42 protein-coding genes, 1 tRNA gene, 1 rRNA gene, 3 pseudogenes, 1 riboswitch and 1 other annotated feature are annotated in these 42,283 nt (G+C 38.4%); of the genes and pseudogenes, 28 read left to right on the top strand and 19 right to left on the bottom strand.

The features are described 5' to 3' along the window. Nucleotides 1–96: 96 nt before the first annotated feature. Nucleotides 97–576, top strand: coding sequence for a ribonuclease H-like YkuK family protein (locus FWJ32_RS08285; RefSeq protein ID WP_149545486.1), 480 nt, complete (start codon nt 97–99; stop codon nt 574–576). 5 nt (nt 577–581) lie between these two features. Here the strand turns inward: FWJ32_RS08285 and FWJ32_RS08290 are convergent, their stop codons facing one another. Continuing rightward, entirely contained in the window at nt 582–1,328 is a 747-nt protein-coding gene (locus tag FWJ32_RS08290) for a helix-turn-helix domain-containing protein (protein WP_149545487.1), read from the bottom strand. A 132-nt stretch (nt 1,329–1,460) separates the two neighbouring features. On the opposite strand from FWJ32_RS08290, the gene FWJ32_RS08295 reads away from it, so the two are divergent. The 7 genes from FWJ32_RS08295 (at nt 1,461) to FWJ32_RS08325 (ending at nt 8,593) form a co-directional block, all read left to right on the top strand. Next, nucleotides 1,461–1,961, top strand: coding sequence for a CDP-alcohol phosphatidyltransferase family protein (locus tag FWJ32_RS08295; RefSeq protein ID WP_149545488.1), 501 nt, complete (start codon nt 1,461–1,463; stop codon nt 1,959–1,961). Nucleotides 1,962–2,222: 261 nt separating this feature from the next. Further along, nucleotides 2,223–2,430: a binding site (T-box leader), on the top strand. Between the two features lie 45 nt (nt 2,431–2,475). Beyond that, nucleotides 2,476–5,112: a valine--tRNA ligase gene (locus FWJ32_RS08300; RefSeq protein ID WP_149545489.1), complete on the top strand. Its 2,637-nt coding sequence runs from the start codon at nt 2,476–2,478 to the stop codon at nt 5,110–5,112. Between the two features lie 34 nt (nt 5,113–5,146). Then, nucleotides 5,147–5,686 (top strand): GNAT family N-acetyltransferase, encoded by a 540-nt coding sequence (locus tag FWJ32_RS08305; protein ID WP_149545490.1) that lies wholly within the window; start codon nt 5,147–5,149, stop codon nt 5,684–5,686. 9 nt (nt 5,687–5,695) lie between these two features. Beyond that, nucleotides 5,696–6,979, top strand: a complete 1,284-nt coding sequence (locus FWJ32_RS08310; protein ID WP_149545491.1) for a bifunctional folylpolyglutamate synthase/dihydrofolate synthase — start codon at nt 5,696–5,698, stop codon at nt 6,977–6,979. Between the two features lie 57 nt (nt 6,980–7,036). Further along, on the top strand, nt 7,037–7,234 hold the full coding sequence (locus FWJ32_RS08315) for a hypothetical protein (protein ID WP_149545492.1): 198 nt from the start codon (nt 7,037–7,039) through the stop codon (nt 7,232–7,234). A gap of 55 nt (nt 7,235–7,289) precedes the next feature. Next, complete coding sequence (locus tag FWJ32_RS08320) at nt 7,290–8,468, top strand: S8 family serine peptidase (protein ID WP_149545493.1); 1,179 nt, start codon at nt 7,290–7,292, stop codon at nt 8,466–8,468. 49 nt (nt 8,469–8,517) lie between these two features. Continuing rightward, nucleotides 8,518–8,593 (top strand) — tRNA-Pro (locus tag FWJ32_RS08325). A 75-nt stretch (nt 8,594–8,668) separates the two neighbouring features. Here the strand turns inward: FWJ32_RS08325 and FWJ32_RS08330 are convergent. The 10 genes and pseudogenes from FWJ32_RS08330 to FWJ32_RS08370 form a co-directional block, all read right to left on the bottom strand. After that, a complete protein-coding gene (locus tag FWJ32_RS08330) occupies nt 8,669–9,118 on the bottom strand; it encodes a helix-turn-helix domain-containing protein (RefSeq protein ID WP_238988831.1) in 450 nt (149 codons plus the stop codon). Beyond that, nucleotides 9,115–9,267 carry a hypothetical protein gene (locus tag FWJ32_RS08335; RefSeq protein WP_238988832.1) on the bottom strand — a complete coding sequence of 51 codons (153 nt, stop codon included), beginning with the start codon at nt 9,265–9,267 and terminating at the stop codon, nt 9,115–9,117. Before FWJ32_RS08335 ends, FWJ32_RS08330 begins: the two co-directional genes overlap by 4 nt. A gap of 394 nt (nt 9,268–9,661) precedes the next feature. After that, a complete protein-coding gene (locus FWJ32_RS08340) occupies nt 9,662–10,594 on the bottom strand; it encodes a hypothetical protein (RefSeq protein ID WP_203227637.1) in 933 nt (310 codons plus the stop codon). 35 nt (nt 10,595–10,629) lie between these two features. Then, entirely contained in the window at nt 10,630–11,478 is an 849-nt protein-coding gene (locus FWJ32_RS08345) for an ABC transporter permease (protein ID WP_149545495.1), read from the bottom strand. Continuing rightward, nucleotides 11,472–12,377: an ABC transporter ATP-binding protein gene (locus FWJ32_RS08350; protein ID WP_149545496.1), complete on the bottom strand. Its 906-nt coding sequence runs from the start codon at nt 12,375–12,377 to the stop codon at nt 11,472–11,474. The genes FWJ32_RS08345 and FWJ32_RS08350 overlap by 7 nt, the downstream gene beginning before the upstream one ends. Nucleotides 12,378–12,381: 4 nt before the next feature. Next, nucleotides 12,382–13,518, bottom strand: coding sequence for a DUF2275 domain-containing protein (locus FWJ32_RS08355; RefSeq protein WP_149545497.1), 1,137 nt, complete (start codon nt 13,516–13,518; stop codon nt 12,382–12,384). Nucleotides 13,519–13,521: 3 nt separating this feature from the next. Continuing rightward, nucleotides 13,522–14,025: an RNA polymerase sigma factor SigX gene (locus FWJ32_RS08360; protein ID WP_238988833.1), complete on the bottom strand. Its 504-nt coding sequence runs from the start codon at nt 14,023–14,025 to the stop codon at nt 13,522–13,524. Nucleotides 14,026–14,104: 79 nt separating this feature from the next. Next, nucleotides 14,105–14,263: pseudogene (locus FWJ32_RS14010) on the bottom strand (PFL family protein); the annotation flags it as partial. Between the two features lie 54 nt (nt 14,264–14,317). After that, nucleotides 14,318–14,419: pseudogene (locus FWJ32_RS14015) on the bottom strand (ACT domain-containing protein); the annotation flags it as partial. Between the two features lie 327 nt (nt 14,420–14,746). Next, a complete protein-coding gene (locus FWJ32_RS08370; RefSeq protein WP_149545499.1) occupies nt 14,747–15,271 on the bottom strand; it encodes a DUF4364 family protein in 525 nt (174 codons plus the stop codon). Between the two features lie 142 nt (nt 15,272–15,413). On the opposite strand from FWJ32_RS08370, the gene FWJ32_RS08375 reads away from it, so the two are divergent. Next, nucleotides 15,414–16,079, top strand: coding sequence for an epoxyqueuosine reductase (locus FWJ32_RS08375; RefSeq protein WP_149545531.1), 666 nt, complete (start codon nt 15,414–15,416; stop codon nt 16,077–16,079). Here FWJ32_RS08375 and FWJ32_RS08380 read toward each other — a convergent pair. Next, nucleotides 16,058–17,632: a Na/Pi cotransporter family protein gene (locus FWJ32_RS08380; protein ID WP_149545500.1), complete on the bottom strand. Its 1,575-nt coding sequence runs from the start codon at nt 17,630–17,632 to the stop codon at nt 16,058–16,060. The genes FWJ32_RS08375 and FWJ32_RS08380 overlap by 22 nt on opposite strands. Nucleotides 17,633–17,756: 124 nt before the next feature. On the opposite strand from FWJ32_RS08380, the gene FWJ32_RS08385 reads away from it, so the two are divergent. The 9 genes from FWJ32_RS08385 (at nt 17,757) to FWJ32_RS08425 (ending at nt 26,344) form a co-directional block, all read left to right on the top strand. Further along, nucleotides 17,757–18,116, top strand: coding sequence for a flagellar protein FlaG (locus FWJ32_RS08385; protein WP_238988834.1), 360 nt, complete (start codon nt 17,757–17,759; stop codon nt 18,114–18,116). A 337-nt stretch (nt 18,117–18,453) separates the two neighbouring features. Continuing rightward, nucleotides 18,454–19,935, top strand: a complete 1,482-nt coding sequence (fliD, locus tag FWJ32_RS08390) for a flagellar filament capping protein FliD (RefSeq protein WP_162523568.1) — start codon at nt 18,454–18,456, stop codon at nt 19,933–19,935. Between the two features lie 24 nt (nt 19,936–19,959). After that, on the top strand, nt 19,960–20,322 hold the full coding sequence (gene fliS / locus FWJ32_RS08395) for a flagellar export chaperone FliS (RefSeq protein ID WP_149545503.1): 363 nt from the start codon (nt 19,960–19,962) through the stop codon (nt 20,320–20,322). 15 nt (nt 20,323–20,337) lie between these two features. Next, nucleotides 20,338–20,721, top strand: coding sequence for a hypothetical protein (locus FWJ32_RS08400; RefSeq protein WP_149545504.1), 384 nt, complete (start codon nt 20,338–20,340; stop codon nt 20,719–20,721). A gap of 84 nt (nt 20,722–20,805) precedes the next feature. Further along, nucleotides 20,806–22,221: a hypothetical protein gene (locus tag FWJ32_RS08405; protein ID WP_149545505.1), complete on the top strand. Its 1,416-nt coding sequence runs from the start codon at nt 20,806–20,808 to the stop codon at nt 22,219–22,221. Between the two features lie 57 nt (nt 22,222–22,278). Beyond that, nucleotides 22,279–22,809, top strand: a complete 531-nt coding sequence (locus FWJ32_RS08410; RefSeq protein WP_149545506.1) for a hypothetical protein — start codon at nt 22,279–22,281, stop codon at nt 22,807–22,809. Beyond that, nucleotides 22,806–24,272 (top strand): AAA family ATPase, encoded by a 1,467-nt coding sequence (locus FWJ32_RS08415; RefSeq protein ID WP_149545507.1) that lies wholly within the window; start codon nt 22,806–22,808, stop codon nt 24,270–24,272. The genes FWJ32_RS08410 and FWJ32_RS08415 overlap by 4 nt, the downstream gene beginning before the upstream one ends. Nucleotides 24,273–24,467: 195 nt before the next feature. Then, nucleotides 24,468–25,892, top strand: a complete 1,425-nt coding sequence (locus tag FWJ32_RS08420; RefSeq protein WP_149545508.1) for an MATE family efflux transporter — start codon at nt 24,468–24,470, stop codon at nt 25,890–25,892. 14 nt (nt 25,893–25,906) lie between these two features. Next, complete coding sequence (locus tag FWJ32_RS08425) at nt 25,907–26,344, top strand: MarR family winged helix-turn-helix transcriptional regulator (RefSeq protein WP_149545509.1); 438 nt, start codon at nt 25,907–25,909, stop codon at nt 26,342–26,344. A 21-nt stretch (nt 26,345–26,365) separates the two neighbouring features. Here the strand turns inward: FWJ32_RS08425 and FWJ32_RS08430 are convergent, their stop codons facing one another. Together FWJ32_RS08430 and FWJ32_RS08435 are read right to left on the bottom strand one after the other, a co-directional pair. Beyond that, nucleotides 26,366–26,917, bottom strand: coding sequence for an adaptor protein MecA (locus tag FWJ32_RS08430; RefSeq protein ID WP_162523569.1), 552 nt, complete (start codon nt 26,915–26,917; stop codon nt 26,366–26,368). A 194-nt stretch (nt 26,918–27,111) separates the two neighbouring features. After that, nucleotides 27,112–28,533 (bottom strand): annotated as a pseudogene (locus FWJ32_RS08435) (ATP-dependent metallopeptidase FtsH/Yme1/Tma family protein); the annotation flags it as partial. Between the two features lie 165 nt (nt 28,534–28,698). Between FWJ32_RS08435 and pdaB the strand changes: the two are divergent. The 5 genes from pdaB to cobO all read left to right on the top strand — a co-directional run bounded on the left by pdaB (nt 28,699) and on the right by cobO (nt 32,772). Further along, on the top strand, nt 28,699–29,478 hold the full coding sequence (gene pdaB, locus FWJ32_RS08440; protein ID WP_149545512.1) for a polysaccharide deacetylase family sporulation protein PdaB: 780 nt from the start codon (nt 28,699–28,701) through the stop codon (nt 29,476–29,478). A 174-nt stretch (nt 29,479–29,652) separates the two neighbouring features. Continuing rightward, nucleotides 29,653–30,459 carry a cell wall hydrolase gene (locus tag FWJ32_RS08445; RefSeq protein ID WP_149545513.1) on the top strand — a complete coding sequence of 269 codons (807 nt, stop codon included), beginning with the start codon at nt 29,653–29,655 and terminating at the stop codon, nt 30,457–30,459. Between the two features lie 119 nt (nt 30,460–30,578). Further along, on the top strand, nt 30,579–31,499 hold the full coding sequence (locus FWJ32_RS08450) for a Mur ligase family protein (RefSeq protein WP_149545514.1): 921 nt from the start codon (nt 30,579–30,581) through the stop codon (nt 31,497–31,499). A gap of 68 nt (nt 31,500–31,567) precedes the next feature. Continuing rightward, nucleotides 31,568–32,197: a single-stranded DNA-binding protein gene (locus tag FWJ32_RS08455; RefSeq protein WP_149545515.1), complete on the top strand. Its 630-nt coding sequence runs from the start codon at nt 31,568–31,570 to the stop codon at nt 32,195–32,197. A 44-nt stretch (nt 32,198–32,241) separates the two neighbouring features. Next, nucleotides 32,242–32,772, top strand: a complete 531-nt coding sequence (gene cobO / locus FWJ32_RS08460; RefSeq protein WP_149545516.1) for a cob(I)yrinic acid a,c-diamide adenosyltransferase — start codon at nt 32,242–32,244, stop codon at nt 32,770–32,772. Nucleotides 32,773–32,793: 21 nt separating this feature from the next. On the opposite strand, the gene dapD is transcribed toward cobO, so the two are convergent. The 5 genes from dapD to FWJ32_RS08485 all read right to left on the bottom strand — a co-directional run bounded on the left by dapD (nt 32,794) and on the right by FWJ32_RS08485 (nt 37,516). Continuing rightward, the gene (dapD, locus tag FWJ32_RS08465) at nt 32,794–33,495 is read right to left on the bottom strand and encodes a 2,3,4,5-tetrahydropyridine-2,6-dicarboxylate N-acetyltransferase (RefSeq protein WP_238988835.1); all 702 of its coding nucleotides are present in this window, start codon (nt 33,493–33,495) and stop codon (nt 32,794–32,796) included. Nucleotides 33,496–33,499: 4 nt separating this feature from the next. Then, nucleotides 33,500–34,249, bottom strand: a complete 750-nt coding sequence (gene dapB, locus FWJ32_RS08470; RefSeq protein WP_149545517.1) for a 4-hydroxy-tetrahydrodipicolinate reductase — start codon at nt 34,247–34,249, stop codon at nt 33,500–33,502. Nucleotides 34,250–34,264: 15 nt separating this feature from the next. After that, entirely contained in the window at nt 34,265–35,149 is an 885-nt protein-coding gene (dapA, locus tag FWJ32_RS08475) for a 4-hydroxy-tetrahydrodipicolinate synthase (RefSeq protein ID WP_149545518.1), read from the bottom strand. Then, nucleotides 35,136–36,140, bottom strand: a complete 1,005-nt coding sequence (locus FWJ32_RS08480; protein WP_149545519.1) for an aspartate-semialdehyde dehydrogenase — start codon at nt 36,138–36,140, stop codon at nt 35,136–35,138. Before FWJ32_RS08480 ends, dapA begins: the two co-directional genes overlap by 14 nt. Before the next feature lie 86 nt (nt 36,141–36,226). Beyond that, a riboswitch (Lysine riboswitch) is annotated at nt 36,227–36,403 on the bottom strand. Between the two features lie 267 nt (nt 36,404–36,670). Next, nucleotides 36,671–37,516, bottom strand: a complete 846-nt coding sequence (locus tag FWJ32_RS08485) for a DMT family transporter (RefSeq protein WP_162523570.1) — start codon at nt 37,514–37,516, stop codon at nt 36,671–36,673. A 195-nt stretch (nt 37,517–37,711) separates the two neighbouring features. On the opposite strand from FWJ32_RS08485, the gene FWJ32_RS08490 reads away from it, so the two are divergent. The 5 genes from FWJ32_RS08490 to FWJ32_RS08510 all read left to right on the top strand — a co-directional run. Further along, nucleotides 37,712–39,697, top strand: a complete 1,986-nt coding sequence (locus FWJ32_RS08490; protein WP_149545521.1) for a methyl-accepting chemotaxis protein — start codon at nt 37,712–37,714, stop codon at nt 39,695–39,697. 54 nt (nt 39,698–39,751) lie between these two features. After that, entirely contained in the window at nt 39,752–40,489 is a 738-nt protein-coding gene (locus FWJ32_RS08495) for an SIR2 family NAD-dependent protein deacylase (RefSeq protein WP_149545522.1), read from the top strand. Nucleotides 40,490–40,571: 82 nt separating this feature from the next. Beyond that, on the top strand, nt 40,572–40,775 hold the full coding sequence (locus tag FWJ32_RS08500; protein WP_149545523.1) for a cold shock domain-containing protein: 204 nt from the start codon (nt 40,572–40,574) through the stop codon (nt 40,773–40,775). A 67-nt stretch (nt 40,776–40,842) separates the two neighbouring features. Beyond that, complete coding sequence (gene hslO / locus FWJ32_RS08505; RefSeq protein ID WP_149545524.1) at nt 40,843–41,715, top strand: Hsp33 family molecular chaperone HslO; 873 nt, start codon at nt 40,843–40,845, stop codon at nt 41,713–41,715. 466 nt (nt 41,716–42,181) lie between these two features. Then, nucleotides 42,182–42,283, top strand: a 16S ribosomal RNA gene (locus tag FWJ32_RS08510); the annotation flags it as partial.

The following is a 42,283-nucleotide window of genomic DNA, read 5'->3' on the forward strand; positions in this document are numbered from 1 at the left end:
TGGTATATAATCAATCTTTAACGCAAACTTAATATTTTCTTAATACAAATTTAAAGTTTATGATATAATATTAACTTAGAAAAGGAGATGACTCCATTGAACTTTATCAATCCGACCAAGGGTAAGATGGATCTTGATAGCATGAGCAGGGATATTATTGAGTTTATGGCCGAGGACACAAAAAGCAAGTATACCCTTATGATAGGTACCGATTCACAACTTGGACGAATGGTATGTTTTGTAACTGCAATCATAATTTACCGTAATGGTAAGGGTGGAAGGTTCTATTACAGAAGGTTTTTTAATAAGAGGATTCCATCTTTAAAGCAGCGAATTTTTATGGAGACCAGCTTTAGTCTAGAAATGGCAAATATGCTTGTAGAGAGGCTGGATATAAACGGAATGAATAACCTTGACGTAGAAATTCATATGGACGTGGGTAACAATGGTAAGACGAAAGAAATAATAAAAGAGGTTGTTAATCTTGTCATTGGTTCTGGTTATATGGCAAAGGTGAAACCGGATTCGTGCGGTGCAAGCAAAGTAGCTGACAAGTACACAAAATACGCAATGTAAAACAGTCAGGGATTTTGCTCCTGACTGTTTAAGTCTTCAAGGGTGAACTTTTTTGTTACCGGCATGCCGGGCTTTCCAAGGGGAGGCAGTTCCTGACCATTTAGAGTTATTATGGCATTACCGGGATCTCCTAACCGCAAAGTGATTTCCGTACCCTCTAATGTAACCTCCTCACCATTGGTGAATTTTTTTTCTACCAGAACGTTTCCGTTAGCATCTCTAGCCCTTATCCAACAGTCACCAGTAAATTTCAGGTTTATTACAAGTTTGTCGGCAGGTTCCGGTGTTTTGGTCTCAGGCATTTCAGGTGGTGAGTTTTCTACCTGCTGCTGCTCTTTTTGCGGCTCGGTGGGAGGAGGCAAGTTTAGATTTAATTTTTTATACGGGTTTATATATATGAATATTGCAAAAGCAGCAATAAGGACCACTGATGTTATTATGGTAATAAGTGGCCTTAGGTTGATACCAGCAGAATGTTGAGAGACCTTTTCGCTTTGTCTGGAAGGACCTTTTGAGGATTTATTTGTTGAGTCAATAAAATTTTTTACCAGCTCGCTGCCGTCTAAACCGAGAAAGTCAGCGTATTTTCTGACAATACCTATTACATATATCCTATCTGGTACTATACTGTAATTGCCCTCCTCTATGGCGCTTAAATAACGGGTCAATATATGGGTTTCCCTTGAAACATCATCTAATGTTAGATGTTTACTCTCCCTTGCCTCTTTTAAGATCTTGCCAATATCATCCATAAAAAGATCACCATCCCTGCCTTACTTAATGTTATTATAACACTAATTTGACATATAAAAAGTTAATTTTTGATTAATTTTTTAACATGACTATGATATAATAGAAATTGCTGGATCATAGGAGGAAAAATAATGAACATCCCCAATTTGCTTTCTACAATGAGGTTGATTCTTTCACCAACAATAATATGGTTGTTTTTGCGGGATCAGACCTTGATGGGTTATATCATCTTTGGTTTGGCCGCCCTCACTGATATTTTAGATGGCTTTATAGCCAGAAAGTACAACGTCAGAACAAAGCTTGGCACTGTGTTGGACCCGCTGGCCGATAAGGTTCTGGCATTGAGCGTGCTCTTTACCCTTGCGATGAAGGAAATCATTCCATACTGGATACCTGGTATATTAGCTGTCAAAGAGATGATAATGGTAGCCGGGGGTCTTTTTTTATGGAATAAGGGCGTGGTGATACCTGCTAATATTTTTGGAAAGGTAGCTACTGCGTCCACATATGCTGCGGTGTTGGGTTCGTATGTTGATAGGACTATTGGACTTTATGGCCTCATTCTGACTGTAGCCTTATCTATAGTGGCTCTTTTTTCTTACGGAAGGATATTTTTTAAGGAAAAGGTGTAAGTGCTTTAATATGTGTTGACAGTATTAAAATTTTATTATAAGATATAAGCTAATATTGATATCCTGATAAAACAGTTTTCAGGGCATGTCATATAGCATCCAAATGGGTTTCTGCAGTGAGTTTATGATTCTTAAAAGGTGATGAACGGTTAATGATGATACGTCGAACCTGACTCATGTAGGGGTATTAGAACATATTGAACAGGTGTCAGGTGCTGGAATATTATTGATATGTATGCTTATTACTTTTTAACATAATATGTAAAAGCAATGAAGAAGAGGAGTAACCAGGAGCCTGGCTTTCAGAGAGGATGGGTCATGGGCTGTGAGCCTGTCTAAGTCAGACCGGTGAAGGTAGCTTTGGAGCTGTCAGGCTGAAACAACAGTAGGCCTGGCCGGGTATTCCGTTATATGAATGATTGCCCTTATACAGGGAATTAAGGTGGTACAGCGGCCCCCCGTCCTTTAGTGATGAGGGGCCTTTAATTATACAATCTTTTAAGGAGGGAAAGACATGGAACTTCCAAAGACATATAATCCAAGGGAGTTTGAAGAAAGGATATACAAGGACTGGGTAGAAAAAGGATATTTCAAACCCAGAATAGATAAAAACAAAAAGCCCTTCACCATAGTCATGCCTCCACCCAATATAACAGGACAGCTGCACTTGGGTCATGCACTGGACAACACAATGCAGGACATACTTATAAGATGGAAGAGGATGCAGGGTATACCCACCCTGTGGGTGCCTGGCACAGACCACGCCAGCATCGCTACTGAGGTTAAAATAGTGGAAATGTTGAAGGAGGAGGGTCTTACCAAGGAACAGATAGGCAGGGAAGAATTCTTGAGGAGAGCATGGCAGTGGAAGGAAAAATATGGCAGTCGTATTGTTGAACAGTTAAAGCGTTTGGGGACATCATGTGACTGGTCCCGTGAGAGGTTTACCATGGATGAACAGTGTTCTAAAGCTGTGAAAAGATTCTTTGTGAGGCTATACAACAAGGGTCTTATATATAGGGGAGACAGGATAATAAACTGGTGTCCGGACTGTAAGACAGCCCTCTCTGATGCTGAGGTGGAACACAAGGAAGAGGAAGGGCATCTGTGGTATATCCGATATCCTTTCAAGGATGGCAGCGGCTATGTCATGATAGCAACTACCAGGCCGGAGACTATGATTGGAGATACTGCCGTTGCAGTAAACCCCAAAGACGAAAGGTATAAAGATGCTGTGGGCAAGACATTGGTCCTGCCTATTGTAGGACGAGAGATACCTGTTATAGCCGATGACTATGTGGATATGGAATTTGGCACAGGGGCAGTAAAGGTGACTCCTGCCCATGACCCCAATGATTTTGAGTGCGGGATAAGACACAACCTGCCACAGGTCCAGGTTATAGGCGAGGATGGCAGGATGACTGAGGAAGCAGGAAAATACAGAGGTCTTGACCGTTACGAGGCCAGGGCTAAGGTGGTGGAGGAACTAAAGGAACAAGGGTTTCTTGAAAAAATAGAGAAAATTACTCACAGTGTGGGACACTGCTACCGCTGTGACACTGTAATAGAACCACTTATATCCAAACAGTGGTTTGTAAAAATGAAACCTTTGGTAGAGCCTGCGTTAAAGGTTGTAGCTGACGGAAAGGTCAAGATTGTGCCTGATAGGTTTACAAAAGTCTATAACAATTGGCTGGAGAATATAAAAGACTGGTGTATTTCCAGACAACTCTGGTGGGGACACCGCATACCGGCATGGTACTGCGATAGCTGCGGTGAGATAACCGTAGCAGAGGAAGAACCTGACAGATGCCAGTATTGTGGTGGCACAGACATACACCAGGATGAGGATGTTTTGGATACATGGTTTAGTTCTGGTCTGTGGCCGTTTTCAACCCTTGGCTGGCCTGATGATACGGATGATCTCAGGTATTTTTATCCCACCAGTGTACTGGTTACAGGCTATGACATAATATTTTTCTGGGTTGCCAGGATGATATTTTCTGGTCTTGAGGCAATGGGTGATATACCCTTTGAGTATGTCTTAATCCATGGGCTTATAAGGGATGCAGAGGGTAGGAAGATGAGCAAGTCTCTTGGCAACGGCATAGATCCCATTGAGGTGATCGATAGGTATGGGGCTGATACACTGAGGTTTACCTTAGCTACAAATAATTCCCCGGGAAATGATATAAGGTTTTCATGGGAGAGGGTGGAGGCCAGCAGGAATTTTGCCAATAAGCTTTGGAATGCCACACGATTTGCCCTTCTCAATATGGAGATAGATAGGGTTATAGATATACCCTATGACGTGTTGGACCTATCGGACAAATGGATACTTTCAAGGTTGAATAACCTGATCAAAGAGGTGAACGCCAATCTTGAAAGGTTTGAATTAGGCCTGGCCGCCTCTAAACTTTACGATTTCATATGGAGCGAATTCTGCGATTGGTATATTGAGGCATCAAAAGCGAGACTGTATGGTGGCAATGTGGAAGAGAAAAGAGCCTGTGAAATTGTATTGAGGTATGTTTTAGACAATACTTTAAGGCTCCTGCATCCTTTCATGCCCTTTATCACAGAGGAACTCTGGCAGCAACTGCCCCATGAGGGAGACTCTATAATGATAGCCCCTTGGCCGGAATATAGTGAGACTATGGAATATAAAGAGGAAGAGGAGAGCTTTAACATACTGATGGATGTTGTAAGGTGTATCAGAAACATAAGGGCTGAAGAGGATGTGCCGCCAGCCAAGAGGATTAAGGCGATAATACACCCCGCTACTGACAAGGTTCTAAAGACTATAGAGTCTGGTTTGGATTACATAAAAAAACTTGGTAATGTTCAGGAAGTGGATATAGTAATGGAACAACCTGAAGACAAGAGAATGAGAAGTATGGTCCTTACGGATATGGAGATTTATATACCACTTTCTGATTTGATAGATATTGACAAAGAGATAGAAAAGTTGAATAATGAGAAGAAGAAAATAGAGTCAGAGATTGAAAGGTCTACAAATATGCTTTCTAATGAGGGCTTTGTGAAAAAAGCTCCACCACAGGTTGTGGAAAATGAGAGGCAAAAACTGGTTAAATATCGGGAGACGCTGAATAAACTTGTGGAAAGGATAAAGACACTAACAGAATGGTAGAGGTATCCACAGAGGTGTCCAGGAGGGCATTAGGATGTTCTTTCTCGCAAAAAGGCCAAAAATTTCCCAGGAAGAGATAATATTAAGAGAAGCAGTACCTGCCGATGCAAGAGGGATTATAGATGTTGCCAACGCTGTAGGGAGAGAAAAAACATACAATGTCTCGGAAGTGTTTGGATATAGTGAGGCGGATGAGAGGAGCCTTATTGCAAGGCTGAACAGGAACAAAGAGCTCATCCTTGTGGCAGAACGCGGTGGTAAAATAATTGGTTTTTTGACTCTTTTTGTCTACTTTGGCGGACGTTCCCCAAAGGTACAGCACGTTGGAGAGATTGGCATAAACATAATGGATGGTTACAGGGACATGGGACTGGGTTATAAGATGATGAATTATGCTATAGACTGGGCAAGGTGTAGGGGGTATATGAAACTTTGTCTGAGCGTTTTTAGCTCCAATGAAAGAGCAATACACCTTTATAAAAAATGCGGCTTTAGAGAGGAGGGGAGGAGGAAGGCCCAGTTTAAGATAGGGGACACCTATGTGGATGAGGTTGAGATGGGCCTTTTTCTGTAAAGAGAGGATATGGATTACAGAGAAACTATTGAGTGGATACATTCAGTAAACAGGTTTGGTATGAAGCTTGGTCTTGACAATATAAAGAGACTTACTGAGGCTATGGGGAACCCGCAGGATAGTTATAAGATAATTCATGTGGCGGGGACCAATGGGAAAGGTTCTGTATGTGCGATGACTGCCTCGATTTTAAAAGAGGCAGGGTACAGGGTAGGACTTTATATATCCCCTTATCTTGAGGAGTTCAATGAGAGGATACAGATAAATGGAGTAAACATATCAAATGAAGATCTTGCCAGGCTTGCCACGCAGGTTAAGGCAATCATAGATGAGATGGTTCAAAATGGCTTCAGTCATCCAACGGAGTTTGAGGTGGTGACGGCCATAGGGTTTAAATATTTTGAAGAACAAGGTGTGGACTTTGCCGTAGTGGAGGTTGGACTTGGTGGCAGGTTTGATGCAACCAATGTGGTAAAACCCCTTGTAGGCGTGATAACCAATATAGGTTACGACCATATGGATGTACTGGGTGATACGTTGCCCAAGATTGCATTTGAGAAGGCTGGTATCATAAAAAAAGGGATAAGGGTGGTATCATATCCTCAAGAACCTGAGGTGTTGGATGTCATTAAGGTGAGGTGCAAAGAGGAGGATGCATCCCTTACTGTTACTGCTCTTAATAATATAAGCTTGAGAGACGCATCACCGCATGGTCAGATCTTTGACTATGGGGAATTAAAGGACCTCAGGATAAAGCTTCTGGGTGAACATCAGCTACTCAATGCTGCCACAGCCATAGAAGCTATCAGAAACCTTCAGGGGTACAGCGTGAACATTGATGAGAAGGCAATAAAGAAGGGCCTGGAAAATGCCAGATGGCCAGGCCGGTTGGAGGTAATGAAGGAAAATCCATATATTGTAATTGATGGTGCCCATAATCCACAGGGAGCTCTCGCATTGCGTAAAGCCATAGAAGATATATTTGACTATAAAAAGCTGATTCTGATTATGGGCATACTTAAGGATAAGGATGTGGATGGGATATTAAGAACACTTTTGCCTGTTGCGGATGCAGCAGTGCTTACAAAGCCCAACAGCCCGCGTGCTCTTTCAGCGCATGAACTTAATATTATGGTCATGAGCAATATGCCGGGACTAAAGACATATTGCGAAGATGATATTAAAAAAGCTGTGGAAAAAGGCATTGGATTAGCAGATAAAGATGACCTTGTTCTCATATGTGGTTCTCTTTACCTTATTGGAGAGGTACGTAAGATTTTAAGAAAGATGTAATTTGGATAAGCCCCTTTAGAATAACTTTATATAAAGTTATCCTGAAGGGGTGTTTTTATGGACAGAGAAAAACTTCTCTTAGAAATCGATGACGCTTTGAAAGACATGAAGCTTGCAGAGGAAAAATTGGAAGAGGCTAAAAGAAGGTATCAATTTGCATCAGAAAGATACAGATTTCTTTTAAAGAAAGCAAGGGAAATGAACGTCAAATGGGACAAAAATAAGCTCTATTTAAAACTAATACAGGAGGAATAGGTGTCAGCAGCCCCTGTTGAATCATATTAATAATATATGAACAGGGGGGATCACGATGACCTTTAGAATTCCAAAGACGCCAAGGATTGTTTTTGTTACAGAAAATGTGCCGGAAGGGTATATGTCTTATGGCTTGACACTCATTGGGGCAGATGTCATGTGGAACAGGACACATGGAGAAAATACCGTTGTTGCAGTAATAGATACCGGCATAGATTATAAACACCCGGAACTTAAGGATAGGATTATAGGAGGCAAAGACTTCACCGGTAAAGGAGACTTTATGGACGACAATGGACATGGGACCCACGTATCTGGTATAATAGCAGCCTCTGGAATAAAAGTTTCTGGAGTTGCTCCCAAGTCAAATCTATTGGCAGTGAAGGTACTGGATAAAGAAGGCGAAGGGCAAGACCAGGACGTGGCAGATGGTATTGCTTGGGCAGTGGAGAATGGTGCTGAGATAATATCCATGAGTTTTGGGTCTCAAAACCCGAGCCCGATAGTAAGGCAGGCACTAAGATTCGCATATAAAAAGGGTGCTATACTTGTTGCAGCAGCGGGTAATGAGGGAGATGAAAATATCGATGCTGATACCGTGGACTATCCGGCCAGGTATCCTGAAACAATAGCTGTAGCTGCAGTGGATGCAAAGAAGATTATAGCGCCATTTTCCAGCAAAGGGCCAGAGGTGGATGTGGCAGGTCCGGGTGTAGACATATATTCAACATACATCAATGGGAAATATGTCTACCTTTCCGGAACTTCTATGGCAACTCCACACATATCTGGTGCCATAGCGCTGGTTCTCTCAGATTGTAAGAGGATTATGGGGAGAAAAATGACACCGGAAGAGATGAGGAACTATCTTATCATGCACACAGAAGACTTGGGCCCCAAAGGTAAAGACGATGCATACGGTTATGGTATGTTCACTTTTAATTATGGTGCCTCTCTTCCATCCAGGTCCAAAGAAATCAAAATCAAACTGGACAGAGGGTTTACACGTATGAACGGCATAGTGCAGATAGGCGCAAAGGTGGCAGTAGTTGACGGGAAAGAAATAAACATGGATGTTGAACCATTTAAATTTGGGGACTATGTATATGTGTCAGCCAGATTTTTAGCAGAACAACTGGGGGCAAAAACAAGCTTTGATGCCTCGGGGAAAGAACTTACAATCTCAAATAGCAAGGGCACACGGCTTGCAGACTTTGCTGATCTCGACTGCTAACATTCTATTGATAAAATTAACGATATATGTTAAAATATAATTCGTCAGTCGGGGCATAGCGCAGGTGGTAGCGCGCATGGTTCGGGACCATGAGGTCGCAGGTTCAAGTCCTGTTGCCCCGACCATAAAAATCCAGTAAATTAGCGGTTTGCGAGGTTTGAATGCAAACTGCTTTCTTTATTTCATACATTTATCACACCTCACATATTTGAAATATGCTTTTTTATTATTTCAAAATCGTGTTCGGATAATTGGCCGGTATTATTTCGTGCAGCTAATTTAGTTTCTTGGTCTAAAATACTTTCTATGTTTTTACGCATAAATTTCCATTCTCGGCCAACTTTCACTGCTTTTAAACGTCCATCTTTTATCATATTATAAACTGTCTGATTACTTACCCTTAATAAGTCTGCTACTTCAGAGACATTTAGTACATCAGGCCGCTCTTCTTCGCTTAGGTTTGATAAACTCTTTCCAAGCTCTTGGAGCATGTGCATTTCCTCATAAGAATATGTTATTTCACCACATTCAGGGCACACATAAGCATTTATCCCATCTATAGTTAATGTATATTTACCCCAACCAGCCTTTGTTGATATAGTCTTTTCTTCCATATTAGCACCGCAGATAAAGCATTTTCTTTTAATCATTTCTTCTTCCTCCTTTTTAAGAAACCATTACAATATTCCCAAACTTCATCCATAGTCCTGCATACTGTTACAACTACTGGATAAGGATATGAGGCGGCTATTATTACATACATTTCTGGTTTCTTTTCAGTTGCTTCTTGAAATATCACATGAACATCATCAAATTGTGGTTGTAATTCAATTACTTTTGGAGAGCCATACTTAAAAAAGACAGAGAAAAAGTAAATGAAATACTCATTCAAGAACATGAAGAGTTAAAGACGGATGGACCCAATGACCCAATAAACAAATGCCTGATATATATTAATAATAACCGGGATGGCATATGTACATACAAAGACTATCAAGGTGAAATAACAGGCTGCAGTGCAGAAAGCCATGGAAGTCACATACTATCAGAAAGGCTATCAAGAGGCCCCAAACATTTTCCTATAATAATTCATTATGGTGGGGTCTTTAATAACCTAAAAATACTTGACGCGATCACTTTTTGATAATAAATTTGGCAGAGATAATTACATAGGATTAGACTTAATCATGTAATTATTTCATTGATTCTGCTATTTTTATTAATTGATTCTCGGATATTCCTATTCCTTCCATTTGGTATATAATATCATCTTCAATCCAAGCTATTTGAACAAATGCTTCTCTTTTTTCTTTGTTTTTATTTGAAATATTTGCATCTTTTAAATAGTATGATACTGTGACGCCTTTATTTTTATTAATTGAAGTGTAATCTAACTTTTTTCTTTCTGCTGATTCTGGTATTTCCAATAAATTTTTAAGGTCTACTGTACCTGAAATTTGACTTTTTAAATCATCTGGCAAAAAAGGTAAACTTATTACCGCGTATTTAACTTTGTTTGTGTCGACTCCATTAGGAACATTTATTTCGGGTATTCTCTCAATTGTAAGATTAAATCTTTTTGAACCTGGAAAATTAAATTCACTGCTATTATCCATATGAATGTATATTTTTTTGTAAAAGTCTATTCTGAAGTTTTTACCATTTAAGCTCTCTGGAAATACATTATTGCTTTTATATGTCTTCATAAAATTATTAATAGCATCTATATTTAAATTAAATTCAATTGATTGGCTACCAATAATAGTACTATCTATATTTTTTAAATCATTCAGAATGTTACTTTCTTGTGGTGTTTTGAAATTATAATCTGCATCGGATTTCAGCTTATATAATTCGTTAATTTTATACTCATAGTGTCTTTCTTTATCATCTTTATTTACTTTTAAATATCCTAATTGTTTAAGATTAATTTCTCTATTTCCCTCTTCGTATAATTTTAACTTTATTTTATCGAAATAATCAGGTGATATGTAATTAGTCCGATAATCATTTGTTCTTAAATTGCTTAAAATCTCCGTACAAATATTTCTCGTCTTTGGGGATATGGCCAATACTATAATAATTGTAAATCCTATTAATACATATGTTATATTTTTTTTAATCATTGGATCACCCTTTTCAGTATTATTAAAAATATACATCACAAATCCCTTTTTTCAAATTTCCTTATACCGTAATACAGTAGAAAACAAATGTAGAAGATGATATACACAAACATGTATGGGCTTGGCTGTGACGTACCGCCAAAGGGTCCCTGTGAAAGAAAGCTTAAGCCTGTATTTTGCGTAAGAAGTTCTGCATTCATCTTTCTAAATATCACATCTGTAGGTAAGATTAAACTTGTTATGATGCCGACATTTGTAAGGCCTTGGCTATTTTGAAAAAGGGATCCCGTTTGTTCGAGGATGCCGCCTATCATAGCTATCCCATATGTCATGACTGTGATAATACCTGTATTTACTGTTGACAGTATCGAACTTGAAGCGATTACTAAAGATAAGAGGACTATTGGACCAAGGTCAAAAAAGAATAATGAGCGAAAGATATTGCCTGCTTCTAAATATACTTTTGTTTCAAAGGCCATATTGAGGCCTATTATTGAAAGAAACAATATTGTGCTGTAAATGACAATGATGATGCTAAGGCCTATAAATCTTCCCAGCACGTATTCATACCTCTTTAGCGGTTTATACAATAAAGCGTATATAGAGCCGCTTTCCACATCCCCTGATACGGCACTTACAGATGTAAGCACTATCAAAAATGCCACTATGAAATTTGCAAAGTACAGCCCTGCAGAAAGGAGTTGTGACTCAAGTAAGATTTTGCTGATGTCTGGTACATTACCTATAGAGGAACCGCCACTATGAAAAGATAAACTCAATCCATAACCATAAATAAAAAGATATCCTACTGTAAGCACTGCAATCAGGAGGAATGCACGCTTTTTAATCATTTCTTTGATGGTGTATTTCGTTATTGTCAGCATACATCTTCATCCTTTCCAACTATATTTATAAATAGATCTTCCAATGAGCCTGTTTTTGAATCCAATTGATACAGTTTTGCACCGGAATCTACGACAGTTTTTGCAATCTGCGGAATACCATTTCTATCTTTTACTTTAAATGTGAGCTTGCCATCTTTGAATACAACATCATACGCTAGATTAGATATCTTTTTGATTAATTCGCTATCATAATCTGATACAACCATCTCTACATAGGTACTTTTACTTAATAGGTCTTTAAGCTTTCCTTCGGCTATTACATGTCCATGGTTTATAATTGCAACTTCATCGCAGATCATTTCGATTTCGCTTAGCAAGTGGCTGTTTAAAAACACTGTCTTACCACTATCCTTCAATCTTTTTATTATCTCTCTAACATCTATTCTGCCAACAGGATCAAGGGCAGATGTGGGCTCATCTAAAAAGATTACTTCCGGATCATTTAAAAGGGCAATGGCAAGTCCTATCCTTTGCTGCATCCCTTTGCTGTAATTTTTTACTTTTTTGTTTTCATGTCCTTTAAGCTTAACAAGTTCAAGGAGTTCTTCAATTTTTTTATCTGGACTTTTCATCTTGTATAATTCTGCATGAAATTTCATCAATTCCTTCCCTGTCATCCAGTCGTAATACTTAAAATTTTCAGGAAGAAATCCAATTTTTCTTTTTGATTCTATAGTGCCGATGGGAAAGCCATTAATCCATGCAAAACCAGAGGTGGGGTATAAAAGCCCCACCATAGTTTTTACAAAAGTGCTTTTTCCGGCACCGTTTGGGCCAAGGAATCCAAAAACCGTGCCACTATCGATAGAAATATTTACATCTTTAAATCCGCCTTTACCGTCAAACTGTTTTGTGAGATTCTGAGTCTCAATTATCATTTCATCACCTCATTGATTCTGCTATTTTTATAAGCTCATCTGGTGACATATTATTTCCGCTAAACCAATATATTACGTCATTATCATTTAATGCAAGATTTGAATATACCTCTAAATCGCTGGAGCCTTCATACGTCCCTGATATCACAATTCCTTTACTGCCGTTTATAGTAACATCTTTTATGGTGTCTGCATCTGTCACAGGCACAGGTATTGTATTTTTCCAGTCTTTTATGCTAGCTATTTGGTTTCTTATATCGTCAGGAAGGAATGGCATGTTGATGACAGCATCTCTGACTTTTTCAATATCGACACCTTCAGGTACGATTATCTCAGGGGTTTTCATTATATCAAGTCCATAGCTTATATTTTTTGAAGAATCCGATTCATTTTTATCTGTGGAAGATATATGGATGCTGTCGCCTAAAATTATTTTAAATGTCTTTCCATTTAAATTCTCTGGCAGTAGCTTATTTCCTCCAAATGTTTTAATTAGGTCGTTTATATTATCTACATTCAATTTAAATTCAACAGACTGACCTTTTTGCACATAAATGCTGTCTCTTATTTTGAAATCATTATTATCTTGAGGCAGTTTAAAATCATATCCGACGTAAGATTTTATTTCATCTAAATTGCTTTTACTAAATTCTTTAGAAGAACCATAGTCACCAGTTACTTTAATGACTCCGTACTGTTTTAGGTCAATTTTTCCTGCTTGATAAAATTTGTCTTTTATATTCTGTATGTCATCTGGTGTTATTGTTACAGCCTTAAAATTATTAAGCCTAAACAAACTTAAAATCTCAGCTTCTACTTTTTGCACAGGTGGCAATGCTATGGATGCTGTGATCAAAGCCACCGCAGCGGCTGCTGCCGCATATTTTTTGTACTTTTTCAGCATATTTAATACACCTCTTTCTTTTTTATAGATCTTTTTATTTAGATTTTCCCACGCTTTATCGAGATCTATTGAGCTTGTTTTGAAGGCTTTTTCTGAAAAGTCATTTAAATTTTTAAGCTCATTAAGCTTATTTGAACATTTTTCACACGTATCAAGATGCTTTTTTATCTGGTCTTTTAATGCTTCATCTATTTCACCGTCTAAATATGCCTGAAGCGTCCCTTCATCAAAGCACATATGCTACACCTCCTTTTCATAAAGCTCTTTAAATTTCTTGTGTGCTCTTGCTATCGTTGTTCCAACAGATGATTTTTTTATCCCAAGTGATATAGAAATTTCTTCATAATTATATCCTGAGTGTTTGAGTATGAGACATAACTTGTCACGCCTATCCATTTTTGATAAAACTTTTTTAGCTTTTTCATTTTCTATTTTTTCAATTGCCATGTCTTCAGGCGATATTAAAGTGTCATTAAACTGAAATACTTTTAATTCCCTTACTTTAAGACTCTTTTCTGAGCGCATGTAATTTAGTGCTTGATTAGTCGCCACTTTCGATAACCAGCCTCCTATATTTTCATCATTATGGGGAGGGTCCTTAATTAACTTGATAAAGACTTCCTGTGCAATGTCTTGTGCTTTGTCATCATCATTTATCATCAATGCTATCTGACGGTAGACCTTACCATAGTATTTTTCAAATATATCTTTGAATGAGTCGAGTATTTTGAACACCTCCCACATATGTCTTACATTAATATAAACACATCAAAACTGTATTTTGTGACATAAAAAAGCATGAAATTTTATTTCATGCTCAGCGCTAGCTGTTTAAACTATGAAGTGGCGCGGGAATTCTACCACTTCTATTTATAAAATCTTTTGGTGAAAAGCTATTTACTTTCATCACTGATGCATGTCCTAAAAGGCCACCAAATTCCACATGATCCCCTTCCTTTTTACCAGGAGCAGGAATGATCGTTGTTAAAATATCTTTTAAAATTGTCTGGCTAATGTCTAGAATATTGACGTTGCTTTCTGCTAATAATTTGGATACATTATAAATAATTCCTACTCTGTCTGCTCCAATTACTGATATTATAGCTTTTTGTTCATCCATAAAAAGCATTCCCTCCATGTTTGCACATAGTATACTATATGATAAAATTGTATGCAATAAAGAACTATTTTATCTTTTGCAGGCGGTCGCATTGAGTAATTAATTTAAACCCTTTTATGTTGGAAAAAGCCTGGATTTATAAATGAAAAGAATTGTGTGGCTAAATAAAACAAAAGTTAGCCATACATTAAAATGGTTGAACATTGAATTTTATTCCGTAAAGGAAAATTATCTAAGTGATAATTAGGTTTTAAAGATGCGAGGTTTATCTGGTCTTGTAAGAAATAGAAAAGGAGATGAAGTTTATTTTATAGAGAAATAAAGTTAATTAGCATGAGTCAATATTTATGGGTCTTTCTGCCCATTTCCCAGTGAATTCATGATATACGGATAGACATCTTTGGCCATGTATTTCCAATTATCACATATCTGCTTGGCCTGGTCTAGTGTTGGGACATTAAGCTTAAGCTCGATCAAGACCATATCGTTTTCGATCACTCTCAGACTGGTTATATACTGCTTATCAGATATCTTATAGTATTCGGCAAACATTTCGGTATCCCGTTTAAAGCTCTCGCGATGAGTGGTTATATATTCATCTATATTTTTTATGTTTCCATCCGGCAGTTTGTTTTTAAACATGTTGAGTATCTGCATGCCCTTCGGTGTGATATCATACACTTGATTAACTCTTTCAGCATATCCACCCTCAACAAGTTCATTTAAATTTTGCATGAATATGAAATAATTCATATATCCGCCGTCCTGAACTACATCTGTAATCTGGTCCAGGGTAAGTGGTCTTTTCGCCCTATGCAGTATATATAAAATGATCAGCTTGTTCTCAGCTATTTCCCTGATATTTGACATTTTATCACCTCATGTCTATTATATAATATATAACAATATAAAGAAACATACTATTATAAGCTGTAGTCAACTGTCAGTTAAAATAAGAGTATGCCAATGGGAATGGGGGGTCTTTGCCTTGAAAGATGAAATCAAAAAGATTATGCAATCTCTTGGAGCATCCTTGGTAGGGTTTGGCTATATTGGAGACCTTGGATATGATGAGTTTTATGGAATGGACTATGCTGTAAGTTTTGCTGTAAGGATGGTTGACGGGGTTATGGATGCAGTGGTGGGAGGGCCGACTTATACCTATTATCATCTGTATCGAACCGTTAATGCCCTCATAGATGACATAGGGCTTAAAGCTTCAATATATCTTGAAGAGATGGGATTTAAGGCAATCCCTATACCAGCATCTCAAAGTGTTGGTGAACTTAAGGCTGCATTTCCGCATAAGACTGCGGCCACAAGGGCAGGTCTCGGATGGATTGGGAAAAACTGCCTCCTTATCACAAGGGAATATGGTCCCCGTGTACGATTGGGGACAGTAATTACCAATGCTCAACTTGTTGTTGATAAACCAATCGTTGAAAGCGAATGTGGAAATTGTGATCTATGTGTGAGAAAATGTCCATCCCTCTCTTTGAAAAATACTCTGTGGTATGCAGGCATGGAAAGGGATGAGATTGTGGATGCCAGAAATTGCAGCGAGTTTATGAAAAGGAACTATAATAAGATTGGATATGGACATGTGTGCGGGATTTGCATAAGCTGCTGCCCGAAAGGGGAAAAAAGAATAAGGCATCAATCACCTTTTACAATATGAGCAATGTCAGCTGCATGATCAGCCACTCTCTCAAGCTCAGCAATGACGTCTATATATATGAGTCCTGATTGTGGTGTGCAGTCACCGCGATTAAGTCTGCTTATATTGGCGTTTCTCAGCTGCAGTTGAAGTTTATCTACTTCATTTTCCCTAGATAAAATCAAAGAAGCTGTTTCCTTGTTCCTTTCTAAAAGTATGGAAAGGCTATCCTGAAACATATGATAGACCTTGGCATACATGCCCTTGAGGTCCTTTATTCCTTCAGCTGAATAGGTGAGGTTTGCATTTATAGATTCCTGGGTATAATGGGCAATATCTACTGTACTGTTCGATGCACTGATTATATCGGCCATTATATCGTAGATCTCTTTAAGGGCTATTGATAATTCGCTGGTGAGACCATTTTTGCCAAGTATGACAAGGTATCGATTTATCTGTTTTTCCATTTCCTTGATTATCTTGTCATTTTCTAAAGCCCGTTCAGTACCATGATTATCCTGATTTATGAAGGAATTCATAACCTTTTCAAGAGAATTTAGCGAAAGTATGCCCATCTGGTGGACAATCCTCCTGATTTGCTCCAGTGCCAGGACTGGATTTACAAGTATACGTTCATCCAATAGCTCAATCCTGTTCTCCTTTTTATCCTCTGTGTGGATGAATTCGCCTACAATGGCAGGTATATTTCCTATAAATATCAATGAGATAAGCAGGGCTATGGCATTTATCAAGGTATTCATTAAAGCTATCTGTAAAATACCGTTAGAAGTGGCACGATTTATCATATTTATGAATTGCGGCGCAAATGTTAAGACAATAATAGAGACAAGGGCATAGATTATTAGTTGTGATGCATTTATAAGCCTGTTGTTTTCCTCGTTTGGCCTGTACATGACGTAAATTGTCCCGATGTTTAATGCAATGAGTATGGGCAGTGTCGTTTCAAATCCTATAAACCCCTGTACAAGTAGAATCTGCAGTAAAAATACGGGTATTGTGAAACCATGAAATACTAAGGCGCTTATAAGTCCTATTATCAGGCCGATGAATATATTGGATATATTTAACATATCAAGGAAGATTCCCAATCCCAGATCGTTGGTACGCACAAAAAAGAAGCAAAAGAATAGAAAACCTGTTGAGAGCAACAGTTTGCCAAAGCCTTTCATCACGCTGCCTTTAGAGAAAAAGTACAGTAATGTACCTAATGCAAGCAATATATATAACCAATATCCAGGGCGAATATAAGTTATGTAGTTAAGAAGAGTGGCTCCTAAGTTAGAACCCATTACCATGCTAAGGGTTTGATCTAAAGTAATGATTCCAGATTTTAAGAAACCAAGAGAAATATTTCTCACTATTACATTATTTTCTATAAATATTGATAATAATAATCCCGAGAGCATGAATCCCCTGTCATTTTTTACGTGAAAGTTTAAAAAATGAATTAGCCTGTTACCTATTATCTCCTGTACACTGCTCGAAAAAAGACTCGTCCCATATATTAAAAGAGCGACCGCTCCCAATGAGGAACCTATACCGTCAAGATTCATTGTTTTCCCTCCTCCATTTAATTATATTATTTTGTTGTATTAAGTAAAGAGTTTTGCTGATGATATAAAAAATTTTATAATCATGTCGATATAAGAATTGAAGATGAATAAGGGGTTGTCTTATATGGGCGTAAGTATGATAAAAGAGCTTTCTTCTGCAAATGTCAGGAGTACAATGCAGATTGAAAGCCAAGGCAATGATTGCCAGGCATGCAATTACATGGAACGAAATGATGGCCAGGGAGAAAGGCAACTTGTCAGCGAGGAGCAGTATATAAAGTTTATAGAGGATGCCAATAAAAAACTTGTTGGTCCGGATACGCGCTTGGAGTTTTCAATACATGAAGGCACCCATAAGATTGTCGTGAAGATTATTAATGAGGAGACAAACGAGGTGATAAAGGAGATACCACCAGAAAAGATACTTGACCTGGTGGCTAAGATTTGGGAGATTGTAGGTTTGTTTGTAGATAAAAAGATATAAGAGGATAAGGCCTGAAGACATCATGAGAACTTTTTAGCCTGTTTGTCAAAGATTGAAAACCGACTGGACTTATAAATGATAACGCCTTTGTTGCCAGTTTATTGAGAAGTAAAAGTATAAGAATTAACTTCGTGCCTGATAAGACAATCTTACATAAAATATAAAGGTGAAGTTTGTGCCAAAAGGATTAATACGCTAATTCACATAATGGTTTGTGAGTGGGCTGGATATGAATGGCTGTATAATGGCTGTATTATAATATATTGAAAAAACAAGCTCGAAAGCAGCGGTTTCACTGTTTTGCGCTTTGAGCAAAACGAAAGGGATGATTATAAATATGAGTAATTATATAAGCTCGGTGAATTTTAACAGGATAAGTGGCCTGGCCTCAGGCATAGACTACGAGTCAATAATAAACAACCTGATGAAGGCAGAAAGGGCACCTCTTGACCGATTGAATCAGAACAAGACACTTTTAGAGTGGAAACAGGAAGACTACAAGTCTTTAGCAAAAGAGCTTTATGATTTTAACCAGCAGGTTTTTAATATGCAGCTTTCATCAAGTTATAAAGCAAAGACTGTAGGTGTAAGCAATGAAGTAATTGCCTCAGCTACAGCCAGTACTTCTGCTGTAAATGGGATATATACCCTGGATGTCACCGCTCTTGCAAAACCTGCATATATGGCAAGCAGTGAAGATTTACCAACTTCTTATAATAGTGATGGAAGCAAAAAAACCTTGAAAGAGCAGTTTAGCAGCATAACTGCAAGTGGCTCTGTTAACTTACATATAGCAAATGGTGACAAGGAAGCAACAATTACGGTGGATCTGGATAATGATACCATATATACACTGGCGTCTAAAATAACTAATTCAGGTATAGGCATTACAGCCTCCTATGACGAAAATATGCACCGCTTCTTTATAATGTCAAATACTACAGGGAGCACTAATAATATCAGCTATACGGATATAGTAGTTAGCGATGACTCATCAACACTTATGTCAGATATATTGAAGCTGCCAACATCTGCATCTGGTTCAGACGCTCAATTTGAATTTAATGGCCTGGCCTTTACACAACCAACCAACAGCTTTACGATAAATGGACTAAATGTTAACTTAAAGGCCGCAGGAACATCTACCATCACGGTGAATAATGACACAGACTATATATTCAATCAGATAAAGGATATTTTAAATAAATACAACACTGTAATTGCAGACATAAATTCAAAACTTTCCGAAGAGAGATACTCTGACTATCTGCCTTTGACAGACGACCAGAGGGAGCAACTTACGGATAAACAGCAGGAGCAATGGGAGGAAAAAGCAAGAAGCGGACTGCTTAAGAATGACCCAATGCTTTCCAAGATTCTTACTTCCATGAGGAATGCCATATATACAAAGGTGGGGTCAGACCCTGCTTATGACTCTCTTGCGGATATTGGTGTAACTACTGGTCTCTGGTATGAGAATGGCAAACTGTATATAGATGACAGCAAACTCAGAGACGCTATTGAGAATAATCCAGACGCTGTCATTAATCTGATGCAGGGTGTTATGAGTAAGATGAATGATGTCATAGATAATGGATTGGACAGCATAAAGCAGTATGCAGGAGATTATCTTGGGATTACGCTCTATGACCAGAGTTCGCTTTCAAGACAGATAAGGGACATGAACGACCGTATCTCAGAAATGGAAGATAGGCTCTCGGAAATTGAAGACAGATACTATAGAGAGTTTACGCAAATGGAAGAAATGATAAGCCAAATGAATGCACAGAGTGCATGGTTATCACAACAATTTCAATAAAAAGTAAGGGAGAGGGCATGACCTATGATTAACTACTACAATGAATATATGAATAATACAGTATTGACATCAAAGCCTGAGGAGCTTATACTGATGCTTTATGACGGATGTATAAAGTTTATAAACAGAGCCATTATGTCAATTGAAAAGAAGGACTGGGTAGAGACAAACAGTAACATCCTGAGGGCTGAGGATATAATAACAGAGCTTCGCTTAAGCCTTAACATGGACTACGATATATCCAAAAATTTGGATAGTCTCTATGAGTTTTTTATGGACTTGCTTATCCAGGCTAATATGACCAAAGACAAGGAAAAGTTAATGCAGCTTTTACCGCTCATTAAGGATTTGAGGGGGACATGGGCAGAGGCTTTGAAAAGGATTTAAATGGGAGGATACCTTATGGAGCGACAATCACTGGAAGTTTCTGATAAATTATCCCTATTTGAAGAGCTTTATTCACTCACTGTGGAACAGGGAAAAGCTATAGATAATCGTGACTTTGATGCTTTAACGGCATTGATAGAAAAGAAACAACAGGTCATAAATGCTATAGATTCTATAAATGTTAAGGATGCTATAGATAGGGTATCATCGTCTACAGAGCAATTGAAGGAAATTAAAAACAAAATAAAGACTGCAGATGATATTAACAGGGATAAAATGATCAGTATAGCAAATTTATTGAGTGAAAAATTAGGCGCTATAAAGACAAAAAGGCGACAAATAAAGGCACTATACATGAATATTGGGGATAGCGGTAATTTTCTTGATAAGAGGGGTTGAACCCCTTTTATTTTTTGCCTCGTTGATTCAAAAATAAAATTGTGCTAAACTAAAGACAAAACAAGGGGCAGGAGTGTTGCCATAATGAAAGGTAATAGGTTAAACTGGAATTTAAACAGCAATAATACGGGAGAAATTAAATCTGATATAAATGGTATAAATAAAACATTTGCCAGTACCGTAGATGTCGTAGCTTCCATAGAACTGTTTGAGGAGTATGTATATATAAAGGACTGTTTAAATAAACTGGGTCGTATATATATAGAGGATGAGTTGAGTAATAAATTTTCCTATGTAGAAGATGCTGTAATAGGGTTTAAACAAACCCTGAATATGGAAAGTAGACTTAAAGGCAAAAAAGTCTTTGAGTTTTATCAGGCAAAGAAAAGACTTATGGATTACTATGAGGAGTACAAATTTCTAGCATCTTATGCCCACCATGTATATCGTCTGTGCAGCTACTGGCGTGATAGAAATGATAGATATCACCGTAAATATGACCTGAGAGAGTTTTATAAAAACCTTTCTCTTTCACTAAAAAGGGCTGACGTAGAAACAGTCAAGGATGTGGAACAGGAGATCTTATCTATTATTCCTTTACGAATTACCAAGGATTTTTTTTATAGATATTTGAATAATTCTATATCTGATTTGATAGAGAGGGATCCTGAAGGTGCTGCAGAGATGTTGTATGACATTTATGATATTATATCTATAGATTTTAGTGGAAGTTATGCTTTTGCTGATAATATATATGCAAGAAATATAAAAAGGTACTCAAATATGAACTATAAGGGAATGTCAAAGAGAAAGCTTAGCATATACTGTACAGAGCTTAGAAGATATGCTGTAACACTGGATATGATAAGTGATGTTATCTGGTCTTATATTATGGCCTCCAATCACATAATAATGATTTTGCTTGATTTCGATATGAATTATCGCTCTTTAATCAAGCTGGAACCGGATATAGCAACGGCCTACGAATATGTTTTGAGTTTAAACGATGATGAAGGTGCAGCCATAGAAGGCGGCAGGACGTTATTTTGCCATCTTAGGGAGACCATGTATCGCTGGTATGATGTCTTAAAGAGGTATTCCCAGGTTATAGGTGATATCAGCAGTATGAATACTTCTGAAGATATGGCAGTAGAAGAACTTGTTGACATATTTAATTATTTTTATTATTTCAATGCACTTGCCTTAGAGGATGATGAAATGGAATTTGATGGTAATTATGAGGTTACCCAGGAGGAACTTTATAGTGCTTTTAATGATATAATGTCTGAAATTGATTTTAAACTTAGCTATATGAAACCCGATGAGAGAAAGATAGTTATAAAAGATATATTATCCAATGTTTCACCTGTTTTTAATAATATAGATGAGTTTACAAGTTTTGTAAAAAAGTCCCTGGAGTTTGATACCACTGATGCTGAAAAAGCTTTCAGTATAAAGGGTATAAACGAGATCCTCAAACGGTATAAGCTTCTTGCTTGAAATAGTATATACTATTGTGATATAATTGAGCATATATTGTTTCTGGAGGGCAAAGATGTGTTTAAAGGAATAAAACTATACATTGTGGTTATTGTGGCGGTATCCCTTTTGAGTGTTCTCCTTCTTGGGCTTAGAGTATATACTCAGTATCAGAGTAACAACCTTGAAGGTAGGATAAAGTCCATAGGAGGAGTTAAATCAGTGAGTATTGTGAGGGATAAGGTCTCAGAGAAAATTTTTGTGGATATAGATAAAAGTGCGGATCTTCAGGAGATATATTTAGATGTTAAAAGAGAGGTAAACAGGGATACGCCTCAGGCAGAGATAATAATTCAGGATATAAAGGGTCATGACTACAAAAAGGTTAAGGAGGCTTTTGATATAATTTCTTTTGATATATTTGAATCCAAGGTTAATGGCGATTTTAAAGAGATGAGGGACGATATACAAGTAGATTTAGCGATGACTGGTGTTAGTTATACCCTTAGAATTGATGAGGATAATATATATCTGACCCTTCTGTATGGCGATAGTGCGCTCTACAGAATCATAAACTACTCGGAGGCGGCAAGGGGGAATTTGCGATGATTAGAGAGATATTGCTTGGTTCAGCGGTAGCGATAGCTGTATTTTTGGCAATCCTTGGGTTTGATATAACCCCTATTATATTCATAGGAGGTATGCTTTTTGTGCTGAATTATCTTTTGGAAGGAAAGATGGGCGGAGGTCTTAAAACAACAAGTGTGCCTCATACTGTTACCTTTGACGATATTGGAGGCCAAAATTCCGCAATTAGAGAACTTAAGGAGGCACTTGATTTCATCATTCACGATGAAGAGGTTAAAAGACTTGGGATAAGGCCCCTGAAAGGGATACTGCTCTGGGGACCACCCGGGACAGGCAAGACTCTTCTAGCAAAAGCTGCAGCTTCATATACTGATTCGGCTTTTGTGGCGTCATCAGGCAGTGAATTCATAGAGGTATATGCCGGAGTGGGGGCTCAGAGGGTTAGAAGGCTCTTTGACATAGCGAGGGATGAAGCTATAAAGCAGGGGAAAAAAGGAGCTGTGGTGTTTATTGATGAGATTGAGATAGTTGGTGTAAAGAGGGGTAGAAACGAAGGACATATGGAATATGATCAGACTTTGAATCAGCTTTTAGTTGAAATGGATGGGATAAACCCGAATGATGATATAAAAATACTGGTTATAGCTGCAACCAATAGAATGGATATGCTTGACGAGGCACTTTTGAGGCCAGGCCGTTTTGACAGACAGGTAAGAGTTGACCTGCCTGATAAGAAGGGTCGTTTGGATATTTTGAAAATACATTCCAAAGGGAAGCCGCTGGCATCAGATGTGGACCTTGAGAAGATTGCACAGGACACATTTGGTTTTTCAGGTGCTCATTTAGAGGCTCTTATGAATGAAGCTGCTATCCTTGCCATGAGAGATAAGTCCAGCGTAATTACTCAGAAACATCTCACGGAGGCTGTGGATAAGGTGATAATGGGAGAAAAGCTTGACAGGAGGCCAACGCCTGAAGAGCTAAAGAGGGTGGCCATTCATGAGACGGGACACGCAGTAGTCATTGAGACACTCACCCCAGGCAGTGTTGCCAATATCACCATAGCACCCAGAGGTAACGCCTTGGGATTTGTACGGCAGACGGAGAAGGACGATCATTATCTTTATACCAAAGAAGAACTGGAAGAACAGATAATGATATGCTTAGGTGGAGCGATGGCAGAGGAGATAATTTTAAACAGCAGAAGTACAGGTGCCGCTAATGACTTTGAGCAGGCAATAAAGTATGCTAAGGATATTATATATTCAGGAATGTCAAGACTGGGGATAATAAGCAAGGATGACCTGCCGAAAAAAGAACTGAGCATTACTGTTTCAGAAATTATCAAGGAACTTGAAGGGCATGTTAAAAATATAATCGAAAGAAATAAAGATATTATTTTAAGCCTTGCAGATATTATTTTGAGGGAGGAGACCATTTCGGGAGAATTATTGAGGAGTTCCCTTGCAGGCGTGGCTGCTTAAGGCTTATTCAGTAAAGACGGAGCAGATCCGTCTTTTTTTATACCCATCAGTTTTCTGTTTTAGCATATGAGGCACATTAATATAACGAGTTATGTCCCTAAGCATTTAATTTTTCATATAAAACTATTTGATATTAAAAATATTTTATTGTATAATAACATATCATTAGAAGTATTCATAAGGAGATGAGACAGCATGGATAAGGAAAACAATCAAATAAATAATTTTACGGAAGGTAGTATACCAAAGCATCTCTTGTCTTTTTCGATACCGTTATTTCTGGGAAACATATTGCAGGCACTTTATAATACGGTAGACAGCATATGGGTTGGCAGGTTTTTAGGGCCACAGGCTTTAGCCGCTGTGTCTGTGAGCTTTCCCATTATATTTGTGCTGGTTGCGCTTGTTACCGGTATTACTATGGCTACTACTGTAATGGTAGCACAATATGTAGGAGCCAAAAAGATTGATATGGTAAAGAAAACAGTAGGAAACTCGCTTTTTTTACTCATCATAGCGTCTATTGTAGCCTCTACAACAGGGATATTGCTTAACAGGACGCTCTTGAGGCTCATTAATACCCCAGAAGAAATCCTTCCTATGGCTTCAGGGTATGCACGCATAATCTTTATGGGGTTTATATTCATGTTTGGGTATAACATGACCAGTGCTATTTTGATGGGTCTGGGTGACTCTAAGACACCGCTTAGGTTTCTCTTTTATTCTACAATGATAAATATAGTACTTGATCCCATAATGATATTTGGTCTTGGTCCGATACCTAAAATGGGAATACAAGGAGCTGCAATAGCTACAATTTTATCTCAGGCCATATCTTTTGTTCTTGCTTTGAGGTATCTTGATAGAAATGAGCATGTCATAAGCTATAAGTTGCGTGATATAAGGTATGATAGGGAGCTGACAAGACTTACTATAAAAATTGGTCTTCCGGCAGGTATACAGCAAACTGTTGTAGCTCTGGGGAATACACTGATTATGTCTATTGTGAATAGTTTTGGTGTAAATGTGGTAGCGGCTTTTAATGCGGCACAAAAATTAGATTCTTTTGCTTTTATGCCATCAATGTCAATAGGAATGGCTTCCTCCACCTTGACAGGACAAAATATGGGTGCAGGTAAAACGGAAAGGGTTAAGGAGGTTGCCAGGTGGTCTGAGATTATTGCTGTTTTAATTACAGGTATAATTTCAGTTGTCTTTTTACTTGTACCGGATAAATTGCTGTTGCTCTTTACTACTGACAGGGAAGTGCTAAACTTGGGGGCGCAATGTTTGAGAACTCTGGCTATAGCCTATGTTCCATTTGGACTGATGTGGGTCTTTAACGGTATAATAAGAGGAGCTGGGGATACTATTATAACAATGATAATTTCTATTATCTCACTGTGGGTTGTAAGGCTTCCACTTTCCGCATACCTGTCAAAGACGGGTTTGGCCCAAAATGGTATCTGGGTTGGCATGTCGAGTGGTTCTATTTTAAGTGCAATCTTGAGCTATGCATATTATAGGTCTGGAAGGTGGAAAAGAAGAGCTATTGTAAGAAGTTCTTCAGGCGACGAGACACTGGAAAATGTCGATGACGTTGACCTGAATTTTCAGTAGTGAGGTAAAGGTATATGGTAATTGGAGATTTAAATAATGAGTTTAGTACATTTTTTATAAACTGCAGTACCTGGTTCCGTGAGCTTACCAGAGAGTCACTCAATGAGCTCGGGATAACATCAGGCCAATATAAATTATTGCACATAATAAAAAAGAGTCAGCCTTGCAGAATGAGCGAGCTCAGTGACAACATACATGTAAGTTGTGGCAGTGCCACTGTTATGGTGAACAAATTGGTAGAGATGGGTCTTACTGAAAGAATGGATTCCCCTAAAGATAGAAGGGTAATATATATAAAATTGACAAAAGCAGGTGAGTCACTGATAGATGAACACAAGAGGATATTTAACGAGATACTGAAAAGAAGACTGACCAAACTGACTGAAGAGGAACAAAAAATACTTCTTGACAATGTAAGAGAATTAAATCATTTACTGGAGAAATTTTTGTAGGGGGGATAACTAAATATCCCCCTAAAAATATTCATTTATTATTTCAAAAACATCCTTATCTATTAAAAGATTTCCATACTCATTCAGTATTCCAGAAGAGATGCTGGTTTTTATTCCATATTCGTCCAGGATGGCCTGGGCCTTTTTGGTAAGATAGCCGTTCAATGAAAGTATATATTTGTTATGGTATTTGTACAGGCTGCTTTCTCCAGAGAATAATCCATCTATTTCCTTGGAGAGAATAACTAAGTCATCAAAGGTGTCAAAGGCATAATAGTTATCGAGGTAGCTCTTTGGCGGCTTGCTGGAAAGCCATAGAGGTTTTGAATTGGGGATACGGGTAACCACAATGACAAAACTGTCATAGGAAACTGGAGCAACCTCTACTATAAGCTTGGCATTATCTACATCAAAACTCTCTTCGATGTAAGCTTCATACAACAGCTCCCAGAAAAGTGATTGGGCTTTTGTGTTATCATAATATAACTCATTTATATCTATGTTTTTTTTCTTTAAATCTGCGGCGGTTATTAGGATTCTAATCTTGTTTTCATTTATTTTTTCTATTTTCATCCCGCCCACCTCCAAACAAATGGTTCTCAAATATTTTATGTAATCATTTTTGTTATTATCCATTATAGCACACAACGGTATTTTTTCATAGGAAACAGTATAAAAGATACAGGCTGTTTATGTAAAATTTTTTATTTATGGGTTAGTTTTTGTTTGTGAAGTAATATAGCAGCAGGATTTCAGTCCTACTGCTACTATGCTGTGACCATTCGAGAACTTTTAGAGCTTTTTATTATCTCATCTATTTCATATCCATTGAGAGAGTTTGCTTCTAATAATTTATTAACTATTTTATCCAGCAGGTTTTTGTTCTTTTCTAATATAGCCAGTGTCTCTTTGTAGCACATGTCTATTATTTTATTTACCTCTCTATCTATTTCTTCACTGTATCGAGTGTTTTGGCCGTCGTATACCCTTTTGCCTATATCACTCATGCCGTATGAGGTAATCATGGTAAGTGCTATTTGAGTAACTTCTTTGAGGTCATTTTGAGCTCCTGAGGACACGTCTTTGAAGATAAGTTCTTCAGCAGCCCGTCCACCAAGGAGTACACACATTCTATTGAGAAGCTGGGTTTTGGTTTCAAGGAAGTTATCCTCATTTGGGAGATTTAATACATAACCTAAAGCATGACCCCTTGGGACGATAGATATTTTGCTAATGGTATTTACTTTTAACAAATTTGAAATCAGAGCGTGGCCTGCTTCGTGGTATGCTACTATTAGCTTTTCCTTCTCAATCACATAAGCGTTTTTCTTTTCTATGCCTGCGATAACCCTCTCGATGGCCTCATTAAATTCGTCACAACCTATGCGTTTTTTACCTCGTCTTACCGCCAATATGGCAGCTTCGTTGGCAATACTGGCCAGATGAGCACCCGTCATACCAAATGTTTTCATGGCCAGTTCCTTTAAATCCACATCTGGTTCCAATGGTTTATTTTTAGTATGAACTCTTAATATTTCCTCTCTTGCCCGTAGGTTTGGATGACCAATGAATATGTGTCTGTCAAATCGGCCAGGCCTCAAGAGCGCCTCATCCAAAAGGTCAAGCCTGTTTGTTGCCCCTATGACAATCACTGCCTCATCATTAGAATTAAAACCATCCATTTCCACAAGAAGCTGGTTTAAGGTTTGGTCTTTTTCAGAGTTGTTGTCAACATTTCTTCTGCTGCCAACAGCATCTATCTCATCAATAAATATTACACTGGGGGCAGTTTTTCTGGCCTTCTGAAACAAAGCCCTTATCCTGCTGGCACCTACACCTACATACTTTTCCACAAATTCGGAGCCACTTACAGGATAAAAAGCGGCCCGTGTTTCGCCTGCCATGGCACTGGCAAGCAGCGTCTTACCTGTACCGGGAGGGCCGTAAAAGATTATACCCTTAGGGAACTTTGCCCCCATGGCCCTGTACTTTTGTGTATTGTTCATGTAATCTACTATATCCTGAAGCTCTTCAATAACCTCGTCCAGGCCTGCAACGTCTTTGAATGTGGTAGAGGGTCTATTTTGCTCTTTTTCTTTGCCTTTAGTCCCCGGCACGGTTACAGGCGAGAGTTCTCTATCATCATAAAACATAAGATAAAAAAAGGAGATAGCAAATACTACCAGTAAAATCAACACCCAGATCATAGATATTCCCTACTTTCAAATACTGTTTGCATAAGTATTTTTTTATAATATTGCATATTATATTCATTAAATAATTTTGTAATTTATGGGTAAAGAGTATAAAGTCACATGAAGAGGAATAAATTTATTAGAGAATGGAGGGATGGTATGCGTATAATCTACATAGAATGGGGCAAATTGATCAAGGTCTGTATAGTATTTGTGCTTGTAGGTGTTTCCCTTATATATTACAATGGGTTATACACAGGCATCATATCTGTGTTTGCACCACAGAGAGAGATTCCCATATACTGTGTTGATACACCCCAGAAGAAGGTAGCGATAACCTTTGACGCCAGCTGGGGCGCTGAAAATACGGCTAAAATTTTAGATATACTCGACCATTATAACGCAAAAGCTACATTTTTTCTTGTGGGGATATGGGTGGATGATCATCCTGACATGGTAAAGGAGATAGCGAGAAGGAAGCATGAGATTGGTAACCATTCTACCTCTCACCCGCATATGAACAGCCTTTCTGAGTCTGAAATTGAAAAGGAGCTTACCATTACAACAGAAAAAATTAAGGCTTTAACCGGCAAGGACGTAAAGATATTCAGGCCTCCATTTGGGGAATATAACAACAGGGTTGTATTGACAGCTAAAAGGCTCGGTTATTATGTTATTCAGTGGGATGTGGATTCATTGGACTGGAAAGGCCTATCTGCCGATGCTATGGCTGACAGGATTTTACCAAAGGTTAAAGAAGGCTCTATAGTTTTATTTCACAATGATGGTGAGCATACCCCTGAGGTACTGCCGACCGTATTGAATGAGCTTAAAGAAAGAGGTTATAGCTTTGTGACTGTGTCCGAGTTAATATACAAGGACAACTACTATATAGATCATCGGGGAATGCAACATTTACAAAGTAACAACTTACAATGATATATGAAATTGTTGGTATTGCATAGTATATTTAAGTACATACTGTTATATCATAAGGGTTTACAACGTCGTTTAGGATATAAACGAATGGTGGCCGAATAGGCAAGTCGACAAAATGCGGCTTGATCTGTATAATCATGTTATCACTATGACCTTAAACAAGGGGGTGTTAGCATGATAAGGGCCACTACTTTTTTGATTGTTTTTTTCTTCGCAGTTTCCCTTATCTTTTTGGTGGGAATACAACCAGTGGATGCCGCCACCAGGGTGCACGTGGTAAGCAAGGGTGAAACCCTTTATGAGATAGCGAGCTGGTATGGCACGACAGTGAATGCCATAAAACAGGCAAACAACTACTGGAGTGACATCATAAGGCCAGGCCAGAAGCTCATAATACCTGCAAGCACATCGAATTCATCAGGCAGCAGAGTGCACGTGGTGAGCAAGGGTGAGACTCTTTATAAGATAGCGAGCTGGTATGGCACGACAGTGAATGCCATAAAACAGGCAAACAACTACTGGAGTGACATCATAAGGCCAGGCCAGAAGCTTATAATACCAACCGGGGCATCAGGTTCACACGGAAGCGCTTCCACGCTTTCGTCAAGAGACTGGTCGGGAAGACTGAGTCGTAGTGACATATATTTACTGGCTAAACTTATTTATGCGGAAGCGAGGGGTGAACCTTATGAAGGTCAGGTAGCGGTAGGAGCTGTTGTGTTGAATAGGATTAAGAGCCCTGATTTTCCAAACACGGTGGCTGGAGTAATCTATCAGCCCTTAGCATTTACAGCAGTAAGTGACGGCCAGATATACTTAGAACCGGATTCCACTGCGTTAAAGGCAGCAGAGGATGCAGCAAGCGGATGGGACCCAAGCGGAGGAGCACTGTATTACTATAACCCTGCTATGGCACAATCAAAGTGGATATGGTCAAGGCCGGTTATTAAAAAGATTGGTAATCATGTCTTTGCAAAATAAGGAGCTGTCTGTGTGATGGCTCCTTATCCTTTTACATATAATCGATTATATATGCGTATTATAATATTCACAGGGGTGACAAACAGGAAATTACATTTTAGAAGAGAGATGGGTATACTATGGCTATTATCTCTGTAGTAGGTAGAGGCGGGAAGACAACAATTAAGACAATGATAGAAAATGTACTTGATGATGTTGAGGTATATGAGGGTGTTGCAAATAAGGATTGTGACCTGATTGTAATGGCGGGCATGGCCAGGCCATTTAAGAAGGAGGTCATCCATTTTCCTCATGCCTTTAAGATGATAGTTAATGCAGATGTAAACTACAGGCTGAAAGTGCCTTATGCGAGTGAGGTTGTAGACTACGGATTCAGCAGAAAGGCTACAGTAACGGCATCCAGTGTGATTCAGGAAGACTGGAGCCAAACATTTACATGCTGCATACAGAGAAGTTTTAACGCAATAAACGGTAGTCATGTTCAGCCAAGAGAGTTTAAAGTGCATATAAATGTGCCTGGTAAATATAACATTTATAATACCTTAGCGTCAATAACGGTCCTTTTATTGTTAGACACCAAAGATGAAATAATATCAGACACGTTATCAAAATTAAAATTTGTTGGAAATATGGAAAAACTATATGATGGAGAATTCAGTGTGATATATAACAAGATAAGCAATCCCTATCAGCTTTTTTCCGTTCTTGAAAGTCTGAGTGAAAATGAATTTAATAATTTATATATAATAACAGATAGTTTTAACTGTAAAAGTTATGGCTTCATTAAAAAGATAGCTGACATATTGAGGGAATGGTATCAGATATATAGTTATACTATTTGTATGCAGAATGACAATTGCACAGCATACCTGAAGAGGCTTCTTCAAAGTTATGGCATAGAATGTTTGTCTGACGAATGTGGGGAAGCAATTAGAGGTATACTAAACCGCATTGGAAAAGGGGACATGGTTTTACTTTTAGGCGATAACAATGTCATTAAGAAACCATGGGCCGATTTTTTTAATATTGAGAAAGAATAAGGTATATTTGTATGCTCCCTTTAATATTATTATCATTAGAAACTTACGATTGAAAGGGAGAGTGTAAAATGCTAGGGAGCGTTGTAAATACTAATGTGGCCAATATCAGTGGTTCTATTGCCTCCGATTTTGAATTCAGTCATGAGATTTATGGGGAACAGTTTTATAATTTTTTTATTGATGTGCCAAGATTGTCCAATACATGTGATCGTCTGCCTGTCATGGTATCTGAAAGACTGTTGGATGGTATCAATATAAACATAGAGAGCAGGGTGGCTATCACTGGACAGATACGTTCCTATAATCGAGTTAATAGTGATGGAAAGGGTCACCTTTTGCTTTCGATATTTTGCAAAGATATAAAGAACTCTACAGAGGAAGATAAAATTAAAAATCCCAATGATATTTTCTTAGATGGATATCTGTGTAAGAAACCAATATACCGAACCACACCCTTTGGCAGAGAGATATGTGATATCTTGTTGGCTGTAAACAGGATGTATAATAAATCTGATTACATACCGTGCATAGCGTGGGGTAGAAATGCAAGGTTTTGCGAGAGGCTAAGTGTAGGTACTCATGTCAGGATATGGGGTAGATTTCAAAGCAGGGAATATCAAAAAAGGTTAGATGACGAAAATGTTATAACAAGGATTGCCTATGAGGTTTCTATCTCCAAAATGGAAAAATTGGATTAATATGTTATAATATAAATAAAATATAGCGATGTGAGGTGTAGCTTATGAAAAAGGGATTGGTGCAGGTATATACAGGGAACGGCAAGGGGAAAACCACAGCGGCTATTGGAGTAGGTGTAAGGGCTGTTGGAAGAGGGTACAAAGTTGCTATGATTCAGTTTTTAAAATCCATGGATACAGGAGAACTTAGGTCTTTGGAGAGGATTTCAAATGACTTTAAGGTATATCGTTTTGAGGAGGCTTCAAAGTTTTTTTGGGAGGCCAGTGATGAGGAAAAAGAGATAATGCGAAGATGCGAACATAAGGCCTTCGAGTTTGCAAAGGAGCTTTGTGCCAAAGGCGAAATAGATATACTTATCCTTGATGAGATAATGCTTGCAATGTATAACAAGCTTTTGACGGTTGATGAGGTTTGTGAGTTCTTGAAGAGTAAACCAGATAATATCGAGGTTATACTTACCGGACGGTATGCTCCACAGGAGATACTGGATCTTGCCGATCTTGTTACGGAAATGAAACCCATAAAGCATCCTTTTGAAAAGGGTATACCTGCCAGGGAAGGGATAGAGTTTTAAGGAAATAGGCCGACTGACGGCCTATTTTCTTAAGTCTTCCATGAGTTTTGTCTTACCTTCTGTTTTTTCATCCACTTCTTTTATAACTTTTGCAGGGCTTCCTGCAACTACAACACGCGGTGGCACATCATGGGTAACAACAGATCCAGCGGCAACTACAGCACCATCACCCACAGTAACTCCCTCTAAGATAACAGCATTGGCACCAACGAGGACGTTATCTCCAATTTTTACTGGACTGGCGCTAGGTGGTTCAAGCACACCGGCTATCACTGCTCCTGCACCTATATGACAATTTTTACCTATTATTGCCCTCGCTCCTATGACGGCGTTCATATCAATCATGGTAGCTTCACCTATTTTACTACCTATATTTATCACAGCACCCATCATAATTACAGCATTTTTGCCTATGATTACCTTTTCTCTTATTATTGCCCCAGGTTCAACTCTTGCATCAAGCTCTGATATATCCAATAACGGTAGGGCTGAATTTCTCCTGTCAATTTCTAGATAATAGTCTTTTATCTTCTCACTATAATCATCCAACAATTTTTTCACATCGGAGAGTTCGCCAAAAAGAATCCATAGCTTTCCTTCTCCAAATGTCCTTACGTTGTCAGATGTTATACCATGTAAGTCTCCATTAACGTAGGCCTTTACTGGAGTTTTTTTTCTGGCCAGGCCTATGTACCTGGCCAGCTCGTATGCATCCATTTCCATCAACTCATGCCTCCTCTAAAAGGTCTTTCATGCTATAAAGTCCAGGTACCTTATTTACTATAAACTCAGCAGCTCTTATTGCTCCTATTGCAAAGATATCTCGCGAAAGAGATGTGTGCTTAATTTCAATCATTTCTCCTTCACCTGCAAAGATAACCGTGTGTTCACCGATAATACTTCCCCCCCTTATGGAGTGAATGCCAATCTCATTTTTTTCTCTACTTTCATGACCGTATCTTCCGTATTTCAGTATATTTTTTTCAGGAGTATTATCCCGTATGGCTCTGGCAAGCATTATAGCAGTACCGCTGGGTGAATCCATTTTCTGGTTATGATGGGCCTCAACTATCTCTACATCAAAATTTCTTAACAATCTGGCAGCTAAAGAGACAAGACTTTCTGTGGCTGCTACGCCTATTGATGTATTGAAAGATTGAAAAACAGGTATAATCTTTGAAGCATCATTGATGGCAGCCATTTCGTCGTCAGTAAAGCCTGTGGTACATATTACAAGTGGAAGTTTCTTTTTTACAGCGCTTTCTAAAAGCCCGGTGACCGCAGAGTGGTTAGAAAAGTCTATGCAGACATCGGCTTTCTCTTTTACCTCATTGAGATTATGATATATGGGTATATCTAACATGGCATTACTTCTGCTTATTCCTGCAACTACCTTGTGCTCTTTGCCTTCTGATATTATCCTGTACAGGGTCTTACCCATCTTTCCGCTTATACCTTGTATTATTATCTTTAGCATATATACACCTCTCTATCAGCTGACTGTAAACCCGTATTCTGTGAGCCTTGATTTTAGGATCTCTAAATTCTTGGGTTCCATAGTAGTGAGAGGCAACCTTAAGGGGCCCACATTCATACCAATGAGGTTCATGGCAGTTTTTATTGGTATAGGGTTTACCTCTATAAAGAGAGACTTATTTAGTGGATTTAGCTTTAACTGCAGATCTTTGCTCTTTTTTATATTGCCCTCTAAGAAGCTTACAGCCATATCATGCACATCTTTTGGAAGAATATTTGCCGTAACGGATATGACACCTAATCCACCTAAAGCCATGATAGGCACCACTTGATCATCGTTACCGGAATATATTGCGAAATCCTCACCACAGAGCCTTGCCACTTCGGCTATCTGACTGATATCTCCACTGGCCTCCTTTACACCCACAATATTTGGATGTTTTTTAAGTTCGGCTAAAGTTTGTGGCATTATATTGAGGCCGGTTCTTCCTGGTACATTATATATGATGATTGGGATGTGTACTGAATCTGCTATTTTTGTAAAATGCTCTATAAGCCCCCTTTGTGTTGTCTTATTATAGTATGGTGTTATCACCAGTAAAGCGTCAGCCCCTAGTCTTTCAGCCTCTATGCTCATCTCTATGCTGTGTCTCGTGTCATTAGAGCCGGTGCCAGCAATGACAGGTATTTTCTTGTTTATTTTATTCACTGTATATTTAATTACCTCATTCTTTTCTTCATCGGTCATCGTTGATGCCTCTCCGGTAGTACCACATGCTATGATGGCATCAGTGGAATTTTTTAGATGAAAATCTAATAATTTATCCAGTACCTCAAAATTTACACCATCTTTGGTAAAAGGTGTTACCAGTGCTACGCCTGATCCCTTAAATACGGCCATGGACTAATCCCTCCTTTACTAATAATTCAGCAATCTGTACTGCATTGGTGGCTGCACCTTTTCTTACATTATCTGCAACCACAAACATATTAAGTCCATAATCCACAGTATCATCTCTTCTTATCCTTCCCACATATACCTCGTCATGGCCAGAAGCAATGGTTGCCAGGGGATATATCCTGTTTTGAGGATCGTCCATAACAACCACACCTGGTGCGGAAGACAATAGACTTCGCACCTCGTCTAAGTCAAAGTCTTTGTAGAACTCAACATTGATAGACTCGCTGTGGCCATTTTCTACAGGTACTCTTACTGTGGTAGCCGTAACTTTGATCCTATCATCGTTCATTATCTTTTTGGTCTCATTTACCATCTTCATTTCTTCCTTAGTATAGCCATTGTTTAAGAAATCATCTATGTGCGGTAGGCAGTTATTGTATATAGGATAGGGGAACTGTTTTGGCTTTTCACCATTCATGGTCCCTTTTAGGTCGTCTACTCCTTTCTTCCCGGCTCCTGATACTGCCTGATAGGTGGACACCACAACCCTTTTTATTCTATAGATGTCATGCAGCGGCTTTAAAGCTACAACCATTTGTATAGTAGAACAATTCGGGTTAGCTATGATACCGTTGTGCCATTTTATGTCATTTGGATTTACCTCAGGTACTACCAATGGGACTTTTTTATCCATCCTCCATTGGCTGCTGTTATCTACCACAATGCACCCTTTTGATGCTGCTATGGGAGCAAATACCTTGCTGGTTGAGGCACCGGCAGAAAAAAGAGCTATATCTATACCCCTGTCAAATGAATCCTCTTTTAGTTCTTCTACGCTGTATAGTTTACCCTTAAACTCCAAGAGTGTGCCCTCTGATTTCTTACTAGCAAAAAGATACAGGTTTTTTATTGGGAAATTTCTTTCCTCCAATACCTTTATAAATGTCCTACCTACCATTCCCGTTGCTCCTACTACTGCTACATTGTACATAAAACTCCTCCTTATAATGAAAATAACTAGCCTCTAAGCTAGTTGGCAGTTTATGGCAATATAATCCTGTAGCAAGCTACAATAAACCACCAGATAGCTCTCCATCATAATACTATGATGACAGTACCAGGACTGTTAATCCTGGTCCCAGGCACCAGTTTGAGGATAACTGATCCTTCGGCACTGACTCCTTTCAATACCCATCATAGGATTCCTCCACCTCCGAATATTTACTCTTAGACAGTGCGACCTCTATCTGTTATCTTTTATTAATATATTATCGTTTAAATTATTCTGTGTCAAATTTTAATTTTAAATTATTCCATATAGCCATGTATGTTATTAAAATAATTCTGCAGTGGCAAACATCACCGGGTATCTGGTAAAAACATCAGGATAAATTGACGCGTGGAAATCAGGTGAATATGCACTTGATGAAACTCAAACACTGACAATTATAGAGCATCTTGAGCAACGGCTGTGGTTCTATTGACACGTATGTAATAATGGCTTATTACAGCAACTCAGTATTATAATAGTATCATCCATCCCCCTGCTATAGTAAGTATCACCCCAGTTATCCTGCCTTGTACATTTTCTTTTAAAATCAAAGATCCCAAGGTAACACTTATTATAGTTGAGAGCATAGAGAGAGGCTCAGCCACACTCACCTCGATGGTTCTGATGGCAACTAAAAGAAATAAATATGTAAAGGCATTGGTGAATCCACTGGCTATGGAATACAAAGTCTTATTCTTGAGAATGCCAACTATATCCTTTAGCCTCCCATTAAGTAATAGATAGATAAGCATTATCAATGCAACAAACACATAAACCGTAAATGAATAAAGCATAGGACTTGCAATGTTTCCTGCCTCCTTGTCAATAATCCTGCCGTTTGCCACAAGGAAGCTATATATAAGCATATACAAGCAAGACCTGTCATATATGATGGCTCTCAGCGACTTTATAAAATTGCCCTCCTGCTTTAGGGTTGATGTGCCGTAGAAAATCAGTATTATTCCCAGCACCTTAAAAAATGTAAACTTTTCATGTAAAAAAAGTACTGATAATACAAAGAGAAAGAATATGCTGAGGTTACCAATTGGTGTAACGAGAGATATTTCCCCTATATTTAAAGACTTAAAGTAAAAGATGTTGGCCAAAGAGTATAATAACCCACTAGAAAAAGCAAATAGCAAAAAAGTATAGTTATCCGGTGATTCACCAATAGCGAACGGCAGTAAAAAAAGAGCTCCAAGACCAAAAAATACAAAGACACCCTCCACATTATCACCATCATTGCCCAGACCCTTTACGATTAATCTTTCCATGCCAAGTAGTATTATTCTTCCAGCCAAAGCTAAGTATGCCATAGACATCCCCCTTCTTTTAAATATTATTTATTCTCCAGAGACGTTATTTCTCCTCTTTCTTATTTAAATAAATTTATAGAAAAGGGTTCAAACAACGCCTGATATTAGAAGGTATCCTTGTCATTTTTTGTTTTAAATAGTATAATCGGATTAGATGTTGTCAACGGGTTGGGAGTAAAATAGGGAGTGGATAATATGATTAAAAATATTTATAGCCGACTGGTGATTTTTATTATTTTTCTTGTAGTTTTAAGCATTGGAGCATCTGGGTACTATAGCTACTATTTAAATAATAATGCTATAATAACCCAGTTAAAAAATGAAGAAAACTCAGTTCTAAATGTCTCTGGTTATTATATGGACAGTCTTTTGGCAAACTATGAACATCAGCTAAACCAATTTACAGCGTCTGATGTTGCTCAGAACATTGATGGCATGAAAGAAAATGAAGAGCAGATATTAAACTACCTGAGCAACTACATAAAGACAATTCCTAATGCGGTTAACATTTATATCAGTACTTCAGACGGCAGATTGTATCTTTATCCTTCGCAAGATCTTCCAGCAGACTATAACCAAAGACAAAAGGACTGGTATAACCAGGCAAGCTCTGCCTCAGGGAAAATTATTTGGACAGATGTCTATAAAGATGCAGTGAGCAATAAAAGCGTGGTTACTGTTGCAAAGCAGATAAAAGATAATACTGGGAACGTTATAGGTGTTGCTGGAATAGGTATAGACTTAAGTTCTCTCTCTGATAATCTTAGCAATATTAAGGTTGGCAATACTGGCTATGTATTTCTTATTGATAGAAATGGAATAGTCATAGCTCATCCAGACAAATCAAATCTTGGCATAGATGTGAATCAGTACGATTGGGGGAAAAAGATACTTGCAGATGGGGAAAACGGTTCGTTGGACTACAGCTTTAATGATATTAGTAAATATGCTACATATAAAACCATAGATAGAGTTGGTTGGAAAATAGTGGCCACACTTCCATATAATGAAATCATAGCCTCATCTTCCAGTATCCTTCGAGGTTCAATGCTATCTGGTAGCATATTCATGCTGATAGGTGTACTGGTGGCGTTCCTTATTGCAAGAAGTATTATAGGTCCTATTAATAGGCTCAATAAGTCACTGTCGTATGTTGAAAATGGGGATTTTTCCCATAAGACAGGTGTGAAGTCAAAAGATGAAATAGGCCTGCTTGCATCATATTTTGATAAGGCCATTGAGAGTGTAAGGACACTGGTGATAGATATTCGCAATATCGCTGAAAATGTAAAAAAGGAGATGGAAACACTATCCTTTTCTGTATCCCAAACTGTAGGTGTTACTGAAGAGATATCAAAAGCAGTGGAAGATGTAGCATCTGGTGCCTCTGCACAGGCTTCAGATATTCAAGAGGTAAGCAGCGTGGTTGAGGAACTTTCAAAAAGTATAGGTCGAGTTAAAGAAGCAGCGGAAGAAGTGTCTATGCTGTCCCATGATTCTCTCCTTTTAAGCCAGGAAGGCAAAAAGATTGTAGATACCTTGGTGGAAAGAAATTGGGAAAATGTAGAAGCAAACAGAAATGTGTTAAAGTCTATTAATGAACTCAATGAGCGCTCTCAAAGAATTGGTGACATCATCAAAACAATCAACGCTATAGCAGATCAGACAAACCTGTTATCATTAAATGCTGCCATAGAAGCTGCGCGTGCTGGAGAAGCAGGCAGAGGATTTGCTGTTGTAGCTGAAGAGATACGTAAGCTCGCAGAACAGTCCTCAAAAGCAGTTTTGCAGGTTCAGGAACTTATTGGTGGTATTGAGGAGAATATAAATGACAGCGTGGCTAATTCCGAGGTGGCTAAAAGAATAAATGAGGGGTTAACAGATAGTGTAAAGAATACGTCCAGTGCCTTTGCGATGATATCCGGGTCTCTTGAGAAGGCTATGGAGTCTATTGAAAAAGTTATCAACATGATGGATGAGATGAATAGACTTAGAGAAAGGGTAGTGGAGGCTGTAGAAAATATATCTGCAGTCTCTGAGGAAACAGCAGCGTCATCAGAGGAGGTCTCTGCTTCTGCTGAGGAACAAAATGCCAGTTTAGAGGGAATAGATATATCGCTGCAGCAGTTAAAGGAAATGACAGCTAAACTGTTTGAGGCAATATCGCAATTTAAGGTTTGATCCCCGGCTTATGCCGGGTTTTTGTGTTATAATATATTACTAGAGGTGTTGAAAATGGACAATATCAAAAAGGCATGTGAACTTATTATAAATGCAAAATATTGTCTTGCTTTAACAGGCGCGGGTATATCCACAGAAAGTGGAATTCCAGACTTTAGAAGTCCTGGGACAGGACTATGGGAAAAAATGGATCCAATGGAGGCCCTATCCACTGATGTTTTGTACGGTAATCCAGAAAAATTTTATAGAGAAGGTTTTAACATTCTCCGCGGTATGCGAGATGTTCAGCCGAATACTGCACATCGTGTCTTGGCATGGTTAGAAGAATGTGGGTATATAAAAGGTGTAATTACACAGAATATAGATAACCTGCATCAAAAGGCCGGTTCAAAGAAAGTATATGAGGTTCATGGCAATACAAGGACCTGTCATTGTACTAGATGTAAATCGAATTTTGATTTTCAAGAGATGGAAAGACAGATAGATAGTGGCGTTAAAGTGCCAAAATGTGAAAAGTGTGGTGCTATGTTACGACCTGATGTGGTTATGTTTGGAGATCCAATGCCGCGTGATTTTGATATTGCCATAAAGGAAGCTGAAAAATGTGATGTCTTGTTGGTGATTGGCTCAAGCCTGGAGGTGGCACCTGTTTGCCATATTCCGGGAATGGTTCCTCATTTAATTATAATAAATCTGTTGCCGACTCCATATGATAAATATGCGGATGTGGTTTTTCATGAAAAAGCCGGTGTGGTTATGGACAACATAAGAGAAACCATACAGAATTCTTAAATTTGATTGACCAGTAGCGATTAATGTGATATCATGGATATGTCGATAGTAATCGATTAATTTATAAGTTGGAGGTAAAAGCATGAAAGGTAAGGTAAAGTGGTTTAATTCTGAGAAGGGGTACGGCTTCATTGAGAGAGAAGGAGGCCCTGATGTATTTGTACACTTCTCAGCGATAAGCATGGATGGGTTCAAGACATTGGAAGAAGGACAGGCAGTAGAGTTTGAGATAGTCGAAGGTGCTAAAGGCCCTCAGGCCACCAATGTTACTGTTATAAACGCCTAAACTTCCGAAAATCAACCCTAACACAAAACCTGTGTTAGGGTTTTTTAATAAAAATGGAGGTTGTAAAATGAGTGATTATATAGTGAATGCTCTGGCTATGGATGGCAAGATTCTTGCCTATGCGTCAACGACAAAAGATGCAGTTGATGAAGCAAGAAAACTGCACAATTTGAGTCCAGTAGCATGTGCTGCCCTGGGTCGTGCTCTGACAGCAGCAGGGATGATGGGTAAAATGTTAAAAACAGAAAGGGGCAGCATTACAATACAGATAAACGGAGGGGGTCCTCTTAATGGTATTGTAGCATGCTCGGACTCTGATGCAAATGTTAAGGGTTATGTAAATGCCCCTGATGTATATATACCATTAAGACATGATGGCAAGCTTGATGTAGGGAGTGCAGTTGGTAGAGAGGGTACTTTGACAGTGATAAGAGACCTTGGTCTCAAGGAACCATATATAGGCAAAGTCCAGCTTGTATCTGGAGAAATTGGTGATGATATCGCCGAGTATTATGCAAGATCTGAACAAATACAATCTGCTGTTGGCCTCGGTGTGTTGGTGGATGTTGATGGTTCGTGCAAGGCTGCAGGTGGATTTATTATACAGCTTATGCCTGATTTTCCTTTAGAGGAGGTTGTTGTATTAGAGGAGAGGCTAAATAAGCTTTCGAGTATTACAAAATATCTTGGAGAAGGGAAAACACCAGAGTATATATTAAATATTATTCTCGGGGACCTTGGCCTTGAAATCTTAGAGAGAGTTCCTACAAGATACAAGTGTGATTGCAGCTATGAAAGGGTAGAGAGAGCAATTTGCAGTCTTGGGGAAAACGAAATAGCAAAACTTGCAGAAGAAAATGAACCACTTGAAATTGTATGTAACTTCTGCGGGAAAAGATACAGTGTTGGAATAGACCAATTGAATGAGATGCTGAGATAGGATAAGCATTGATGCTTGCTGATGAAAGCTGCAGGACAGTAATTTAAAATTCTACTATGTCATTTGACGGGAAAACTGTGAATAGACAAGTAAAATGACCTTATCATCCTATGACCAAGATTAGCATAAAATTCACGGGAGGTAAGATCGGTATATAATTTATTCGGCCTGTGTCGTAAGATTTCTCCTTTATATTTCTATTATTTATGGGATATTATTTATGGGAAAGTATCGCCTGACATAAAGCATAAGCTATGAATGATGGATAATTCCTTATATAGATATATCAAACGAAATTAAAAAATAGTATTGACACCCACCCACAAACATGATAATATAAAATACGCCTCAAGGGGCGAGAAAGGAAAAAAGGGCTTGACATGAGGCACAAGACGTGCTAATATATAAAAGTCGCACGATGGCAAATAAATAGAGCGGAACGCCAAGATAGAAGTAAGGAGCAAATATATTAAAGAGTTTGATCCTGGCTCAGGACTAACGCTGGCGGCGTGCCTAACACATGCAAGTCGAACGGAGTAGGAAACTACTCAGTGGCGGACGGGTGAGT

This window comes from Calorimonas adulescens (assembly GCF_008274215.1).
Taxonomy (GTDB): domain Bacteria; phylum Bacillota; class Thermoanaerobacteria; order Thermoanaerobacterales; family UBA4877; genus Calorimonas; species Calorimonas adulescens.

Coding starts and splice junctions, on each gene's coding strand:
- FWJ32_RS08290 (WP_149545487.1), bottom strand. CDS start 1,328: ATGGATGATATTGGCAAGATCTTAAAAGAGGCAAGGGAGAGTAAACAT.
- FWJ32_RS08295 (WP_149545488.1), top strand. CDS start 1,461: ATGAACATCCCCAATTTGCTTTCTACAATGAGGTTGATTCTTTCACCA.
- FWJ32_RS08300 (WP_149545489.1), top strand. CDS start 2,476: ATGGAACTTCCAAAGACATATAATCCAAGGGAGTTTGAAGAAAGGATA.
- FWJ32_RS08305 (WP_149545490.1), top strand. CDS start 5,147: ATGTTCTTTCTCGCAAAAAGGCCAAAAATTTCCCAGGAAGAGATAATA.
- FWJ32_RS08310 (WP_149545491.1), top strand. CDS start 5,696: ATGGATTACAGAGAAACTATTGAGTGGATACATTCAGTAAACAGGTTT.
- FWJ32_RS08315 (WP_149545492.1), top strand. CDS start 7,037: ATGGACAGAGAAAAACTTCTCTTAGAAATCGATGACGCTTTGAAAGAC.
- FWJ32_RS08320 (WP_149545493.1), top strand. CDS start 7,290: ATGACCTTTAGAATTCCAAAGACGCCAAGGATTGTTTTTGTTACAGAA.
- FWJ32_RS08330 (WP_238988831.1), bottom strand. CDS start 9,118: ATGATTAAAAGAAAATGCTTTATCTGCGGTGCTAATATGGAAGAAAAG.
- FWJ32_RS08340 (WP_203227637.1), bottom strand. CDS start 10,594: ATGATTAAAAAAAATATAACATATGTATTAATAGGATTTACAATTATT.
- FWJ32_RS08345 (WP_149545495.1), bottom strand. CDS start 11,478: ATGCTGACAATAACGAAATACACCATCAAAGAAATGATTAAAAAGCGT.
- FWJ32_RS08350 (WP_149545496.1), bottom strand. CDS start 12,377: ATGATAATTGAGACTCAGAATCTCACAAAACAGTTTGACGGTAAAGGC.
- FWJ32_RS08355 (WP_149545497.1), bottom strand. CDS start 13,518: ATGTGCTTTGATGAAGGGACGCTTCAGGCATATTTAGACGGTGAAATA.
- FWJ32_RS08360 (WP_238988833.1), bottom strand. CDS start 14,025: ATGTGGGAGGTGTTCAAAATACTCGACTCATTCAAAGATATATTTGAA.
- FWJ32_RS08370 (WP_149545499.1), bottom strand. CDS start 15,271: ATGTCAAATATCAGGGAAATAGCTGAGAACAAGCTGATCATTTTATAT.
- FWJ32_RS08375 (WP_149545531.1), top strand. CDS start 15,414: ATGCAATCTCTTGGAGCATCCTTGGTAGGGTTTGGCTATATTGGAGAC.
- FWJ32_RS08380 (WP_149545500.1), bottom strand. CDS start 17,632: ATGAATCTTGACGGTATAGGTTCCTCATTGGGAGCGGTCGCTCTTTTA.
- FWJ32_RS08385 (WP_238988834.1), top strand. CDS start 17,757: ATGGGCGTAAGTATGATAAAAGAGCTTTCTTCTGCAAATGTCAGGAGT.
- fliD (WP_162523568.1), top strand. CDS start 18,454: ATGAGTAATTATATAAGCTCGGTGAATTTTAACAGGATAAGTGGCCTG.
- fliS (WP_149545503.1), top strand. CDS start 19,960: ATGATTAACTACTACAATGAATATATGAATAATACAGTATTGACATCA.
- FWJ32_RS08400 (WP_149545504.1), top strand. CDS start 20,338: ATGGAGCGACAATCACTGGAAGTTTCTGATAAATTATCCCTATTTGAA.
- FWJ32_RS08405 (WP_149545505.1), top strand. CDS start 20,806: ATGAAAGGTAATAGGTTAAACTGGAATTTAAACAGCAATAATACGGGA.
- FWJ32_RS08415 (WP_149545507.1), top strand. CDS start 22,806: ATGATTAGAGAGATATTGCTTGGTTCAGCGGTAGCGATAGCTGTATTT.
- FWJ32_RS08420 (WP_149545508.1), top strand. CDS start 24,468: ATGGATAAGGAAAACAATCAAATAAATAATTTTACGGAAGGTAGTATA.
- FWJ32_RS08425 (WP_149545509.1), top strand. CDS start 25,907: ATGGTAATTGGAGATTTAAATAATGAGTTTAGTACATTTTTTATAAAC.
- FWJ32_RS08430 (WP_162523569.1), bottom strand. CDS start 26,917: ATGAAAATAGAAAAAATAAATGAAAACAAGATTAGAATCCTAATAACC.
- pdaB (WP_149545512.1), top strand. CDS start 28,699: ATGCGTATAATCTACATAGAATGGGGCAAATTGATCAAGGTCTGTATA.
- FWJ32_RS08445 (WP_149545513.1), top strand. CDS start 29,653: ATGATAAGGGCCACTACTTTTTTGATTGTTTTTTTCTTCGCAGTTTCC.
- FWJ32_RS08450 (WP_149545514.1), top strand. CDS start 30,579: ATGGCTATTATCTCTGTAGTAGGTAGAGGCGGGAAGACAACAATTAAG.
- FWJ32_RS08455 (WP_149545515.1), top strand. CDS start 31,568: ATGCTAGGGAGCGTTGTAAATACTAATGTGGCCAATATCAGTGGTTCT.
- cobO (WP_149545516.1), top strand. CDS start 32,242: ATGAAAAAGGGATTGGTGCAGGTATATACAGGGAACGGCAAGGGGAAA.
- dapD (WP_238988835.1), bottom strand. CDS start 33,495: ATGGAAATGGATGCATACGAGCTGGCCAGGTACATAGGCCTGGCCAGA.
- dapB (WP_149545517.1), bottom strand. CDS start 34,249: ATGCTAAAGATAATAATACAAGGTATAAGCGGAAAGATGGGTAAGACC.
- dapA (WP_149545518.1), bottom strand. CDS start 35,149: ATGGCCGTATTTAAGGGATCAGGCGTAGCACTGGTAACACCTTTTACC.
- FWJ32_RS08480 (WP_149545519.1), bottom strand. CDS start 36,140: ATGTACAATGTAGCAGTAGTAGGAGCAACGGGAATGGTAGGTAGGACA.
- FWJ32_RS08485 (WP_162523570.1), bottom strand. CDS start 37,516: ATGGCATACTTAGCTTTGGCTGGAAGAATAATACTACTTGGCATGGAA.
- FWJ32_RS08490 (WP_149545521.1), top strand. CDS start 37,712: ATGATTAAAAATATTTATAGCCGACTGGTGATTTTTATTATTTTTCTT.
- FWJ32_RS08495 (WP_149545522.1), top strand. CDS start 39,752: ATGGACAATATCAAAAAGGCATGTGAACTTATTATAAATGCAAAATAT.
- FWJ32_RS08500 (WP_149545523.1), top strand. CDS start 40,572: ATGAAAGGTAAGGTAAAGTGGTTTAATTCTGAGAAGGGGTACGGCTTC.
- hslO (WP_149545524.1), top strand. CDS start 40,843: ATGAGTGATTATATAGTGAATGCTCTGGCTATGGATGGCAAGATTCTT.